Consider the following 57,671-nt stretch of genomic DNA (forward strand, 5'->3'; position numbering starts at 1 on the left):
ATTTTTAAAACAACAGATGCGTAAGCAGATTGAAACAGATTTTAGTATGATTAAAGCAAAAATGCTTAGAAAAGTGCATGCTGTAACAAAAAATGGATTCTTGCTTAAAGTCGCTCTTTTTGTTATCGCATACACTTTCGATAAATTAACTTAACTGGCAACTTAAATTATTTAATTAAAATGAAATAGATATGAGTTCGAAAGAAATATTCATTTGTTGTTTCATATTTCTATGTAGTAATATTTGCTACGCTCAAAGAGATTCCTTGAATAAGTCAACCACAGTGAATTCAGCAACGAAAGCAGTAATCTTGAAGGCAGCTCAAAAGCAACGTGATGAGCGAAGTAAGGCAATTAGATTGGACAGGGCACGGAAAATTGCTGATCGTATGGCTGATAGTCTAGGTTTAAGTATTAGTATGAAAACTGAAATACTTAATATAAATGAAATGCTAGAAAATCAAAAAGATCTTGCCTTTAAATCGAATCGGAATAGGGAGGACATTGGTCGCGATTTAAAAAGAATTGAACGTCAGCGCGATGTATTATATCGAAATATTTTAAAGGACGATCTGTTTAATAAGTATACTTCGAAAAAGAAAAATCTTCTTAATCCATAAATTGGAAGCAAAATATGAGATTGGGAATTTGGACTAATTAATCTTCAGATTTGAGTTCTTTTGTTGGGGTGTATATCTTTATTTCTTTTTTGTCTTCCAATAAAATACGACGTACAGCAAAAAAAATACGTATCAGTGCGTATTTTTTTTTTGCTTTTCTTATTTTAGTTTTGAGTTGAAGGTAAATTACTGCTTGTAAATTTGAATGTCCATGGCTTATATTTTTGGTTGAGCTTGAAATTTATAAATGAAAGACTTCGTTTTGATAAAAATGAAATGAAAACTATATGAAACTAAACTCCTTTTTTACATTAATGGCGTTGGGTTTAACTGTTTGTTTATTCGCTCAACAAGAGAAAGTATTGTTGCCGCTTAATATTCAAAATAGGCAGCTGTCTGATTCAGGTAATTCGGTCGCAGGGAAAGCTTTAGAGATAGTAGACTTTACAGGAGACTCTCTTACTTTAGGTTACATGGAAACTGCAAACAAGGGTAATGATCGGATTGCGATTACTGCACCACTTGCAAAAAATGAATATTTAAATGAAATAATTGGAAATGTTGCGGATAATATATTTTTAACACGGAACAAAAGAGGATTGCTTCTAGTTCGGGTTCTAAGTGTTGGAAAAATGTCTCCAGGAAACTATGTTCATATTAAGGCAACTTTATTTGAAAGTCCTGTAGCGGGCAATGCTTTTGTGTTGGTTAAGGAAATCGATGACATTTTTTCTAATAATTCGAGTGAAATTTCTTCTGTTCCAGCTATACTTGCAACTTCTATTCTTAACGCTATGTCAATGCCGAATGGGGCAATTTTAAATTCTTCTAATGGTGATGTTAAAACCAAAGAAGAAGTACTGAAATTTGAACAAGAAAAGTATAAGTTCATTAAAAATGGGGTTTTTAGAACAGGTATTTACATGAGTTATGAGGATTTTAAAAATGGATCTCCATCCTTCGGGCAGTTTTATTTGAGAACAGATACTGCGTCAAAATTTGTGGAGGTTAATTCTTTTACAATAGAAGATAGCACTTTAAGACCAGTTAAGCCATGGGGAATCGCGGTTGCAAATGAGTTGTATTTGTACAACAACGGGGTGCTTTATCCAATTGAACCTTTAGGTAATAACCTTGTGTTTTCCAAATATTTGGATCCAGAAATTAGAAGGAATAATTCAATGTATTGGCGTATGAATGTTGGAAATAGGTTCAGTGAATTTCAGGCAGGGAATCCATTTGATAACAGATATGTTTTGAATTTAACGAATTATCTAAAGAAAGGAATTTCTGGAGAAGCCACAAAAGTAGATGCTGATACCGGAATGCCGGCATTGTAAGCAATCAGATGCTTTCAACGGAAATTATTTGTTAAAAAAGCAAGCAATAAAGAAGTAGTTAATATGTAACGGCCGAGGCGCATAATCTCCGGTATGTTGAGGTATTACAAAAAATCCTGCAGGGAACGCCGTATTCCTTCTCGCAGCGCCTGATCCAGCTGCATCACCGTTCGGTAGATTCTCTGGTGCACTTCCTGCCGGATGATCTGAAAAAAGGATATTTCGGTAAAAGAGTTTAGGAACTGAGTGCCTTTCTGGACACCGCTTCAGCAGCTGGCCGATTACCAGGTTCAGGTAGCTCAGCCAAAATTTGATTCCCTGGCAAAACTGATAAAAGATACCGTTACCAGCAGCAGTATCCGGATCATTACGCTGGAGCAGGGTAAAAAATACCAGTGGCGGGTACGCGCAATAGGAAAAATACAGTGAGTCCTTACAATGCTCCCTGGATGTTTTTTATACAAAACACCACCGCAAACCGAAGATACGCTTTCTACCTGCTTACGGCAGAAGCTTATCCCGACCCGTTCAGCAATGAACTTGCTTTGGAAGAGGAAGATATTGAGCAAAAATCTTGGTTGTTTCCCAAAAAACAGGAGCGCCAACATTGAATAATCAGTCGAATTCTACAATTCAAGAAATTCCCTTGGCTCCGATACCTGAAATAAAATGCAGTGGATATATTTATAATCCCTCCACAAAGAAAAAAACTGCAATGATTACATTAAATGGTAGGGCGATGACGGTAAATATACATGAAAAAATAAGTGATCAGATAAAAGTATTAGATATTTCAGACCAAAAAATTGCATTAGGAGGCTAACATAGTGGAACTGTCATTTTGAACGTTTATTACTTTAATGGATATTACAAATAACTGTTTTTATTTAAAGTTTATGAAGTTTTTCTAGAAATATAATTTATTATGTGATTAATAAAATGTCGAGGCTGGATGTAAAAGATATAGTAATACAAACAGAAATCCTTATGGCATTAATTAATGCGGAAGTGCTGTTGACTTTAAATTTTTTGAAAATGTTTTGACGGTGTTTATCAATAGTTCGTTTGCTTAAAAACAGTCTATCGGACATCTCTTTTGAGCTCAATCTTCTTACGATCAGGCCAATTATTTCTTGCTCTCTTTTTGTAATATGTAGGGTTTCCCGAATTTGTCCGGGTAGCTGATTGCCAATCATTTCTTGTAATCGCTGACAAACAACAATCTCTCCGGATTTAACTTGTTTAATAGCTGAAACAAGCTCTCGGGTGGAAATGTCTTTAAGTAAATATCCTATCAAATTTGATTTTTTCATATATTCAAAATATTCTATATCAGCATAATCAAATAGAGCTATAGAAGGAATTTTAATTTCTTCGTTTTCAAGCCAGCTCATTAGGCCGTCCCTTGAGTTGATCTCCAATTGATAATCTAATAGAATAATTTCGGGCTGTTCTGATAAAACATAGGTTTTGGCTTCATTTAAATTTCGAGCTTGTATGACTAAGGTCTTTGAGAAACTGGGAGCCGAGTGGATCATATCTTTTAACCCCGCTCTTATAACTTCCTGGTCATCTACAATTAACAGTTTAGTTAAAGTATTCATTTGCAAAAGGTTAGGTTACTATGGATCTTCTTCAATAAAATAGCGTCATATTAGCGAATTGAATAGTTTATATTCATTAGCCAATAAACAGTAGTAGTATATAATGCTTTTTAAAGAATTTCTTTAAGGGGCAAATTGTTCATCGTTGAATTGTTTAAAGGCCAAACGAAAAAAGAAGTTTACTGTAAAACGAAGTCTGTCAAAATTGCGTTAGCTTGCCGTTTTCATAAATTTAGTTTCCCAGTATCTTTGGTTACCTAAAGTAGGATATTAATTTGATATATCCAAAAAACTTTTTCTTTGGCAGTTGCTGCTCAATAAGGACCTTTTCTTTTAGAATAATTTCAATTGTCCTTCTTCCTGGTTGTTTAAATCGCCTCCGGGCAGATCTAAAACAGGCAACTTCTGGTAGTAATGCTTTTTTAGGGGATCATGTGAATTCAAAAATCCCTTCGCAAGCGTATAATACCTCATATCCCGATATGGTAGTTGAAATTGTGCCAATTCAGCTATTCTCGCTTCCGATTTTTCACCAAAAGGCCTCGCAAGCCAAATCATCAGGTAAAATGGTTGGTTGGCGCTCCTTTTCCTCGCCCGTTTTCTCATCAACCCGGTTATGAATTTGGCAGGATACCAAGTTTCCCTTGGTGGTTAATATAGAAGCGGTATTTACTTTTTCATCAGTCAGCGCATCTTCCCACTCTTACCAGATGCCGGCTATGAAAAAATACTCCCTGTCCGCCAGTTGTATCCTGTATGGATACTGCTCAGAGGTGATGCGCGGTTCGCCGGTTTTTTTATTACGTGGAAAATATGCCGCCACTCTTAATATCCGGATGAAAGAAATAAGCACGGCCGATGCCTTGCGGCCTGCCGGTAAACACTTCTAGGTTGTAGTATCTTCTCTGAAACCGCGTTCAAAAAGTCATACTTTATAAACTTCCACTAGTATCCTTAAAGCCACGTCGGCCATTGAAGACCTGTTCTCTTGTTTCCCAAAACGGCCAGGAAAGTGGATCAGGGATAAAGCCCCATTCCATCTGCTTTATTTCAAAATCATCTTCCCCATTTTCATTTTTTATTGGAACTAGAACTGCAGATGGCCCAAAGTCAAAACCGTTTATTACATCCCTATTCAAAAACTGATAATTTTTCACCAGTTTTTCAAGATGCTTTAACCGGATAAACTCGCTCTTTGTTACTTTTTGCCCATTGTAATAACACATTTTATTTATTCCTTTCAGTTTAAAAATTCTTCGATTAGCTGTCCAACACCTTCCGCTTCTTTTTGCCACCCTTCCGGTACCGAAGTCCAAAAAACATTCTTATTGGCTCCCAACCACATCCGCTTGCACCTCGGGATTACCTGGACATCAAAATGCCAACGAACAAAATGTTCCCGACAAAGGGTGCCTGATGGTCAGTATTCAGTTGATTTGACATTGGAGCCCAATCGAGTAGCAGAAGCGGATCCTAATACGGGCGAAATTCTATCAGACAATAGAATTCAAAAAATACCAAGTTCATTTACTGCAAGAGAGAGCAAAGCCTACATATCCCCTGATGGGGAACAATGAGGGCTAAATTAAATCCGAGCGCAGGAACACAAACTTTCGGCAGGCATTCATTTTATCTTCACGACTCTCATAAAGGCTTTTCCCATGGCTGCATTGAAGTAGGAAGAGGTTTTTTCCCAAGATTATTGAGATATACTAACTTCGAAAAGTCGTTAAATGTTATTGTTAGTTATCCTTGTAATGCTTCAACGTTGGGGAAAACTTATTATTAATATTATGAAAACGTTCAAGAAAGTTTCGTTAATACTTTTTATCCTGTTGGCTAATTTTTGCATTTGCTATAGCCAGATACGTTTCAGCACCTTAAAGCCAGATTATCGTTTGACTGAAAAACTAACTTTTGAGCTATTTAATACATCTCCCAAGAAAGTTTATTGCATCATCGGTTTGGAGTTTTACAAGGGGGGAAACTGGCGGCCTTTAATCAATGATGTGGAGAATCCAGAATCAAAATCGAATTTAGTAAGTATCATTTTACCGAAGGCAAAGATTCATAAAAGTCTTTCCTTAAAGAAACTATTATATGACAGAGCGTTTGAGACTTTCGATAAGTACAGATTTAAAGTTTCATATGGCTATTCTTTAAATATCATGAAAGTCGATTGCTATTCGGAATCCTTCAAGATTCGCCCTTAATCAAAAACTTAGGTCGTCAGGTAGTTTTCAGGTTTTTCTGAAAATTGAACTAAATTATTTCCATGCCTGGCTGATTACTGCACTTATTGGCGCAACCATCGGAGCTGCTCCAAATTTCTCAGACAGCTCGGCTTCTGTCGTATTTATGATCGCATCCACCCATGCAGGGTTCTGCCTTTTGATTGCTTCGAAAAGCGGTCCATTTTGCACAAGGCCAATCGCAGCTTCGCTTGCTGTAGCGCAAACGGAGTTCTTTTGTACTTTTTCTATGGCTATTTTTAAAAAACCTGCATCTTCTAAAAGCACTCTTATACCGGCTTCATCATGCATGGAAGTTGCCAGGTTATGTGATGCAGCCATTATCTCTTCACAATATTTTTTTGCGGCCATCCGGGAAATATAGGACGCAGCATTATGCTCCAGTTTATCCCAGGTGGTAAACAAAAACAGGCCTTCATGTCTTAAAACACGATATGCCTCTGCAAATGCTTTTGGCTTATCCGGAACAGACATGTATCCGAAACAACACACAATCAAATCGACACTATTGTCGCTAAAGGGAAGCTGTTGCGCATCTATAGTTTGCCATTCAATATTAAGATGTGCCAGTTTTTCCCTGGCAACGGTAAGCATATCCTCATTAATATCTGAAGCAATTAGATGGGCGGAATCCGGGATCCGTTTTCGTATATGACGCGTAACACGGCCTGTTCCGGCGGCAAGTTCGAGCGCAACAGAAACGGCACGAAAGGGGATGCGCTCCGCCACCTCTATAGCATAGGGTTCGAAGAACATGGGGCCAAGAAACGCATCATAGCGTATGGCGCTTTGCCTTGAGGAGTCAAAAGAAGGATTTGCATTTGATGTGGTATTCATAAATTATATGCTTTATTTGTTTGCCAAAGTATAAGATAGCGTTGCTTTTTCTATACAAATGTATTGGCTTTGGTAACGCAATCGAAAAATATCACATAGTACCGTTTGAGGGGAAGCCGGCAAAGAACAGCAGGGTCAGCGCTTACGCATACAGCGACCTCGGGGGAGCGCCGGTTGGCGCAGCACAATGCAGGTGTAGCGAAATCAACCGGTCTTTTCTCCCTTTTGGCGTTGCTTATTATGAAGCGTTTCAAACAGGGGAAGAAGCTATTGCAAGAGAAAATATTTTAATCTGCAGCCGGGAATGCGCTTCGTTTGGCCTCAAAATTGCTTTTTTTGATGTAACCTTTTTTTCAATTGATAAATCAGCGGATAACATTACTCTTTAATTGCTGTGTATAAATGAATGCTGAATTTTTATCGAAGTGCTGCGGAATGCTGAGTGCATTTTGATTTTAAAATGCTGATGTAACTTTATTAGGTCAGATCATATATTCCTAACTTAAAAACAACCCGCTTAATTATGGCTAAACACGCTTCAAAAAAAGACCTGAAAATGGCAGATCTGCAATCCAGCACTACCAATGCTGCCAACCAGTTCATGACAACCGACCAGGGACTAAAAATGAATGATGACCACAATTCCCTTAAGGCAGGAGAGCGCGGTGGTACGCTTTTGGAAGACATTATCCTCAGGGAAAAAATTACCCATTTTGATCACGAACGCATCCCCGAACGCATCGTTCATGCCAGGGGCAGCGGAGCACACGGCGTATTCCGGCTAACCAAATCATTACAGCAATATACAAAAGCAGCATTTTTAACGGATACAACACGGGAAACCCCCGTGTTTGTCCGTTTTTCGACGGTAGCGGGTTCCCGGGGTTCTACAGATCTTGCCCGCGACGTGCGGGGCTTCGCAGTAAAATTCTATACCACGGAAGGTAATTATGACTTGGTTGGAAATAATATCCCTGTATTTTTTATACAGGATGCTATGAAATTTCCAGACCTGGTACATGCAGTAAAACCGGAACCGGATAATGAAATGCCCCAGGCGGCTTCCGCACATGATACCTTTTGGGATTTTATCTCCCTGATGCCGGAAAGTACGCATATGATTATGTGGGTTATGAGCGACCGGGCCATTCCGCGTAGTCTCCGCATGATGGAAGGATTTGGCGTACACACGTTTCGGTTGATCAACGCAAAAGGGGAAGCCTTTTTTGTAAAATTTCACTGGAAGCCGGTATTGGGCGTGCATTCTGTAGCCTGGGATGAAGCACAGAAAATTTCCGGCAAGGACTCCGATTTTCACCGGCGCGATCTTTGGGAAGCCATTGAAGAAGGCCATTTCCCCGAATGGGACCTGGGTCTACAGATCATCCCGGAAAAGGATGAACACAAATTTGAATTTGACCTGCTGGATCCTACCAAGCTGGTACCGGAAGAGCTGGTGCCTGTGCAACACATCGGAAGGATGACACTAAACCGGAACCCGGATAATTTTTTTGCAGAAACCGAACAGGTCATGTTCAGCCCTGCCCACCTGGTACCGGGTATTGATTTTAGCAATGACCCCCTGCTGCAGGGACGGTTGTTTTCCTATACGGATACCCAACTCTCGCGTTTGGGTGGGCCAAATTTTCACCAGATCCCTATCAACCGGTCGGTGCATACGATTTATAATAACCAACGGGACGGGCACATGCAAATGCAGATCAATAAAGGGAAAGCGGCTTATTCACCCAACAGTATTGGCGGTGGCTGCCCCTTTCTTTCCAAAGCGGCGGAAGGAGGATTTACCAGCTACGCGGAACGGATTGATGCACGTAAAATAAGGGGGCGCAGCAAAAGTTTCCTGGATCATTTCAGCCAGGCGATCCTGTTTTATAACAGCCAGAGCGCGCCGGAACAACAGCATATAAAGGATGCCTTCAGTTTTGAATTATCCAAGGTGACCATTCCGGAAATAAGGCAGCGGATGGTTGGTACACTCACGAATGTAAATATGGAACTGGCGCAATATGTGGCATCCAAATTGGGGTTACCCGTTCCCAAAAAAGTAATGCCTGTTATAAATGGTGCCATACCGGCAGACGGGCTTGCGAAAGATTATAATCCCATAAAGGTGAGTCCGCCGGTTGAAAAATCAGCAGCCCTAAGTATGGCTCAGCTAAAAAGCGGCAGCATCGCTACCCGTTGTATTGCCGTGTTAGCGGCCGACGGCACAGATGCGGCTATGATTGCAGAGCTGAAAAAGAAAGCGGAGGCGAAGGGCGCTAAAATTAAAATCATTGCGCCCAACCTGGGTAGTATAAAAGCCGCCGGTAAACAGGTTATAACCGTTGATGAAACGCTGTTTAACACTGCATCGGTTTTGTTTGATGCCGTATTCATACCCGGAGGGGTAAAAGCCATCGAGGCGCTTCGGGAAGAGCCGGACGCCCTGCATTTTGTAAACGAGCAATTCCGGCATTGCAAGGCAATCGGCGCCGCACCGGATGCAGCTCCGTTCATACAAAATACGTTCGTAAAAGAAGGGGCTGGTATTTCATCAGACGGGAACATCGACCGGTTTCTAAAGGACCTCGGCCTGCATCGCTTTTGGGAACGGGAAATGGAACGGAAAGTACCGGCATAAATGCAATGCCATGGATGACTTATCTGCGTAATCTTAAAAGAAGCAAAGCCGGAGCTTTCTGGATTTTCCAGCGAGTTCCGGCTTTTATTTGATTTGTATGCTGCTAATAGTGAGCATGTTAAAACAGGAATCCATTAATTTTCTTGGTCAGAGATGCCTGTTTTTCGGAAACATAAAAAATCCCTCAGGAAACAGGATTCTATGAAGTATACGTTTATAGAAAACACCTCAGACACAGCAGATCACCGGTGCCTGCAACAAACCTGCAAAAATTAGCCGGGAATTAATTTTATTCTTGATGCCTGTTATGTTAAATTCACCATTAAAATAGTGGCTGATTAGCAGACGGGGATGCCCGATGGACCCGGTTCCTGCTTTATATTGTATGTAACATAAAAGCGAATCTTCCACTGTTTTTTAAAGTTAAAATCCTGGTAATGGAACCTATTGAACAATCAGACAAACCCGTTATTTCGAAACGCATTGATGGTTTCTTTATTACTGTTTACGAAATTTTCGGGTTTATCAGCCGTTTTTTCCGCGAAGTGGTGCGCCGTCCTTTTGAAACCCGGGAATTCATCCGCCAGTGTTTTTATATCGGTAACAAATCACTGCCGCTGATCAGTCTTACCGGCTTTATTACCGGGCTGGTGTTCACGAAGCAGTCCCGCCCTTCCCTGGCGGAATTTGGTGCCACTTCCTGGCTTCCTTCGCTGATATCGATTGCCATCGTGCGGGCGTTGGCTCCGCTGGTAACGGCACTGATCTGTGCCGGCCGTGTAGGATCAAGCATGGGCGCCGAGCTGGCCTCTATGAAAGTTACCGAACAGATCGACGCGATGGAGGTTTCGGCAATCAATCCCTTCAAGTACCTGGTGATGACGCGGGTGCTGGCCTGCACCGTATGCCTGCCGCTGCTGATGTGCTATAACGGGCTCATCGCCCTCGTGGGCGCTTTTGTAGACATTCACCTCAACGAGCAGACAAGCATGGACACGTTTATACAGAATGCATTTACCAATATTTCGTTCCTGGATCTTGCTGCTTCCCTGGTGAAAGCACTGATTTACGGGTTTACGATCGGTATTGTCAGTTGCTATCAGGGCTTTCATGCCACGCAGGGTACGGAGGGTGTTGGTAAATCTGCCAATGTATCTGTGGTGGTTTCCATGTTCCTGATCTTTATAGAAGAGGTGATTATTGTTCAACTGGTGAATATGATACGATAGCTATGAAATCTTTTATCCCCAATATCGACAAACAGCAAACGGTGATCTCCATCAGGGGGTTGTACAAATCGTTTGGCAGCAATCATGTACTGCGTGGGGTAGACCTGGATCTGCACCGCGGCGAGAACATTGTGGTGCTGGGGCGTTCCGGAACGGGTAAGTCCGTTCTGATAAAAGTGATCGTGGGACTGCTGTATCCTGATGCCGGCACGGTACGTGTACGGGAACAGGAAGTGCCGGAACTGGATGCTCATGCGCTGAGCGACCTGCGCCTGAAAGTGGGCTTCTGTTTCCAGCATGGAGCATTATACGACAGCATGACGGTGGGCGAAAACCTGGCTTTCCCACTGCAGCGGAATGAACCGGGCATGAGCCGTAAGGAACGCGATAAACGCATAGAAATGGTGCTGGAAGCCATCGGGCTTTCCAATACCATCGACCAGATGCCGGCCGAGCTATCCGGCGGGCAGCGCAAGCGCATCGGCATTGGCCGTACACTCATACTCCGCCCGGAAATCATGTTGTATGACGAACCTACGGCCGGGCTGGATCCCATCACCTGCACGGAGATCAATGACCTGATCAATGAAGTGCAGCACCGGTTCAATACCAGCTCCATCATTATTACACATGATCTTACCTGTGCCAAATCCACGGGCGACACGATCGCCGTACTGAAAGAAGGACGGTTTATACGGCAGGGCAACTTTGAGGACGTGTTCCGTTCTGACGAAGCGCTGATCCGCGAATTTTATGAGTATAATTTTATTCAATAATATATGAAAACAGCTGATTCAAGAAGGGCCACCACCGTGGGCATATTTATTATTTTGGGGCTGATCATTTTTGCCACCGCCATCCTCATTTTGGGCGGACAAAAAAAGACGTTTATCGATTCGGTGCAGGTAAAAGCAATATTCCACGATGTGGGCGGTCTTTCCAAAGGCAACAATATCTGGTATTCCGGAGTAAAAGTGGGCACGATCAAAAAGATCCGTTTTATCGATCACAGTCAGATTGAGGTACTGATGAATATCGATAAGAACGCCCGGCCGTTTATTCACAAAGATGTTAAGGCGCGGGTAAGCGCCGATGGGCTGGTGGGCAATAAGATCATCGCCCTGGATGGCGGCACTGCCCAAACCGCTCCCATCGAAGACGGTGATGTGATCATTGTGGAACCCAGCATCAGTACGGATGAGATCATGAATACGCTCCAGGTAAACAATAAGAACCTGGTGGTCATTACCGGTAATCTCAAAGACATTATGGAAAATCTTGCTGCGGGCAAAGGCTCGCTGGGCAAACTGATAAAAGATTCATCCGTTTACGATCAGCTAAACCGCACACTGGCCATACTGCATAAAACGGCCGGCAATACCCAGCAGTTCACAAAAGACCTTACCGGGTATACAGCCCGGCTGCAAACCCCCGGCGTGCTGGCCAGCGACCTGGTGCGTGACACCGTTGTTTTCAGCAGGCTCCGGAATACCGCAAACCAGCTGCAGGAAGTAGCCACACAGGCGAACGAGGTAGCGCGCAATCTTCAGTCGGTAAGTACGGATGTCAAAGGCCGTTTGAACAGTAACGAATCGCCTGCCGGTGTGCTGCTGAATGATTCTGCAACAGCCCGGCAGCTGCAGCAAACGATCCGGAACCTGGAAAGCAGCACCGGAAAACTGGATGAGAATATGGAAGCAGTACGGCATAATTTCCTGTTCCGGGGCTATTTCAGGCGACAGGAAAAACAACGTAAAAAGGAAGAAAAGCAGCAGCAAAAAGAACTGCAACGGCAATAAAAGCGGACATGACAGCCATCTACATACGGATGTCTTCACAGGCAAAGAACGGAAAGAAATGCTGCGCTTTGTTGAGACAGGTGATAAATAGTTTGAATTGATCTTGCATGAGTAGCGTAAGAAAGCGTGGTACCCAATATTTACTCAATTGTATGAAATATCTGGCTGGCAATATGTGAATCTATCACAGCAGCCGGAACAGGAATTTTTTTGAATCGGTCGTATGACCGTAACATTGTATAAGAAGCATCGGCCCCACTATAATACGAAAACTTTCGCATATATTTGAGTTGCAACAAGCTTGAAACAAGCCGGGCATCATACTAAAAATGCCATATATGAATACATTAATTGCCAAACAGGGGATTCTAAGATTCGCAATTTTTATGCTCTTTTATTCTTGTTTTGTTAATGCACAGGCGCAAAGGTTAACTCCCCAACAGTATATTGAGGATCTGGAATATTTAAAAAATGAACTTCCTAAGAAGCACAAAAATTTATTCGCTAAAATTTCAGAAAAGGAATTCAACATCCGGGTTAAAAACATTGAGGACAAAAGCAACGATTTAACTGATGAAAGTTTTGAAATTGAACTTTATAAATTGATTAAAGAAATTGGCGATGAACATACTTCCATTGTACCGGTTTACAAGACAATTTATCCTTTAAATTTTGGCTTCTTTAAAGAAGGAATATTTATTACGAATACCGATTCATTACACGCTCACCTGCTCTATAAAAAATTAGGTGGAATTAATGGCACTAAAACAGAAGGTATTATTAAAAACTTTAAAAAAATTGCTCAGGATGATAATCAATCCTATTTTAAAAACCGCTTTCAATATTTCATAAAGTGCCCCGGTATATTAAAAGGCTTGAGCATTACCTCTTCCGATTCAATGGCCAGCGTTATTTTAGATAATAAAAAATATCTGATTACCTCCATGCCAATAGACAATTTTTCACCCAAAAATACTTCAAAGCTTTTGAGGTTTAGCAATTACGATAACTATTGGTATCAGCTTATTAACGATGGAAATGTTTTATACTTTAATTACCAGGCCTGCTCCGAACAAGAAGGTAAACCATTTGACATTTTCAACAAGGAGTTATTCAACTTCATTGAAAGCAAAAAACCTCAGAAAATAGTTATTGATTTACGAAATAATGGTGGCGGAAATTCGGCTATTTTAGAACCTTTTCTAAACAAATTAAAGGACAACTATCTTAATAAAAAGGGTTCTTTGTATGTCCTTATCGGCAAAAACACTTTTTCTTCAGCGGTGATGAATGCAGTGGAATTAAAGAGAAATTATAATTCAATCCTGGTAGGAGGAGAACCCACAGGTGGTAATGTAAACCATTACGGTGAAGTTCGTGGATTTCAGCTTCCGAATTCAAAAATAACCGTTGGGTATTCTACGCAGTATTGGGAAAATTGGAAGGGATACAAAGGACCTTTGCTGCCAGATATTAAAATAGAATACTCAATATATAACTTCAGGAATAATATAGACGAGGCTATTGAATATGCAAAAAAGGCGAAATAGAACAGGCTCCGACGCCGGTTTGCAACATTGCAGTCCTTTCCCGTTTACCTGTGGGCCATAATAACGGCGATGGTGCTCTTTTTCTATATCCGGTATGCTTAATCTGTTTGTATATTTAAATAAAATATGAAAGCCGTTAATTTAGATGTTCCGGCATCCTCCCTGGGTGAAGGTCCTTTATGGGATTTGGAGCAACAATGTCTTTGGTGGGTAGATATTGATGCGGGAAAGGTGCATCAATACGATATGGTTCATAAGGTTCATAAAGAAATACATGCAGGTCAATTATGCAGTGCGGTCGTACTATGCAGGTCGGGGCGGTTAATGGTGACGGTAAAAGACGGCTTTGCATATTTGGATGTGGTATCGGGGACGGTAGATGGTTTTGTACCAGTGGAGGAGCTCCTGTCCGATAACCGGTTTAACGATGGTAAATGTGACCCTGCCGGAAGGTTTTGGGCCGGTACGATGGACTATAGAAAAGGATTGCCGCAGGCGGGGAGCCTGTACGTGTTGGAAAAAGATCGGTCGGTTACAAAGAAGCTGGCAAATATAACCTGCTCCAATGGGATGGCGTGGAGCCCGGATCAGAACATTTTTTATTACATTGATAGCCCAACCTATAAGGTAATGGCTTTTGATTATGATAAAGCAACCGGAGCAATCGGCGGCGGACGGACGGTTGTTTCGATTCCGGAGTCGCAGGGGATGCCCGATGGAATGACGATTGATACCGAAGGAATGCTTTGGATCGCTCTTTGGGGCGGGGCAGCTGTTGCGCGGTACCATCCTTTTTCCGGCGCATGTCTTTCGATGATCCCGTTGCCGGTATCAAATGTTACTTCCTGTACTTTTGGAGGAACGGATCTGACCGATCTTTATATCACTACAGCAAAGGCCGGGCCTGGTAAAACGGACGCAGCTCAGCAGCCGCTGGCCGGACAAGTATTTGTTTGTAAGAACAGCGGGGCAAGAGGCATCGCCCCGTTTAAGTTTATGGATTGAGGGGATGAGGTTCTGCGGGATTAAGGGCGCATAAAACGATTAAACGATAAAAAATGAAAATTGAAATGGTCAGGAAATTATTTTTAGCAATTTTCTTGTGGGGATGCAGTGTGGGGTTTGCCCAGGGACAATCCCGGTCATCCACCATGATCCAGGTATTGGTGACACCCAATAAGCCGGATTGGAATTACCGGTTGGGCGAAGAAGCCGCATTTGAAATTACTGTGTTGAAGCACCAGGTGCCCATGGAGCAGGTAAAGATCAGCTATGGGGTTGGTCCTGAAAAGATGCCCCCTGTGGAAAAAGGAGAAAAAGTGGTACAAAATGGAAAAAGCATTATCGTAAAGGGTAAAATGACCGTGCCGGGATTTTTGCGTTGCGATGCGGCTGTTCTTATTGATGGCATTCAATACCGTGGAATGGCTACCGCAGCCTATCAGCCGGAAGCTATCCAGCCAACACAGGTGCTGCCAAAGGATTTTTCAGCATTTTGGGACAAAGCTAAAGCAGAAGTATCCGGCGTTCCATTGGACCCGGTGATGACGCTATTGCCGGAGCGCAGTACGGAAAAGACAAATGTTTATGAACTAAGCATACAAAATGATGCGGCCGGATCCAGGGTCTATGGTATTCTTTGTGTTCCCAAAGCACAGGGAAAATATCCTGCGCTTTTACAGGTACCGGGCGCCGGAGTGCGGCCGTACCAGGGACAAATTGCTTTGGCTGAAAAAGGAATCATTACACTGGAAATTGGCATCCATGGGATACCGGTTACCCTTCCTGCCACGGTGTATACAAACCTTGCCCAGGGCGCATTACGGGAGTATAATGCCGTTAATATGGATGACCGGAACAAGTACTATTACAAAAGGGTTTACCTGGGTTGTATAAGGGCGGTGGATTATCTGACGTCCCTGCCGCAATATGACGGAACAAACCTGGCCGTATCGGGGGGAAGCCAGGGTGGCGCTTTATCAATCATTACTACAGCCCTGGATAAAAGGGTTAAATACTTTGTAGCCCTGTACCCGGCGCTATGTGATATAACGGGGTATCTTCACAAACGGGCAGGAGGCTGGCCTCATTTGTTCATGCAGCAAAATGGCTCCGCTGCGGAAAAAGCAAGAATAGAAACCTCTGCCTATTATGATGTAGTCAATTTTGCCCGCCTGATCAAAGTGCCCGGTTTTTACAGTTGGGGATATAATGATGAAACCTGTCCGCCTACCTCGTTTTATTCTGCCTATAACGTAATCAGCGCTCCAAAAGAGTTAATGCTGGTTCAGGAAACCGGTCACTGGACCTTTCCGGAACAAAGCACGCGCGTGTCTGGTTGGCTTGAAAGTAAGTTGAAACAATAGGATACTGGAGCGGTTATTAGCCTGCTTTTTCATGCGTGCGGTATCAATTTTATTGAAATGCTTCCAAATGGTTTGTGGAGATACGAACCGCGACATAGCACGGCTATGATGTTTCCACTGACAGGAAGGGGAAGTTGAAAATATTTATAATAATTCTGATACCTGTTTATTATTAGGCAATGTGCCTGTTTAAAACGTTGGGACCGGCGGTAACAATGTTAGCAACAGCTGCTGATCGTTAAAAGTTTTTCGAAATGCCAATACTGGCAGATTTGCCAAAGTTGACAGCCAAATACGATGGTTTATTTTTTGCATCTTTTGCACCATATTTTTGATACTCAATACCACCAAACGACAGGTTAAGCCCGAAGTTTCGTTTAACATTAATGAAAACAGCAGGGAATAATCTGAATCGTACACCTGTAGAAGATGATTCTGAAGTGTATGGTTGAGGTTGAGGTTGCATTCCGGGGTACCTGCTTTGTGAGGCCGTGTTGGTTTTCCCATCCAGATACAGGCCTTCCAGTTGTCCGAATACCGAAAAAATATCGGATAGTTGCTCTGTGTACCTGATAAAAGGTCCTATTGCCAGACTCTTATTTTTTGACATGGTTTCGACAGTAATTATTTCAGAACCACCGGTGTAATAGTCCATCGTATTTTCCTGCCTGGAAGATTGAATAGAAAGGGTGGCTCCGGCTGTTAGCTTTTCCCCCAATTGATAACCAACATAGGGAGACAGGTTGGTTGAATGACTTTTGCCTTTGGTTATGGAACTGGCGGTAAGAAATTGGGTGTTATCGTCTTTCCGAAATTCAATATTCCCGCCGATCAATACAGTATGTTTCTGAGCGAAGCTGACACTGGTCATCATTATTCCCATAGTCAGCAATAAAATGTTTTTCATAAACTGTTATTTTGGATTTGCCATGCAAGTTAACACATTTATTTATAATTGTTTGTAGTTATTTGGCTTCCTGGATGATTTACATCAACACCCAGTTGCCGGTTTATCCCTGGTCATACATATTCGATAGCGTCGACACTGGAGCCGTCACCAGTGGCCGGATTTTGCTCCCGGTGGTGTATTACCGCTCTTTTTAGGCTAAATAGCTGCAAAACGGGCTTTTATAAAATAATTCTGATTTTTTTTCTAATTTATGCAACATTTCAATGCATCCGGCGCCTTAAATACAGAGCGCGGGAAATAAAATCGTTCAGGAAAAAAGGAAAACAGCATATACGTGTTGCAATTATCGGAGAAATTAGATGACCAGGAGCTGATGAAGCGTTGCCGGCAAGGCCGTGCGGATTGTTTTTCCGAACTCTATGGGCGGTATAAAAAGGCGGTTTTCAATACCATCCTGCGCCTGGTAGCAGATTATGCGCAGGCAGAGGATTTATTGCAGGAGGTGTTCGTGGCGCTTTACCAGGAGATTATGAAAGGCCGGCAGATTGAGCATTTCGGTGGCTTTTCCAGGCGTGTTGCAGCCAACAGGGCCATCAGCTTTTTACGGCAGCACAAACGTACCCTGGTTTTTGAGGAAGATCATGAAAATATTGTGGAAGAGGAAGCGGAGGACGAAGGGCTTTTTGAAATGCGGGTGGAGGAAGTAAAAAAAGCAATCAGCTCCCTGCCGGAGGGATTCCGGACCATTGTGAATCTTTATGTGATGGAAGGATTACCACAGGAAGAGATCGCCGGTTTGCTGGGTATTTCCCATGCAACGGTGCGCACACAATATCATCGCGCCAAAAAGAAAATATTGTCGCTCGTACAAAAAGAGATCGTATAAGATGAAGAAAGATATTTTAAAAGAATTTGTATCCGAAAACAGGGATGATTTCGACGATCAGGAGCCGGGTTCAGACGTGCTCAGGAAGATCCAGGCTCAATTGGGATTGGAACCATCTGTTGCTGCACCCCGTAAAAAGGTCGTCCGGCTTCAATATTGGTGGGCCGCTGCGGCGATCATTGTTGTGATCATTGGAATTGCAGTGCTTTTTCAACCGCATAAGATCATTGAAACGCCAATCGCAGCAACAACCCCACCGGCATCCGAAGCACCAGCCATTCCTTTGGATAAAAAAGATTCCATAGCAAGCGGATCATCGATGGTAGCAGGTGTGGCGCATCCGGAGCAAAAGAAAGCTGTTATAAAGAAGCGGCGGAAAATGGCAACGGAAAAAAATATAAACGCCGGCATGGATGCGCAAACAGAAATAGCAGCATCCGATAACACGGCGAATGACTGGCGCAGCGCGTTGCAAAACGAAAGCTCCTCTACCCGGCTGGCGGCAATCCTGGCCTCCGGAAAAGGAAATGTGGTTTTATCCAACAATGATTTGCAAACGCTTTCCAACACCATGAATAATGACGAAAACAGCAATGTACGCCTGGCGGCCCTGGAAGTACTAAAAAAACAGGAGAACCAGGCAGTCGTAAAGGATCTGCTCTTACAATCGGTTGCCCGGCAGGACGATCCGGTGGTACAAATGGAATTACTGGCTTCTCTATCATCAGATCAGGCTACAAAAGTTAAACAAAAACTATTAGATATTACTCAAAATCCAATAACGATTGACGCAGTACGCAATCAGGCCTATGCGGCACTGCTTCGGTCAGCATCCAATTTTTAAAAAAACAAGATACCAAGATGAAAAGAATATTAGTACCCATTATTTTGTCTATTGCATTTGTTTCTTTGGCCAATGCGCAGGGACGGCAGTTTAAATTGTCAAAAAGGACAGGAACATTGAAAATTAATCTTTCGGGTGTAACCGTGGAAGGATACGATGGCAGTGAAGTTGTTTTTGCTGCACCCGAACTGAAAAGAGAGGACAATGATGAAAGAGCCGCAGGCCTTAAATTGGTTTCCGGGTCTGGTTTAACGGACAATACCGGCCTGAATTTAAGCGTGCGGGAAAACGGTGATGTTATCGATGTGGACTATGTAGGCAAAATAGACCGGGAACGTATTACCATAAAAGTGCCCAACACCATGTCTGTAAAAGTGGCAACAACGGAGGTAATGAATGGTAACAGGCCCGTAGATATAAAAGATTTTAAAGGAGAGTTGGAGATCAGCGTCATGTACAATGGTATTTCCCTGCAGAATGTTACCGGCCCCGTTAATGCGAAAACCATTTATGGAGAACTGAATGCAAAATTTGCTGCTGCAGTAAAAGGCCCGGTATCCCTGGTGTCCGTCTATAAATTTGTGGATGTGACCATTCCTGCCGGTCTGAAAGCCAATGTTAACCTCTCCTCAAAAAATGGGAATATCTATGCGGCAGATGGCCTGGATATAAAAAGAGAAACGCCAAAGGACCAAAAGAACAGTGATGGCGAGGATCTTACCGGACTAAAAGAATGGAGCCGGTCTTCAGATATCATCGGAACCCTTAATGGCGGTGGCCTGGATTTGATTTTGAAAACCAGCTATGGTAAAATATACCTGCGTAAAAATTAAACAGGATCTGATCGCAGCATAAACGATTTACGTTTTTTATTTATTTCTTCCGTTTTAAATTCATATCGCTATGAAAAAGGTATTGCTTTGCCTGCTGTTAACAGGTATTACGGAGCTTTTGTTTGCACAAAGAATTATTGAAAAAACATATAAAACTTCTAAAGATCAGCCGGTATTATTAAAGTTCGATTTTCCGAAGGTAAAAATCAGTAGCTGGAACAAGGATGAAATTTATGTAAAAGCAACGGTCAATATCAACGACAATAAGCAGAATGACCGGTTTGAATTGTTGGATCAATCCGTAAACGGGAAATTGGTTATCAGTGATACGATTGATTTTAAACATATTGACCAGCAATACTATGTAGAGACGGATGGCGTAAAGAAGCGTTTTGAAAGCAAAGCGGATTATGAAAACTACAGGGAGGCACATAAAAATGAAAAGATCAGCTCTTATAGCACGAACAGTACTGATATTGCAATTGAAGTGATGCTGCCTGTAAAGGACTATATAAAAGTGCAGTCTAAGTTTGGATTGGTGGAAGTAAAGAACTATGCCGGCCCATTGACGGTGCAAACAGAGTTCGGAAAAATTGATGCCGGCTTAAAAGAGTCGCATGTTGGAAAAATTAAACTGACAAACCATTTCGGAAAGATCTACTCCGATTTTAATCTGAAACCGGTTGAGAAAGAAGAACGATCCTTCTATACTTCCATTACCGCAAATCCGGGTAATGGGCCGATGTATGAATTAAGCTCCAAATTTGGGAATATCTATTTGCGTAATGCAAAATAACAACAGGTTTGCAGCGGGCGACCCTGAATATAAACGATCCCTGTTTGGCAATATTGCTCCGGAAATATACGTGCAGAAATGATGCGGAGCCGTTTGCCTGATGCCCCTGTATAACAAAAGTTCCCGGGGCGAACATGGCATCGTTGCCTGTTGCGCTCCGGGAATTATAGAAGGGTGATGGTTTACCGGATTGTTGCGTATCCGCCATCTATCACAATTTCGGCACCATGCACATAGGACGAATCGCCGGATGCGAGGAACGTTACTGCTTTGGCAACTTCAGCAGCTTCCGCAAACCGTTTGTATGGAAGCTGGGTGGTAATGTAGGCCTTTGCTCCGGCAATCTGTTCTGCAGACATGCCGGTCTTGTTAAAACCATCTGTGGCAGTGTACCCGGGGCTTACGGCGTTAACCCGGATGTTCCTGGATATCAGTTCTGCGGCAAATGTCTTTGAAAAGGATTGAACGGCAGCCTTGGCTGCAGAATAAATACTGGCATTTTGACTGCCATAACCAGTTACTACGGACGTGTTAAAAATAATCGTACTTCCTGGTTTCATCATCGGTAAGGCTTGTTGTACCGTGAAAAAAGTACCCTTTGCCAGCACATTAAAAAGTTCATTGAATAGTTCCTCATTTACTGCATCTACGGGTGCAAATTTCCCGTAACCGGCATTCGCAAAAACAATATCAAGCTGCGGCGTTATATCACCTATTGCTGTTGCCAATTGAAAGATATGGGCGAGGTTTCCATGATCACAAACAATGCCGTGGCAATTGCTGCCAAGCATGGCCGTAACAGCATCGATGCGCTGCTGATTCCTGCCGGTAATAATAACCGTAGCGCCTTCCTGAATAAATTCCTCTGCGGTAGCAAGACCAATGCCACTTTGTTTTTTAATTTTCCCATCGGTATAAAATTTTAATACCGCGAAGTTGCAACGCTTTATATAAGCAAACAATCCGCTTCTTGCTATGTTTTAGTATGGGCACAAAAATCAAAGTTGGAAAAATGACAGATCCGGATTTGGTAATTTAAAAGAAAGAAATAAGCATACACCGGAACGATGCTGACAATAAATTTGGGTGGTGGGGCCGGTGCGGATCAGAATGATAACGGAATCGCTCCTGGCAGGTGTACGTGCGTTAAGCTTGTCCTTTCCTGATTGCCCGCGGCGTGGCATTTGTCCAGGATTTAAAGGCCTTTCTGAATGCTGTAAGTTCGGAATAGCCCAGGATGTCGGAGATCTCAGATATTTTTATAGCAGGGTTTTGCATTAACTGGAAGGCAATTTCTTTTCTTATGGTTCCCGCAATATCCCGGAAGGTTGTTTGTTCCTGAAAAAGCTTACGTTGCAGATGCCGGGGCGTCATATTCAATGCGGAAGCCGCTTCTTCAATGGTGGGTATTCTGCCCTTGAACTGCATAAATAGTACTTGTTTTAAGTTTTCGACGGTACTATTGGTTGTCATCAGCGCCTGCTTATCTGCAACAATGGAGTTAAACAACTGGAACATGGATTGATCACTGGTAAGGATCGCAGTCGATATATCTTTCTTGCTAAAAACAATACGGTTGATCTCCTTATTGAAAAGAACCTCACAACCGTAAAATTTCCGGTATACAGAAATTTCCCGCATTTCAAAGGCCAGTTCAACCCTTAGCGGAATAATGTGCTTCCCTGATAATGCGCTGCAGGTATTGACAATTGCGGCCAATAAAAAATCATTCGCATGTCTTGCGGGTTCGGGATGTTTCATCAGCCATAGCTTGTTCTGTGTAATCTCAAGGACCGCCACATCCTTAACGGTATACCGGTATTCAACCATGGGTGATGACATATGACCATACCGGCTGAACATGTCAAGTGCCTGGTCAATGTCTTTACAGCTGCGGATTAAAAAGCCAAGCATTCCATGAAGCGGTTTGTCTGCGCTCATACCAATACGCAGGCCGATCAACGGATCACCCGATAATTTTAACAGGGGCACCCAAATGAGTGCGGCTTTCTCCCATTCAACCATATTTTCGGAGTCGCTGATTTCCTCCGGGCTTACACCAGACTGCTGGCAAAGGGTATCAAAAGCCGCTCCAAAAGAAGCTGCTGTCTGAAAAATCGACCGAATAACCGTTCCTTGTAGGCCCATGGTGTAAAATATATCGTTTAAGGCGGAAAATACCCTTTTCCCTGCCTGTACAAGGGGGGTACTTTGCAGTATCAATTACAAATTTATGGAATCAGTTAAAAACATGTTTTTAAAAAAATGGGTAGCCGGCAACATCGCCGTTTACACCGGTGCATTGGGTTTTTTGCACCCGCTTATTGCGCATGGACTTACCGGCGATCATGACCGGTTGTTAACAACTCCGCAGTTCATCATGCACACCCTGTCTTTATTTGTTTTTATGTTTTTTTTGGTGCGAATGCAGAACAAGCTGTTTCAACGGATGGGTAAACGGAACGCCCTGACCGGCATCTGGCCTTTTTTGTTTGTGGCGCCCTGGGTATTCTGGCTTGGTTATTATACCCTGTTTGTGCCCTTCGATATCCTGTTTATGTTCCTCTCCATCGGTATCATCAACGCCCTGCAATTAAAACCATTGATGAAGTCCCCGGCAAAATGGATATGGCAATGCATCCTGGGCTATTTGCTGGCGGCTGTAGCCGGTATTGTTATTGGATTGGGCGCGTTCCTGTTATACTATAAAAATCTGCAGGGCATTGCGCGGGATATGGCTACCTGGATCTCCATCAGCATTCCTGCTGCCATCGTAGTGGCCTGCTATTTCAGGTATATATTCTCCAACCAGATCGTTTGGCCCGGAATGGATGCATCCGGTCGCATTCCCGGAGCGGAGGCTCATTTTTCAAAAGCCGCCTGATAATGAAAACCAGGAATCAAAAACAGTACAAATGAAATACATGATATACGGAGCAGCGCTGCCATTTATAGGCAGCATTGTTTTAGCGGCCTGCAGCAAAAATGCAGGAGATAAAGAGAGCGCTGAAACGCCCGGAATAAAAAAGGGCATCGTCAGCGGAATGGTCACCGATAGCAAAAATATGCCGGTGCAGGATGCCCGCATCACCATTGAGCATACCGTATGGTATAACAGCTATCTCTTTGGCGCCAGCAACACCGAAGGAAAATACCAGGTATCGTTGCCCGATGACCCGGCAGGCGACTGGACGGCCAAGGCCCAGCTTACCAGAACGGCTTACGGACAAACCTATACCTTCGACCTGGAGCCGGAGCAAACCGGCGCTTTTAATAAAGCAGGCGGCGCCGTGCGGAATTTTAAATGGAAACTGAATGGCCTGCGGCCGGGTGGTACGGGGTACTATGGCGCCCATGTAGATCTGTATCCGTTTGGTACAGATGTGGACCTTACAAAAGTAACTCTATCATTTACCCCTTTTCCCGGAGAAACCCGTGTTATTGACGGATCCAATGCCACTGCATTAGAAAGGCCGGTTGAGGATGTAGCCGGAACGTTTATGGTAAAAGATGTGCCTATTGGGAAATATACGGTTAAGGCCATCTACGCCGGTAAAAAACTATTACTCAATAACCGTCATATCGACGATGCCAATGAAGAAAGTAAGACCGTTGTTTTTGGAAAATATGGCTACCTGGGTGCCACTGAATACAATATTGAATTTTATGTGGTCGAATAGACCGGTCCATAACGGATCGGGCTTGCGGATCAATTCAGGCAAATCTTTGCATCGGGACGATTTTTTCCGGGTTGGAACGCGGCAGCGCCCGGTAATTAAAGTAAGGTATATGCGCGGCGCATGAGATCACCGCCGCGTTGCGGCCAGGCTTTCGGTTGTTACCTCAAGGTACAAAGATAAACGGCGTGCAGCGCCATGTTTATGGGATACCGTGTAGCCCGGGTTCCGCTAGTAAAGGCATATGACTGGTTGTATATCAGGTCATTGAGATCGTCCGATGCCGGCGATGCTGCCCCTCTGCATATTTAGGCATAACTTTTGAAAAATATCTGTTGATAACGGGAATCCGGTATTCGTCTTTCGAACAGGAAGTGCAGACGAAGGCTTTGATTTCAATTATTAAAGGGTATTGGTTTCAACATTTGTTAACCAGGAAAGTTATGATGTAAATATGATAGAGGCAAATAAACCGGCTGTTAAACTAGCTGATGACCAGGTTGCATATAAACAGATACAGGGAACAGAGGATTACAATAAGACGATCAAATGCACCTATTTTTTGGTAGTGCTTTTTAAAGAAGGAAGCGGTATTCATTATGTAGATGATAAAGCATTTCCGATTGGGAAAAACCAGCTGCATTTTTTATTTCCCGGGCAACAACATCATTGGGTAACCGGACCCGAAACGGTGGCGCATAAGGTGGTGGTAGGGAGAAGGATCTTTGAGTCGTTTTCAAGTATGGAAGCCTTTCACTTTATACGGCATAATCTGAAACCGGTTTTCAAGCTTTCGGATACCATCTTCCATTCGGTAAATACCGAAATGGAAAGTATCAGGAGGGATCTTGAAGTACTGAATGAGGATGCGTCCTGGAAAAAGATCATACAGATCCGTATGGACCTGCTGGCATCGATGATGAAACGGGAGGCAGAGCAGTATATCCGGGATACCTTGTTAGCCAACTCAAGTCCCACGGTTAAAAAATTCTGGAACCTGATCAATCAGCATTATTCGGAGCAACGCATTCCAAAATGGTATGCGGCCCGGCTGGCTATAACCCCCAACTACTTAAATATGCTATGCAGAAGACACCTGAATATAACCGCCACCGATATGATCCATCAGCGGATCATGCAGGAAGCCAAGAACCAGTTACGGTTTTCAGAAAAATCCGTAAAGGAAATCACCTTTGATCTTGGCTTTGAAAAAATGTCTGGTTTTTCTGCATTTTTCCGGAAAAAAAGCGGCTTTTCGCCTACGGAATACCGGGAGTTATAACGGTATCTGCCGCCATTCTGCCTGATCCTCTTATCATCGCCTTGGAACTTTACCGGGTGCAATTCAGATTTCCGGTACAGCGATTGCTGAGCGGCGCTTTGTTAAGCGCCTGCAGGACCGACCCCGGCCAATATTGATAATTTATATAACAGACAGCAAAAATTTCGAAACAAAACAGGGCGCTTTTGATGGTAGTTTTGCAGGCATCAGTTGCAGTTTTTTGAATAATAGCCAGCATTGGTCCAATCGAAGTCTCCCTTTTCTTTGGGGGACTTTCATTTTTATCAAACAGGTCGTAAACAGCGCTGCGTTTGCTCCAATAATAACCGGCTCGCTGTATCGTCAACGCGATTTTTAAATGAATACCGGTTGGCTGCTACGTCCGCCCTGCGATCTTCTACCGGATCTTTTGTGTATTTTTCAATACCCCGAAGCAGTCGAACCGGATGGTCTGTTCTTCTTTGGAAACAGAGGCCTGTATGTAGAGATCGGATAGCTTATAAAGCGTCATTATATGATGCTCCTCTTTTCGTTCCCAAATAACTTTAGCTGTCTTGATCGCCTTTAATTGATCCACCCTGTTGGCGGTTAAAAATTCATCTTTTGTCATAAATGGTTAGTTTAGGTAATACGCGCATGCGAGGTTACTACTCACAAAGGTAGGCAATCCTTTTCCCGGGTGTTTTACAAGTTTCCTGCTTTATGTTATCAATTTTATAATAAATGAGCCTATACCGCTGTAAGATACCTGCAGAGCGGTATGCGTCCGGCGTTTTAGCCGTTCATATTTTACTGCAAGGGGCGCTATAACCCTTTGCGAACATTGCGAAAAACCTGGCGTTCTTGCGTTTTATATAAAGCCCCAAGTGGGGAGATCGTTGCCGCTATAAGGAACGGCAAACCAGATTTCAGAATCAGCGCAGGCGCCCGGTAAGGTCAATCGCGCTTCGTTGCTGCCGGAAGGTTTTCGTCAAGACTGAGCCGTATAAAATGGTTTTCAAGATGATTGCGCATCCCGTTCCGGAATGCCTCCGGTGTTCCATTTTCCAGGATGCTGACCAACTGTTTATGCGAAACAAATTTTTTGGGATTCAGTACCGGGGCCAACAACGAACTTTTTTCAACATAATCGAAGACCGGGAACAGCAATTTTTGAAATTTCATGAGGGTTTCATTGTGACTGATCTGGTAGAGCTTTCCATGAAAAGCAATTTCATAAGAGGCTTCAAACATCCGGTTGCGGGCCGCCGCAGGTTCGTTCTTTACGATTTGTTTCAATTCTTTTATATCGTCTGCCGTAATATGTCTGAATAACAGGTCGGCCATCCCGATCTCCAGTACCAGGCGTATCTCAAAGATCTCCTTTAATGTATCGTTACTGAGCACATAGGGGTTCATACTTTTTGCCAGGGTTCCGAAAATATCGGGGTTCGTGATTACGGCGCCCTTCTTTTTCCGGCTTTCGATAAGCCCCATCAGACGAAGCCGCATAAGCGCTTCCCTGATAACGGTACGGCTTACGCCAAGTGTGGTGGATAGCTCCAGCTCCTTTGGAATACTGTCGCCTACTTTTAGTTTACGTTGATGTAATAATTCGATCAGGTTGGCTTCCACCTTGTCAACAAGGCTCCGGTTTTCTATTGCGGTGAATAAACGTTCCATTGTAATAATAATGCCGTAAAGTAAATTATTTAGGCGTATACCAGGGAATTTTTTTTAAAAAATTTGGAAATCTGAAATTTGTTCCTAATTTTATTATGTTATACATAATCCTAAAAACGATAAATTGTCTGTTATGCAGCAAATCTGCTCAAAATGTAGCCTGCTTATCCTGCTTTTTTTATTTGCCTTGCCGGGGTTGGCACAGGTAAGGACGGTGACCGGCCTGGTGCGCGATGAAACAACCGGCACTGCACTGGCCGGGGCCACCATTGCTATTAAAGGCAAAACCACTACAGTGGTTGCGAATGATGAAGGCGCTTTCTCGATTACTGCCGGAACAGGTGATGTGCTCCTGGTATCGTATACGGGCTACGATTCCAAACAGGTTACATTGGGCGGCCAAACAACGATTTCCATCACCTTATCGGCCCAAAACAGTTCCAAAATGGATGAAGTCATTGTGGTTGGTTATGGCACACAAAAAAGAAGGGATTTTAACGGAGCTGCGTCAAAAGTAAATCCGCTGGCACTTGAGCACAATCCCAGTACCAATGTTGCCACAGCATTGCAGGGCACGGTGCCGGGGCTGCTGGTACAGCAAACAACCGGACAACCGGGCTCCTCACCAAGGATCGTTTTTAGAGGCGGAACCGGTTTTGACGGAACCGGTGATCCGCTGGTAGTGGTAGACGGTGTGGTGCTACCCAGTCTGTACGGGTTAGATATGAATGATATAGAATCGATGGACGTATTGAAAGATGCCGCTTCCACAGCTATATACGGAGCGCGCGCCGCTAACGGCGTGGTACTGATTACCACAAAAAAGGGCAAGAAGGGAAGAACCCAGGCGCAATACTCCATCCGGCAAACCATTAATGATCCCAGAAGTATTGCCGGCGATTATCTAAGTGCGGCAGATTATATCCGGATGAACCGGCAGGGATTGCGCGCCCGGTATATAGCAGATTCATTGACCGGTACGGGCGTTACCGGGGATAAGGGCCAGCTTACGGGTGCATGGGGTTGGGCGCTTGGTGCTGCCAATACGTCGCCTGTAGGCCTTTATACCACCCAGCTGGTTACCAATGCGAACCGGAAATACCTTACGGATCCTAACTGGAAATTGCTGGTTGACCGGAACCCGTTTTCACCAGCAGTAATGGACAGTATTTTATACCGTGAAATAGCTACACAGGAGCGCGAGGCCATGCTGATGCAGCGCACCAATACCACTGAACATTCCCTGGGCTTTTCGGGGGGGAATGATCAGGGAGCGTTTGCACTCAACCTGAATGCGGTTAAGGACAATGGGGTGATCATCGGATCATGGCTGAAACGGATCAACATGAACTTTAATGGTTCGCTGAATATTGGCAAGAACCTGAAAGTGGCGTTAAATACATCTGCGTATAATATTGACCAGGGAGTACCTTATTCAGAACCGGGCGTTGCTGGCTCCACCGGTGCTACCGGGGGGCTGATGCAACGCTTTTTAGGGGTGGCACCAACCGTGCGTTATTATAACGATACTTCGGGTGTGATACTGCCGGGTCCCAACGACGTTTCATTAGGTAATCCGCAATACTGGGGCAATTTATATATTAACAGTACCAACCAGCAACGGTTTATGGGAAGCCTGAATATTGAATATACCCTGCTTCCGTTCCTGAAATTTGTTGCCAACGGATCGGGCTATATGCTTTACCAGAATAATAATTATTTTACCAAGGCATACCAGCAGGGAAACGGTGGTTCGCTGAACACGACCCGGTCGGCCTCCTTCAGCAATTACCGGGATATCCAGTATACCTATAACGCCTTTTTACAGTTCGATAAAAACATCAACAATCACAATATCAGCTTTATGGCAGGCGGGGAGTTTTCGGATTACAAACGTTATACCTTCTCCGGTTCGGCGTCGGGCGCGCCCACGGATATCATCCCCTGGCTTACAGCCGCTACGCCGCCGGCAGTGGTGAATGGTGTAATTGTAAACCCTTCGGTAGCCTCCTCTAATTTTCCTTCCTGGGAGCGGCTGGCTTCTGCCATTGGTAAACTGAACTACGCTTACCGGGGCAAATATTTCTTTACGGGTATCCTTCGCTTAGACGGATCGAGCCGGCTTGATCCGGTAAACTATTACGGCCTGTTTCCCGGAGCCTCGGCCGGATGGAACCTGCATAACGAAGACTTTTATAAAAACAGCAAACTGTCAAAATATATCAGTACGGTAAAACCCCGCATCAGCTACGGCGAAAACGGGAACCTGCAATATTTTGGTACCAATTATTTTCCTACGGCACAGGTGTACGCCAATGCAGGCGTTTACAACGGTCTCGGAGGCACCTACGCACCAAGTTATATCAACCCGGATCTGAGATGGGAGCGGACCAATTCGCTGAACTTTGGTGCAGACCTCGGCTTCTTCAGGGATCGCATTACCGTTATCGGCGATTATTTTATCCGGAATGTGTTTGACAAGCTGGCCAGTTTGCCTATTTCAGCGCAGACCGGTTTTACAAGTTATACGACCAACTTATCACAATTACAGAACAGGGGCTGGGAGTTTTCCCTGAATGCAAAAGTAATCGTTCCGGAAAAAGAAAGTGGGTTCAGCCTTGATGTTGGTGCTACGTATTCAACCGTTAAAAGCTATGCGGTTAAACTTCCTTACAACGGCCTTCCCGGAAACCGGCAGGGTACCATCCAGGTATGGGATCCGGCCAATCCCGGCCAGTTAATGCAGGTAAATGGTTTGATCGAAGGACAGCGTGTGGGATATGATGAAGTATGGGCACCCAAATGGTCCGGTATTTACACTACGCAGGATATGCTTACTGCAGACGCCAGCGTGTACAATGCCTTCCTCCCTTATACGGGCGACAACAAAAAATTTAAACAACTGGGCGACGCCCGCTGGTACCAGGTAAATAAAAACGATACCATCGATTCGAGGCAGTATGTTTTTGTGGGCCGCACCACTCCAAAAGCATCGGGCAGCTTCTTTTTAAATGCCGGCTTTAAAGGGTTCCGTCTATACACGGCATTTGATTACGCGTACGGCTTTGTGATCCTGAACAATAATAAGCTGAGAGGCTTAAGCCAGGTACAGGGTTCGCAAAACAGCACAAAAGAGGTACTGGATACATGGACACCCGATCATCCGGATGCATCGCTGCCCATGTTTTATTGGGCCAACCAGGGCCGGAATTTTGCTACCGACGCATCGGGCAATAATCCCCCGGCCAATCTTTGGGAAAAAGGCGATTACCTGATGTTAAGAGAAATGACGTTGAGCTACAGCCTTACCCGGGAACTGCTGGCAACCCTTCTCAAAAATAAAATAAAGGGACTTAACTTATCCGTAACGGGTTCTAACCTGGTGTACCTCACAAAGTACAGTGGAATTTTCCCGGAGGTAGGTGGGTTTGACAATGGCCGTTATCCATTGCCCAGGCGCCTGACATTTGGAGCACAGATCACTTTTTAACTACATATAAACTTTACCATAATGAGATCGAATCAATTCTCTTTCATAATTGGCTTGGCTGGGATTACCCTAACCGCCCTATCGTGCAGGCAGCAGCTCAACGAAGTGATACCGCAGGACCGTATCAGTAAATCACTGGCACTAACGGATGCCGGAGCCACGCAAACCCTGTATGCCGGAGCCTATGCGTTGTTCCGTTCCAACGTGGGTACGTTTTTTAACCTGGGCGAAATGCGTTCGGATATATGGGCCGATGGTATTTTTACAGAATCAGTAGATGGAACCGCTCAGCAACTATATACGCATAATATCAGCGCGCTGAATGTACCGTATGCGAACTGGGGCGGCTTTTACAACCTGATCTATAATATTAATAATGTTATAGACGTGCTTCCCAAAAGTCCGGTGGATGCGGTTACCAGCCAGCGGGAACTGGCCGAGATGTACGGCCTGCGGGCATATATCTATTATACGATGCTGAAAACATGGGGTGGTGTACCGGTTTCTACTGCGCCGGTTGTGACCATTAACAACGCAGCAGAAACCTATAAGGCCAGGAGCACGCCGGATTCGGTAATGCTGCAGATTAAAAGTGATATCGAAAAATCGCTGCAATTATTTGGAAGCAGCAATACCTTTTCCGCCGGCAACCGCGTTTTCTGGAACCGCGTGGCATCACTGGCATTAAAAGGAGATGTGTACCTGTGGTCCGGTACCCACCTGGGCGGCGGCAACGCAGATTTTACTACAGCCAAAACCGCGTTGCAGGAAATCATGAGCCTGCAGGGCAGTACCTTAAAATTACAAGCCAATTATGCCGATGTTTTTGACCCTACAAAAAAGAGCAATAACCCGGAAATCATTTTTGCGGTGAATTATGAACTGGGGCAGGCCACGCAGGGTACTTTTGGTAACTTTCTGGTAAACAATATCCAGGCTTCCGGCCTTTCCTTTGCCAAAGCCGCTACCCCCACGGTTTCATCCGTGTATCCGTATGTAGGGGGCGCCAACCGGGTGGGTATGTCTCAGGCAACCATCGATAAGCTAACGGCCAATGCCGCAGACCAGCGCATTCCCTATTCCTTCAAAGTGATGTATGCGGCCGCTGCACCCTTTGCCACAAGGGGGGTGATGCTGACCAAGTTTATTGGTACCACTTCCGGTACAACGCAGGTGTATAATAATGATTATCCCATCTTCCGCTATGCCGACATATTACTGCTGATGGCCGAGGCAAAAACCAAATTGGGTGAAGATCCGTCTTCAGAGATCAACCAGATCCGGACCAGGGCCTACGGCGCGGCGGCACCGGTTTTTAGCAACGGATCCGTTTCCGATAATATGAACGCCATTCTGGAAGAATACCTGCGGGAATATATTAGTGAAGGTAAACGCTGGTGGGCCTTAAGAAGGGCCGGCGATACCTATGTGTACGCCGCTATTAAACCGGCGTATCTTTCTCCATCCACGGTGGCCAAATTATTGCTGCCCATTTCTCAATCGATGATGAATAACGACCCCCTGTTAAATCAAACACCAGGGTACTAATCCATTCGCAGGGCAATAACAGCTGGCAGCCCGTGAGTATGAAAAAAATGTTTTCATCCAACAGTATATCTGAAATTTATGATTTATAAAAAACTGACCGGCCTCATTGCCGCACCTTTTACACCGATGCATCCGGATGGCCGCCTTAACCTGGAAATGATCCCCGCGTACTACCGCTTTTTAAAACACAACAACGTGATCGGTGCTTTTATCAATGGATCTACAGGTGAGGGGGCTTCTCAAACGAAGGAAGAAAAAAAGAGGGTAGCCGAGGCCTGGGGTGAAGCTACCCGTGGTGATGATGCGTTTAAGGTCATCAATCTTGTAGGCGGTACTTCACTGCGCGACTGTGTGGAAATGGCCGAACATACCGCCCATGTTGGGTTGTACGCGGTTTCCTTTACGGCTCCCTATTATTTTAAGCCCTTTACGGCGGCCGCCCTTGCCGAATGTTGCAGGGAGGTTGCTGCAGCGGCACCCCAGACGGCCTTTTATTATTACCACATCCCGGTGCTGACCGGCTGCCCGGTCAGCATGTATGATCTGCTAAAGGCAGTCGACGGCTCCATTCCAAACTTTGCCGGTATTAAATACACGCATGAAGACTTTATGGATTTTCTTTCCTGTATGTATGTAGACGGCGGCCGGTATGATATGCTTTGGGGGCGTGACGAAAACATGCTTTCCGCATTGGCCTTGGGAAGTTTTGGCGCTGTGGGCAGCACATACAATTATGCTGCACCTTTGTATCATGCATTGATCGATGCGTTTAAGGAAGGAGCATTGCAAACGGCAAAAGATCTTCAGTACCGGTCTGTCGAAATGATCCGGCTCCTGGGCAAATACGGCGGCATCGCTACCGGGAAGGCCTATATGAAGCTGGTGGGTATGGATTGCGGCGCATTCCGGTTGCCGGTACTGAATTTGAATGCTGCGGCGTTTGAGGCCTTTAAACAGGAAGTGGCCGGCATCGGGTTTGAATCATTCCGTTCCCGGCAGCCGGTAGATTGAATCCGTTCAGGACATGTGTATAAAATTCCGATATCTGTATTATTTTCTATTCATTATGAGCATGCAATGGGTGGCCTGTCATCCCCCGCACAACCACAAAACGGTATTTCAATGGAAACAGTTTGCCGTACTTCCCTCTTCAGAGGGGACTGCTTCGTTGGGATATGCCGGCCCGGTTACGGGCATCCAGGGCAACCGGTTATTGATCGGAGGCGGTGCCAATTTCCCGGGCGGCATGCCCTGGACGGGAGGTAAAAAACAATATTACAGCCAGGCCTATGTTACTGATATCAACGAAAAAGTGCCTATCTTCAGGACGTTCAGCCTGCCTTATGCGGTTGCTTACAGCGCCAATTGCAATACGCCCTCCGGTATTATTTGTGCAGGCGGCGAAACGGATAAAGGCCCGCTCAGCCAGGTGCTGCGTACTCAATTTGATAAAGACGTTCCCGTATGTACCGCATTGCCGGCGTTGCCGCTGGCGCTTACCAATGCCGCCGCTACAGCAGTCGGAAACCATATTTACGTGGCAGGCGGGGAAACCGGAAACGCTGTGTCTTCCCGGTTTTTCAGGCTGGATCTGGAAGATACCCTCAAAGGCTGGCAGGCACTGCCGGATATTCCGCACCCGGCATCGCACGCCGTACTGGTAGCGCTGCCGGAGGATGGGAAAATCTTCCTGGCCGGCGGCAGAAGGAAAATGCAAAACGGCATCAGCACCCTTTATAAGGACCTGTTTGAATATGATATCGCTGGCGGGCGCTGGACGGCAAAGAAAAACCTGCCCTATGCCTTAAGCGCCGGAACCGGTGCCGTTATTAAAAACCGGTATATTGCGTTATTTGGCGGGGATAAAGGCACCGTTTTTCACAAAACAGAATTATTGATCAGTGCTATAGAACAAGAGCAGGACCCGGCAACCAAACAGGCATTGATCAAAGAGAAGAACCGGGTGCAGGAAACCCACCCGGGCTTTAGTAATGAAATCCTGCTGTATGATATTAAAGACGACCGGTGGGCGGCTGCCGGAAGCATTCCGGGTAATATACCGGTAACTACAACCGCGGTAAAGAGCGGCAACCGGGTATGGCTTCCTTCCGGAGAAATAAAAGCCGGCGTGCGCAGTCCGTTCATTCTTGAAGCAACCATCCGAAAATGATGACAACAAATACAACAGCTCCCAACAAACGGTCTGCATCCTATGCATGGGTGGTAGTGGCGCTTTTATGGGGCGTAGCCTTGCTTAATTATATGGACCGGCAAATGCTGAGTACAATGCGGGAGGCGATGCAGGGCGATATAGCGGAGCTGCAATCCGCCCGGAGCTTTGGGTTCCTGATGGCGATCTTCCTGTATATCTATGGGTTTACCAGTCCGGTAGCCGGCGCTGTTGCCGACCGTATCAGCCGCAAATGGCTGATCGTGGGCAGCCTGCTGGTATGGTCTGCCGTTACCTATGGAATGGGAATGACGACCAGCTTTAACCAGCTGCTTTGGCTACGGGCCCTGATGGGCGTTAGCGAGGCATTATACCTGCCGGCGGGCCTTGCCCTTATCACCGATTATCATACCGGTAGAACCCGGTCGCTGGCCATAGGCATTCATATGACTGGCTTGTATGCGGGCCAGGCGCTGGGCGGATTTGGGGCTACAGTGGCCGCCACGTATTCCTGGCACACAGCATTTCACTGGTTTGGCATCACCGGTATTGTATACGCATTTGTGCTGATGCTGTTTTTAAAAGATTCAGGAAAAAATGTAGCGCCGGTGGCAGCAAAACCGGAAAAAATACCCCTGGTTAACGGCCTGGTATCGCTTTTTTCCACAATGGCCTTTTGGGTGATCCTGTTTTGCTTTGCGGCGCCAAGCCTTCCGGGATGGGCCACAAAGAACTGGCTGCCCACCTTATTTGCAGAGGCACTTCATGTGCCCATGGCACAGGCTGGCCCGATGTCGACCATTACCATTGCCGCATCTTCCTTTGCCGGTGTGCTCTTAGGGGGCATCCTTTCCGACCGCTGGGTGCAAAAGAACCTCCGCGGGCGTGTGTATACCAGTGCCATCGGGTTGGGGCTTACCATACCGGCATTGCTGTTTTTAGGCATGGGGCAAAGCCTGGTTACCGTGCTGGGCGCGGCTATTTGTTTTGGAGTGGGGTTTGGAATCTTCGATGCCAACAATATGCCGATACTCTGTCAGTTTGTGCCGTCAAAACTCCGGGCTACCGCCTATGGGTTTATGAACATGACGGGGGTGTTTGCCGGAGCGGCTGTAACACAACTGCTGGGACGGTTTACCGATAACGGAACATTGGGTTCGGGGTTCGCCGTGCTGGGCGGCATCGTATTGATGGCCGTGCTGATGCAGTTATGGCTGTTAAAACCACGGGTTCAAAACGTAGCATAAATATCATATCATATGAAATGGAGATTCGTACGCAAAGCGGGTGCAGGACGCCACCCCATAAAACAAACAGGCCGGCGCCCGGCGGTTGTACCGGGTATATTCCTGCTGGTGTTGTTTACTTCCCTGCAAACAAACGCGCAAAAAGACGTGCCGGTTTTTGTATCGGGAAAGGAAGGCCATAAAAACTATCGCATTCCCGCCATCATCCGGCTGCCCACAGGCAGGTTGCTGGCTTTTGCAGAAGGCCGCGTACATAATGCCGGCGATTTTGGCGATATCAATATCGTATTAAAGACCAGTGTGGATAACGGGCGCAGCTGGAGCCCGCTTACCGTAGTGGCCGATGAAGGTACCCTGCAGGTTGGAAACCCGGCGCCTGTTGTAGACCTCACGGATCCAGCCTATCCTTCCGGGCGTATCTTTCTTTTCTACAACACCGGCAATAATCACGAAGGTGAAGTGCGTAAAGGGAACGGCCTGCGGGAGGTTTGGTATAAAACCTCTGCAGATGGCGGCCTTACCTGGGGTGCGGCAGTAAATATCACCCTGCAAACCCATCGCCCCAACCAGCCTTCCGTAAACCCGGCGTATCATTTTGCGGAAGATTGGAGAAGTTATGCCAATACACCCGGCCATGCCATGCAGTTTATGCAGGGTAAGTACCGGGGCCGCATGTATATAGCGGCCAATCATTCGGCGGGTAATCCAAAGGCGCATTTTAAGGATTACCGCGCCCATGGGTTTTATACCGATGATCATGGAAAAACCTTTCATCTCAGTGAAGATGTAGACCTTGAAGGCGGAAACGAAAATATGGCAGCGGAAATCAGTAAAGGCCGGCTGATGCTGAACCTGCGGAATCAGCAGGGTCATATAAAGGCACGCTATACCGCAGTGAGCAAAGACGGCGGGGTAACCTGGACGAATGAACAATTTGACCGGAACCTGCCAGACCCGGTATGCCAGGGATCCCTGCTCACCATTGGTAAAAGCTGGGGCAGGCGCATACTGGCTTTTTGTAACAATGCAGATACACTGCAGCGCAATCACCTCACGTTGCGGATCAGCAAAAACAATGGTAAGAAATGGAAAAAGCAGGTGCCGGTTTATGCCCTGGATAAAAAGGGCGATGTGACGGGCTACTCGGATATCGTAAAAATAAGCCGCAGAAAGATCGGTGTGCTTTATGAGCGGAATAACTATACGGAAATTATGTTCTCTGTGGTGCCATGGTAACGCCCGTTAAAAGAGCCAACAATGGTCCGCTGGCCGGGCATCGTTTACAAGCGCCAACTGGTAAACAGGGCGGCATTGCCTGCAGGCACATTTCTTGAATCACTAAAAAAATAAAAGCTGTGAATAAAAAAGAACTGATACGGCTCAAAGATTTTTACGAATCCCAATTACTCGAAGATACCCTTCCCTTCTGGTTTCCCAGGAGCATCGACGAGGAATACGGGGGATACCTGTTTATGCGCGACCAGGACGGTTCCTTAATCGATGATGATAAAGCCGTTTGGATACAGGGGCGTGCCGCCTGGCTGCTCGCTACCCTCTACAATACGGTGGCGCCCCGGCCCGAATGGCTGTCTGCCGCAAAATCGGGGATTGACTTTTTAAACAACCATTGTTTTGATACGGACGGGCAGATGTTCTTTCATGTTACCCGCAGCGGGCAGCCCATCCGCAAAAGGCGGTATTTTTTTTCTGAAACCTTTGCAACCATTGCACATGCCGCCTATGCTAGGGCCAGCGGTGATGCACAGGCGGCCGACCGGGCAAGGGAGCTTTTTACCCAATGCATCCGGTATGCAACCGGCGAAAAACAACTGGCCCCGAAATTTGCAGGTACCCGTCCGGCCAAAGGTATTGGCGTGCCAATGATCATGATCAACACGGCACAGCAGCTACGGGAAACAATTGGCGATCCCCGTTGCGATGCATACATCATGCAATGGATCCGGGAAATAGAACAGCATTTTGTAAAAGACGAGCTCCGGTGTGTGATGGAGCAGGTGGCACCGGACGGAAGCATCATCGATCATATCGACGGGCGCACACTAAACCCGGGTCATGCCATTGAAGGCGCCTGGTTTATTTTACACGAAGCCGTTTACCGGGATAACGACCCCCGGCTGATCGACCTGGGTTGCCGGATGCTCGATTATATGTGGGAACGCGGCTGGGACCCCGAGCATGGAGGTATTCTTTATTTCCGGGATGTATACCATAAACCGGTGCAGGAGTACTGGCAGGATATGAAATTCTGGTGGCCGCAGAACGAAGCCATCATTGCCACCTTGCTGGCCTACCTGGTAACCGGTAATGAAAAGTATGCGGATTGGCACCGGCAGATCCATGATTATGCCTACGCACATTTTCATGATCGGCAAAACGGAGAATGGTTTGGGTACCTGCACCGCAACGGAAGCATTGCGCAAACGGCCAAGGGCAACCTATTTAAAGGCCCCTTCCATTTGCCGCGCCAGGAATGGTATTGCGCCCGGCTGCTGAAAAACCATATCAGCCGCCTGTAAAAAACAGGGGGGATGCCGGATACGGGACCGGCTTTTTATCTTTAAGTTGTTTTAATAAAAATGTTATTCAGAATTGGTATCATCAGTGCCGCCCTTTTAATGGTGCAGCAGCTGCTGCCCGCGCAGCCGGACCGGCAGACCCGGTCATTGCATGCGGATGCCCACACTACGCATGCCGGCATGCCACAGCCCTCCCTGCTTCCAATGCCCAAAGAACTGGTATGGAAGAACGGTGTTTTCCAGGCCGATGCCCGGATCACTATCCTGGCAGCACAGGAAGGCCTGGAGCGCGAAACCCGGGTATTAAAGGAATGGCTGTATGAAAAAGGATATGAAGCAGCCATTGCCCGCTCCGATTCCCCGGGCCGCAGTTATTTGGAGCTCCGGCTGGATCCGGCCGGAGCCTTTGAAAATGCGGAAGCCTATGCGCTGGAGGTTACCGCAAAACGGATCCTTCTTACCGCCCCAACCTCCCATGGTATTTTTAATGGCATACAAACCCTGCGCCAGCTGTGGAGCAGCGGAAACCAGGTGGCACAGTGTGTTATCAAGGATGCGCCGGCTTTTTTATGGCGCGGGTATATGATCGATGTGGGCCGGAACTATATGCCGCCGGAGCTGCTCAAACAGCAGATTGATGTAATGAGCCGGTACAAGTTAAATGTATTTCATTTTCATGCAACGGAAGATATTGCGTGGCGAATCGCTATTGACCGGTATCCCCAGCTCACCGCACCGGAAAATATGGAGCGCGATAAAGGCCTGTATTATTCAAAAAAGGAGCTCCTGGACCTGGTGGCGTATTGCCGGGAGCGCTATATTACCTTTGTTCCGGAAATAGACATGCCGGGGCATAGTGCGGCATTTAAAAGAGCCCTGAAAACCGATATGCAGAGCGACTCCGGTATCGTATACGTAAAGCAGATACTCAGTGAGTTTTGCGATACCTATGATGTTCCGTATATCCATATCGGGGCCGATGAGGTAAAAATCACCAACCCATCGTTTATACCCGAAATGACGCGGTACCTCCAGGCCCGGGGCAAAAAAGTAATCGGCTGGCAACCCGGCGGCAATTTTACCGACGGTACCCTGCTGCAGTTATGGAAAGACGATCGACGGCCCGAGCGGCAGCCGGAGCAGGCCGGCTATATCGATTCCCGGCATCTTTACCTCAATCATATGGATCCCCTGGAAGCGGTGGTAAGCCTGTTTAACCGCGGCATCGGTGCCGCAGACGCGGGCGCGGAAACATTTCGCGGGGCCACCCTCTGTGTATGGCACGACCGGGCCGTGCGGGCAGCCTCCGATGTATTGACCATGAACCCGGTATACCCCGGGATGCTGGCTTTTGCCGAGCGGATCTGGCGGGGCGGCGGCCGGCCGGGATGGATCGCCAACATCAGTGATGGGGATGAAGCGGCTTTTGCTGAATTTGAGCAACGGCTGCTCGATCATCAGCAGCTGTATTTTAGCGGCATGCCCTTTTCCTATGCCCGGCAGGCCAATCTGCTATGGCAGCTCACCGGCCCGTACAATAACAAAGGGCAGCTTTCCGCGTCCTTTGTTCCCGAGCAGGAAACAGATCACCAGCCACCGCCGGCCACCACCGCAAGAGGCGGCACCATCGTGTTGCGTCATTGGTGGTACCCGCTGATCAAAGGAGCCATTGCGCATCCCCGGGACAGTACTACCTGGTATGCCCGTACCCGGATCTGGAGTCCTGCGGAGGGTAAACAAGCCTTCTGGATCGGGTTTAACGATCTTTCCCGCTCCATGGCTACCGATTCCCCGCCCGAAGGCGCCTGGGACAACCGGGGCAACCAGCTATGGGTCAACAACCGCATCATACCACCGCCCTCCTGGCACCGGGCCGGTGGGAAAGGCGACCTGGAAATTCCGCTCACCGATGAAGGATATGCGTACCGGCCGCCGGTTTATATTTTCCTGAAAAAAGGCTGGAACGATGTACTGGTAAAATTGCCCGTGGGCTCCTTCACCGCCCGCAACTGGCAGAACCCCGTAAAATGGATGTTTACGTTTGTGCCGGTAAATTAGGCGGGTGGCGCCTGCCGCTGCTGTTATTTGCAATGGCGTGGGTTTCCGGGTTATGCCATTGAAATATATGATAGAAGCGGTAAATAGACCCGGTCCCTTGTATTGATAAAACTTACAACTAAATTTATCAAGCAATGTGGTTTAAATTTATGAAGATGGGCTATTTAATGTGCTTTATGGAGCTCTTCTTTAGTTGTGGCAACGGTAAGAAGGTAAACGGACTGTATTTGATTCCAACCTTAGGAAAAATAATCGCGAACAACTGGCTGCATGTGTAAAAATTGTTTCCAGCGATGTCTGTAGTCGGATCAATGCATTTTATTAAAAGCAAAGAATCGGAGATTGGCGATTTTACGCTGATATCGTATAAAAAATGACAGTGCATTGATACCTGGTTGCAAATAGAATGAAGCAAATAAATCCGGATTACGGTTTCCCGTAAATAAAAAACAACGATTCGTATATTTTTATACCGGAGCGCTGCGCTGACGGGACATCTCCATTTTTTGTATTTTTAAAACAACCCATAAAAATTGACGACCTTACATCAGAGCCCTCTATAATTACAAAAAAATGATACCGATTTTTGAGATGGCGTTTTAAACTTTTAAATAATTATGGCATCGATTGATAAGTATAAGCATCAACATATAGGGTTTATTGAATGCCCTTCGGATTTTGATTTTGTTTTTAACAACGATATTAGAAGGATCGCTATTTATGAGTTGGAGGAGGATATTCCTGAGGACGAAATAGATTTCTACGGTAAGACCGGTGATATTTTGTTAGGTGGCGGATCCGGAGAAGTGCCGGCGTTTAGAATTGCGATACCCGAGGCTATCTTTTTCTTTGGTGAAAGCGAAGATGATGATTTTATCGACTATGATGATCTGTTCAGAGATTTCTGGACACCCACCGCTTCCTATATACTATGTGGCGGATTCGCAAAGATGGGGTGGACGCCCGATCGGCCGATAGAATTATGGTTAACAGAACAGATCTGTATGCTGTTAACGGAGCATGTGCCCAAATATGCCCGGTATAAAAAGCTTATGCGCAAGAAAAGTCTTTTACCCTTTATGGATGCAAAGCCGCGCTGACCCTCCGCTCAGCTGCTGATTGTCACTAAAATTAATGACAAACCTGTGGGCTCCGGCCATCAAAACCGGTAACGCCGGTTTGAAATCTTTTGCTATATTTATCAGACCAAACAAGAATTGATGTTGAAGATGCAAAATATAACTGCGCATAGCTCATTTATGTAACAGCCCATTTAAAGGCATTTCAACTCTTGCTGGAGATTAGTAAATTATTTGTTGAAATATTTTATTTGATATAAGAAAGAGGCGCTTCTCTAATTTCGTTCAAATTACTATTTGGAGGAGATAAGAGCGTACGCTTCAGGAAAAATAACGAGTTTATGGCTAAAGAATTGGATACATTACATACAACGTATCGTTCCGTAGAGTATACACGCAGTATGGAACCGCGCTATGTAGCAGAAATAAGACATCGAGGACTACAAACATACAGAGTATTAAGGGATAAGGATGAATGGATTCTGGATCAGAAGATAGAGGCCCAGTTCTCCAAATGGAACGATCAATGGGAAAAGCATGTTGTAAAAAATAATGCGCAGGCAACAAAGGCAGCAAACCAGAGTTTAGCGGAAGAAAGAGCGACCGAGGCAAAAGAAAGATTGGCCGAAGTGGAAAATATTCTACTGTATACATTAGGAATCGATGATACCATTGAATGGGACACCTTAAAGGATAAAAAGAAGTTTAATGTACGAAGCCCGCAATTTCAGTTAGCGCAACAATTGAAAAATATTTCAATTCCCCTAAAGGTGGTTTACAAGAAGAAAAATGAGGCTCCTGAGGCACACGATTTCCAGCCTAAATTATCGTTTCTTGATAAGATTATAAAATCTAAAGGACAAAAGAAGGCAGATCTTGCAAAATTGAATTTTGAAGCGGCACTGGATGCTTGGAAAAAACATTCGCAGGAGTGTGATGAATACAATCGGAAAATGGATGATGAATATGAGCGAAAGCTCAAGATTGCTAAAAAGGAAAAGGAGGATGCTGAGGCCCGGATAGCAAAGCTGGTATCTGAGTGGGAACTTCAGAAGGACGCATATTATAAAGACCAGGAACTCAGCAATGCGAAGATTGATGAAATGAAAGCGTTGTATTTTAAATCCGATGCAGACGCAGTAGTGGAATATTGTGAATTGGTTTTGAATAATTCACAATATCCGGATACGTTTCCAAAAAATTTCGACCTGGAGTATAACGATAGCAATAAAATCCTGATAATCGAATATGTTTTGCCCAATCCCGATCAGCTTCCAAGAATAGCTGATGTAAAATACATTGCTGCAAAAAGAGAAATAAAAGAGAATTATATATCAGAAACGCAACTCTCCAAAATGTATGATACTACCATTTATAATATTTGCCTCAGAACAATTCATGAAATTTTTGAGGCAGATAAGGCTGAAGCCGTAGATATGGTAGTGTTTAATGGCTGGGTGGAGGCAATTAATAAAGCAACAGGAAAAAAAGATAATAGTTGCATTGTTTCTATTCAAACCCGGAAATCGGAGTTCTTGGAAGTCGATTTGGCCCATATTGATCCTAAAGTTTGCTTTAAAAGCTTAAAAGGTGTGGGTAGTAGCAAGCTAAGTGGAATGACGCCGATTCAACCCCTTCTTCAGGTCAGTAAATCGGACAACCGATTTGTTTCTTCTTATGAGGTGGCTGATAAATTACATGAAGGATATAATCTGGCCAGTATGGATTGGGAAGATTTTGAGCATTTGCTCCGGGAACTATTTGAACGGGAATTTAGCTCCAATGGCGGAGAAGTGAAGGTGACACGGGCAAGCAGAGATGGCGGCGTTGATGCAGTGGCGTTTGACCCGGATCCTATTCGCGGCGGTAAAATCGTTATACAGGCTAAAAGGTATACAAATACAGTAGGTGTTTCTTCTGTTAGGGATCTTTACGGAACAGTAATGAATGAAGGTGCAACAAAAGGGATTCTTGTAACTACCGCAGACTATGGTCCGGATGCATATGAATTTGCAAAGAACAAACCTATAACGCTATTAAATGGTAACAACCTGCTGTTTCTTTTGGAAAAGCATGGACAAAAAGCACGAATCGACCTGGCGGAGGCTAAAAGGCTTGCAACAAAGTAAATCCGTGTTAAGGGATTAAATTGGATTTCAAATCTGGCAAATCAATTTTATAGCAAAATATAAAGCTACTTTTTGCTTTATAAGGTTTCTTACGAGGTTTGTATTTGCTTTTCGGATATTGAAACTATAAAAGAATGCTGAAGTATTTCATTATCTAAAAGTAAACTAATTCAAAGGGGCTGCTATGTAGCACTGGTTATTCAAAATTGCAAATGACAGAATACTAATGAGGAATAGAAGAGTATAGAATAACCGGGCCTGATTGGGAGAAAATAATTAAACGAATTAACACAGATAAATATGATGGACGTGCTATTAGAGGCAAACGGATATACCGGACAACTAGTCATTACTAACACTAAAGTTGTAATCAGGCGAAAGGGATTGGGAGGAATTATTGCCAGAGGTTTTTTGGCGAGCAATAAGGAAATTTTAATCAAAAATATTACAGCGATCAGTTTTCGAAATGCCAATTGGTTGACAAATGGATGCATCCAGTTTAAAACGCATGGAGAAGTGAGATGTGAAATTGATAACATTAATGTCGTTAATGATGCGAATGCTTTGATTTTTACTTATGGACAAAGAGAACGTTTTATAAAAGCAAGGCAAGTTGTAGAGGGGCTTATGGATACTTACGCAGCTCAAAGTGATATATTGCCCCAAATATCTGTTGCAGACGAATTGAAAAAATTTGCCAGCCTCAGAGAACAGGGAATTATAACGCAAGAAGAGTTTCTTAAAATGAAAAACCAGTTACTGAATACATAATGTTTTTATGACAGAGACGGCATGCTGTTCGCTTTAACATTTGTTTTTTCCCAAATACAACCGAAGCGTCTGATCGGCCCAATAAATCCAGTTTATGGTTCACTTCATTATTTTCAAAAGTAATTGTAATGTTTACCGCGTTCAGCCAGTTTGGTCTTAACAAGTTTCAATAAATAATATTTATGGTTTCTTGGGGACAGGATTGAGCATTCAGTAAGCCTCATGCCTATCCCTGAAATTCATGACAACTTAACAAATAATTATATTTGAAATAAATAATATTTATTTGTATCTTTATTCTAGGCACAGCCTTCAAAATAATAACCATGACAACAGCCCATACAGAACACACTGCTTTTTACCCGGGTTTTGAATACGATACCGGAACCCTGGTCAAATACATAGAAGCCTCCGGTATTTTTACCATTTTGCTGAAAGGCGGCACCGTGGTGCATTTTAGCCCGGAGGATGCAACTGGTTTCCGCAGCTGGCTGCAACAACAGGGCATACCGGATATACGGCGGCCCTCCGGCGACTGATGGTGCAGCGCCGGAAATGCCGGTGACAGCGCATCGATCGTCAGGTTGTTTGCTGCTGCGGAACTGTACCTATGTACAAAGCAGAAGGATCCGGGAACAGGAACCGGTTCCGGAATGATCGCTTTAAGAAACCATTGTTCCGGATAGCCATCGGGATGTTTTCACTGCTGCACGGATCTTACAACGCAAACGCAATACCGCCGATAACGGCCGGATGATTTTTTAGGGATAGACCGATGTTGAACCCGCACTAAAACATACCCCATCGTATATCCCCGGTATTCATCAAACCTAAATAAATTTTTTTCGGGAACTGCAGGAATATGTCAGCACCACCAATAATGCTATAGCCCAACACTTCCTGTTTTTGCAATCTTCTAAATTCATTGCCATGAATCCGCCTCGTACCATTACGCAACCATCCTGATCTGCGCTTTTCCAAAAAAGCCGGATGAATGGGGGCTGACCGGGACTGTTGATAATTCCGGCAACCACCGGTGCTTCCGCTTGCGGTGCAGTTACTGCACCCAATAAGGAGCCACCACAGGGGATGGGATCCCTATGCCACTGCTGTGACAGGAATGTTGTGACAATTTAAAACGGTCACAAGATTCCTGTCACAAAGAAATGCTTCCCTGGAATAAAAAAACTTTTTATATGAAAGCCATCCGTAAAGAATTTAACCTGAGCCAGCAGGAGCTGGCCCTGCTGCTGAATGTATCCCGCAGCACCATTGCGATGTTTGAAAACGGCCTGCGCGCACTGCCCGCCAGGGCCTCCAAACAATGGACGCAGCTACTCTTATTGTGGCAGGAGTATGGGCCGAAAAACCAGCTGCCCCGGGGTGATCAGAACCAGTATTTAAAAGTACAGCAAAAGGAAAGTATGAACCGGCTAAATGCGCAGGTACAAAGGGCTGCAGCCCGTTCGGTATCGCTGGCACAACAACTTGCGCAACAGGAAACGCAATACCCGTTCCTGGTAAAACGGATGCACCTGTTAAAGGCCCTGATGCGCGAAACGCCGGCAGGAAGCAGCCAGATGGCCCTGCTCAAAAACCGGGCAGAGCTAACGCAGATTCAGCTGGCAGCCTGCTGCCCCCAGCGGCGGCAGCTCCTGGTCTTTCGGTTACAGGCATTGACCGCATTGCAAAAGGCGGCGCTGGCCGGGGCCGTGATCGTGCAGCAGCAGGGCTGACTGTTAAACCTTTTGGAAAGCCGGGCACCCCGCTTGGAAACGGGGGCTGCGGAGGGATAGGTTTGCTGTATTGTTTCACCTCCGGGCAACCGGAATTAAAATGTAAAGCGTATGGCAATGTATCCCGTTAATCAGTTAACGACCATTGAAGACTGCGATGCCCTGCTGGCCATTGCAGACAAAGAACAAAAAGACCTGGAATGGAAAAAGATGTCGCTCCTGCGGCTACAAAACCAGTACGCCAGCAATGCTTTTGTAAATGCCACGGAGCTGATAAGCAAAAGAGCAGAGCTGGAAACACTGGACGGCATCATTGCCAGTCTTCCGGAAGGGTCCATTAAACTGGACCATGTAAAAAAGCGTACCACCGTATGGTACCGCATTTTCCTGCTGGAAAACCGCAAAACCAGTTTTGGCGATGTGGCTCTCCTGGAAAAAGTGTATGAGGTACAACGCGTACAGCGCGAGCTGGAAGAAACGGCTACGCTGATCAGCGAAGTGCAGACCCGCAAAGCGGAGATCTGAGACCCCTGCACCAGGTATTTGAACAAGCCGTCCCCGTAAGGGCGGCTTGTTTTAACCGGTTTTGATTCACCCGTATAAAATAAGCTAATGGAAACAAACAACAGCACGCTGCCCTTAACAACCGCAGAGCAGGCCAAATTGCTGGGCATTTCAAAGAACGCCGTTCGCTGGTATGAAAACGGGTTGCGGGCAGCACCCGGCGCCCAGCTGGAGCGGCTGGATCAGTTATACCAGGCCTGGAACACGCTTTGTAAAAGCAAACAGCCCCTGTTCCCGCTGATTGATACCCTGCATGCAAAGATGCAGGCCCGCCACTGGTTGCTGCAGCAGCAAACACAGGCCCGGCAGAAGGGGCGGCTGTTGCAGGCCCGGCTGGAGCGGATGCGTTGTTTTTTCAGACCGGTGCCGGATAAACTGATCCTGGTGCAACACTTGCTAAAAGCAGGCGATACCACGGTGTATGACCATGCCCGATTAAAAAAAATGGAGATCCGGCTCCTGCGCTTAACCGATCTATATGGTCCCGTGCAACAGGAGCTGGTAAAACACCAGATCGCCCTGGCGGCCTATACGGAGCAGCTGGTTACCGAAACGCTACATCGCCTGTTGCCGGATGGGTGGAACTGATACCGGTTACCGCTGATCCTGCTAAAAAAACCATTTATTTTTTCACCATTCAAATAAGCAATTATGAAACCGTCAATAATACCCCTTCCGCTTACGGAGCTGCAGATTGCCCGGCTTGTGGGCGGCACCAAACAAATGGTACGAAATTACCTGGGGGGCAAGGGTGCCATACCCGACCCCGTATTGCAACGCCTGCACCATGTATTCCGGCTTTGGGAGCAGGTGAATACCGATCCGGAACGAACCGCCGTCCCCATGATGCGAGCTTCCGCCGAATCGATCAAAAGAACAAGGCTGTGGCTGGCGGTAGAAATGAAAAAGGCCGAAAGGGATATGCTGCAAGGAGAACTGACACTGGAAACCATGCAGAAAAATTTTCAAAAAGCGGCACCCTTGTTTGCGCTGGTGGAGCAGCTGCGCGCAGAAAACAAGGAGGATCGGAAGCGGGAACATGAGCTCCTGACCCAGCACCGGAAGCTGGAGCGGATACTGGATGCCGGTGATCCGCTGCAGCAATTATTGGTTTGTTACCGCATCCATATCGCCCGGAGCCAGCAGCAAATTGCAGCGGCCATGCTGAACGACCTGGACCTGCTGCAAACGGGTTTGTACATCGTTGCCCCGGGAGGAGGGGAGGCGCGGGCCGATGAACCGCCGGCCCGGTTAAATTAAATGAACAGGCGGTGTTTACCGATCTTTAAATCGCATACAAATGAAAAATCTGATTCAATACCTGCCGGGTGCATCACTGCTCATCGGCCTGCTCGTGGTCTTTATCCTCGATTTTATTTTCGGGGTATCCCGGGCCACCCTAAACGGCATCCCCCGAACCTCAAAAGGCTTACGGAAAAGCGTTTCAAAATTCCTGCAATATGGTGGTTGTATTATTGTATCCATCGTGATCCTGAACCTGGTGGTGGATTCCGGCGCTGCATTCGGGCAGCAGTTTGCCTGGGTGTTTGGAGACCTGATGCTGTATATGATGATTTACACAGAAGTGGTCTCCATTTTTGAAAACATGGAAGCGATGGCCCCGGACGCCATCTTTATAAAAGTATTTGTACGCCCGGTACGGCAGCTCCTTACCTTGCAGTTAAAGCGGCTGTTTAAGGAGGAGGGGGGCGGTGCTTCCGGAGTGAAGGAGCCGGGTGCAAAAGCGCATGAATCATTTAAGGGTGAGCCGCCATAAGGGGCTTCTCCCACGTGCAGTGCCATCTGAACCTTGCATTAGCAACAGCGTGGTGCTCATCATCGGATGTGTCGGAACAGATCCTTCTCCCGGTTTGTTAATCAGGGAAAATATTAGCCATTCAGGTAACCATTGATAAATAAGGCCACCACTACGCTGGTCTGCCCGTTGGGCCGGATGCCCGAATGCTCTGTAGCATAAGCCCACATCTCATCAACAGGAACCGGTAGGGCTGGATGTGTTTTCAGCCAGCTTACCATCCGGATTGCATAACGTTTATTTTTGCTGGAGTTTGTATAGCTTCCCCGCGGCACGCCCGAAATCAATCCCTCTTCACAAAGTCCGAGGAATGCGGCTTTGGGACAACCCTTCTTCTGTGCCGCTCCTTCTCCAAAGAGCTGCAATGTTGCTTCCTCCCATGCGGCAACAGGATTTGAGGATTTATTATTGCTGAGCCTGCAGGCAGCACAGAGTGCGGCCACTCCGTATGGGTTTGTCTTTTTCATATACATAACCTGTTCTTAAAATGACCGGCAACACATGGGCCCATCCCGGATTTTGTATCCCCGATTACCGGAAATTGATGAATTGCGGGGTCATTTGATCAATAATGGCTCTGCTGGTAAACCAGCAAATCAGCGCCATACCAATGGTTACCGCGGCCACGAGTATACTCACGGCCATGCCCGGATCCGGATAATGCCTGCGAAATAAAATACGGAGATTTACAAAACACAGCGTGATATACAAGCCGCTGAAGAATAGCACAATGATAAAGAAACGCGCGAAATACAGCAGCAGCGGTCTCCCTATGGATGGATAAATATCGCTGTAGGATCTTGCCGCCTGAATTAGGCCGGGTGTGTTTGCGCCAGACAGGAACATAACACCCAGTAAAATGGTAGCTGCCATGACCAGTTCCGCATCATCCATACCATTATAGGGCCGTTTTAATAGTTTCAGGCGACGTAGCAAAAACAGGGTGACATAAAAAAGCAGGTAGGTTTGAAACAGCATAAGTAACAAAGCAAATCCAATGTGTGCCGGTAAAAACGTGTTCATGATGCGTGTGATTTTATTGAATAAGCGTAATATTCCAGTGATGGATGTTAGACAGGGACGCAGGCAATTCACCCGGTCCGAACCTTTTGGAAGTAGTTTCCCACAGATAATAGCGCTTTCCATCCGCGTGAATGGCAATGGCATTGTCAGGCAAAGGTTCGTCCAGGGCAACAGCAATAAGCGCATGTTTGTAGTAGTTGCTGGTCATCAGTGCTACGGGATACCCTAACTGCTTCAGTATGCTGTACAGGAACAGTGCACGGGTATCACAATCTCCTTTCAGATCTCCTAAAAATTCAACGGGAGACTGTACACCAAATTTTGCATATCCCTTACAGCAATCGGTTTTACAGGCGGCAAGGTACCGGTTAATATATGCGTCGTCGTAGCTGGCGGAGCAGGACCGGTCTACGATCAGCGCATAGGGAATAGATTGAATACAGGAAACGATCATGGATGCCGTTTGCTGTTTGTTGAGCTTTTTGGCCCTTGCCAGATCGCTAAAAGCCATGGCTGCGGGTTTCATAGCATCCTGGTCGGTAGCCAGCATATGGGTGTATACGGATCCGATGCCCTGCGCAGCATATTGCGGCTCATCCATCTGCCGGTGGGCCTGGGCTGACCGGTATCGTTCGGCGGAGGATACAGAAAGTCGTATGGTATATACACTGTCATCGCGATCCTGCCATCGGAGGACATGCGTGATGAATGTATCGGGCCGCATATCCGGATGCCTGATGATTTCTTTTTTTGAGCCGATACTGTCCAGCCTGGTGTGGGAAACAGGCGATGAGCGGCGGGCCGGCTGCTGAAGCATCGCACCGATGGTTAACAGGAAGATTGTACCCAATAGCAATGCAAGTACCCAATGGAATCCTTTGGCTGCTTTTTCAGTCAGCCATACCAGCAGCAAGGGCAGCAACAGCACCCCGGCAAGTATCAGCAGGATTCCTAATAACGGTGGCCAGATGACACCCGCAAGCAATAAGAGAATAAGCCACCACCAACCGGAATCTTGCGGATAGTGGGATGAATAAACCGGCGTGGTTTGTTTTGCATAAGCACGGTGCTGCTGCCTTTGGGGTACCCGCCGCCATTCCGTCCAGTACGTGGTGCAATCTGCAGCATATCGCTCTTCTCTCGTGAAGACCTGTCCGTTTTCTGTTTTTGTTTCAACGCGCCCGGTGGCGCCAGCACATGTGGTATCGGTTTCCGTAACCGCTTCTTCATACCGGTGCAGTATATAGGCAAACAGCTCACTGCGCAGGGTACCAAAACTATATTGCTCGTGCCGGGTAATACCATCCAATACCGGGTCCTTTATCCGGATGTCATACAGGTCGAGCTGGTAATGGGCCTCTTTTCCTGCTGTAATGATGATACAATGGACCGGTTGCAGGATTGGCGTTGCAAAGGGACTGGCGCCGGCGTAGGCCGTCCGGTATTCCTCCGGAGCTTCGGTGGTATAAATATCTTCGGAGGAAATCGTTACGAGTATTTCCGTGGGGGTAATGGTAAAGCGGTTTTCCAATTGCGCGGTGTAGCTTTCTGTAAGATCCGGTATGCCCTGGAATTTTGCTTCCATGATGCCCCGTATGTAAATTCTTTTTTCACGGGTAACGGTATAGGTGCGCGTTTTTGTTTCCTTATGCGGGTTGTGATAACCGGTGGCTTCACTGGCCCCAACGGGTTCTTGTGGAGGTGTTTCTGTTTGGTGGCCGGTACGGTAATGATCATAAATATCCCTGGACTGGCGGTCGCTCAGGATTTCGTAGGCTTCGTTGATGCGTTTGAAATGCGCTTCAGCTTCCGGGTTCCCGGGGTTTTTATCAGGATGATAACGTTTGGCAAGACGACGGTAGGAACCCCGCAGCTCTTCCGGCGTGGCTTTTTCCGTTACGCCCAATATACTGTAATAGTCCTTTTTATAGTCCATTGCAGTTTGGATTGCTATCGGTTGTTCATATATTGCTGGATAAATTCGTCTGTAGTGCCGGAAACCGGGGGCGCTTTGCGGATGGTATTAAAAGGAGGATCCGTATAGCGCGAAAAAACAGTAACGGAATGATTGAATAATTGCAGGTAATGCATCATAAACGAATGATGGGCTTCCGTGATCATTTTTCGTTCAAGCGCCTTTTTCTGCTGGTAGTAGTGCTCCTCGCTGGAAATGGTATAAATAAATAAGGCCGGTAGCGTAAAGAGTGCCACAATAGCTATGACCAGTAACCATGACAGCGGATAGCTTCCGCTCACCTTTTTTATCCGGTATAAAAAGAAGCTGTTGGCCGCAATGGTGCGCGCCGCCGTTTGCTCAAGTGCCAGCATTTTAGAATGTGTTGCCTGTAAGGTACGATCGATCCTGGCGATCTGGCCGTCGTGAATGGTTGTTCCGGATTGATGCTTTTGCTGGTTGTAATAACGGTAGCGGGCTTCGAGGGTTTCCGTTTCCTTTGCTGCCAGCCCGGATATCCGGACGGCATGCGCTTTCAATAGCTGCTCTTTATAGTCGTTTACATCTGCTGAAAGCGTGGAAGCAAATAGCAGGATGGTGAGTGGTTGTGCCATCAGGAACCCTATAAATGCAATAAATCCGATCCGGATGCTATCTGAAAAACTCCATCGCTTTTTGTGCTTCCGGTCTTCCTTCGAAAACGTATTTAACAGGAAGATATAGATGCAGATAAACAGCAGGGAGAAGAACAGGGCCAGCGTGAGCTCAACGGCAACGGAATGAAACAACAGCTCAATGGCATAAAAAACGCTGATGCAGGTCAGTAACAGGATGGCAAGGATTAGCAATGCTGAAATATAAAACCGCTTCAATATGCCGGTGTTCCGCATCAGCCCGTACTCCGCACCCAATAGTTTTACAAAACTTTTAGGGGAAGCAATTCCGCGCATTTTGCTGTTGTTGCTCATGATGTTACATTATTATGCGGAACCGCGCTTTCGGTTACAAAGGCCTCGGGATTCGCAGCAATGCCTTCTTTCTTTTTTTCCGTCCATTGTTCAAGTGCCGCTTCACTTAACTGGCTTTGTGCTTCCAGCAGGGCGATTTTTTCTTTTAACAACCGGATCACCTGGTGCTGCACTACCTTATCCCTTTCGTGTCCCTGTTTATCCTGGTAATAATTGTGCTGTATTTCGATGGCGTTTTCTGCTTTAATGAGTTCCTTGATGTTTTCTTCCATATAGTCGTAAGGACTTTTGATCAGCATCAGCTTAAAGAAGATCGGCGTAAGCTCAATGGCCATAAACAGGAGGGTGATAAACCAGGATATGGCCGGCCCTGATATTTCGTGACCGATCTTTATGCGTTCCAGCAACCCGTCCAGGCCGGCGGCATATTTTTCACTTTGATTCAGGGCGGCAGTGCGCCGGTCTTCGATCTCCTCTTTTTCTTTTTTTACGCGCAGGTAATCCGGATCGGCTTCCAGGGACTTTATCTCAGCTGCAAGCCCGTCCATTTGCTGTTTGACGGCCAGGGCCCGCGGCCCCACGGTAACCAGGCGGGCTTCCTCAATATAGTTTTGCTCAAGCGACTGGTAGCGGCTGCGCTTATTGCTTAACTCCGTTTCTGTTTTTTCAATCTCCTTGTCTTTTTTGGAGAGTTCACTGTTGAATACGGAATCGGTTTTAGCCTTGTAGATCTGTTGCTGTTCGATCTGCTTTTCATGCAGTTTGATATCGATTTCGGTTTTGAACATCCGGATCTCTACCGGTTTGGAAATCGTCATCGCAATGATGGCCCCCATCAGCAAACGGGGTAATGCGCCTTTGAGCTCTTTTCCGGTGATGTCTTCGGTACCGTCGCCCTTGCCCGTACTGGAAATGATGAACCGGTCGATATTGAATATGATCAGTCCCCATATGATACCAAACACGATGGCTTTGAACATGGTTGCAAGATCCGTAATGTCGTGATTACCCCCGATAGCGGCCGTGGTCTTAAAGGAGTCAATGGCATTTCCTCTTGGTTCAAAGATGGTGTAGAAGGCATAACCGCCTGCCAGGCCCGCCATCAGGCCCGTTGCTACAATAATGCCTCCCAGGCACAGGTATTTTACCTGGTCGCCGTAGGTACTCCGTTCCAGGATGTAGCGGTCGGCACCGGCTGCTTTCCAAAAAAGACGCATGATGCGCGAAGATTTGGGGCTTTGATAAAAGTCACGGGACATAGTCATTAAATTGAGATGGATTAAAAGAGATATTGAAAGCGGTTATTTGAGGCTGTTGCGGCAACCGGGGCTGCAGGTATTTTAACCCGATCATTGTTTTTATAACCGCAGGCGGTGCAACGCAAACAGCGAAAGGCGGCTCGTTTGAAAAACAGGCGTCGAGATACCGGCGCAGCTGCGGATCCACAGAGAAGGGTTTAAGATTGATCACCTTTTTTGTTGAACGCCAGGTGTTCTTAAGCACTATTTTTACGGTATGGGTACCTTCGGGCAGGGTATAAACAGCGGCCCCGGCCGGCCGCTTATCCGAACGGTTGCCCGGGCGGATACAGATCCGGTATGTGTGCCTGGTTTCCCAGCTGATGAGCAGCAGCAGCTGGTTTTCTAAAACCAGGTCCATATAGTCCAGTTGGCAAAGCACCGGCCGGCGAAAATTGAAGCATTGCCGGATCTTCTTTGCGCAGCTATATAATAACCGTTTCATTTCAACATGTATATAAACGTTTAAGATCACTGTTTAACGCACCGGGTATGGTCTGCCCCTCATCGCTTCCGGTGGTCCTTTCGGGAGCAACGGTACATTTATCATATATCTGCACCCTACTCTTCCCACCGGCAAAGCGTCCGGTTTCTTTTTTCGGCACTGTCGATGGTTGTCTTTATGATCCGGTAGTTGCAGTTTTTTAATCCCCTGCAGTCTTTGTTATAGTGATACCTGGAGGCTGTTTTGCTGTCGCAGATATACACGGTTGCAGGTGTGCAGGTGTTGAGGAGCAAAACGCCCAGGAAAAAGGATTTCATTTCGGACTGTGTAACCGGTTTGTGTTAAAAAATGAAGTGGTTTTTCAGTCCGTTAGTCTTGGGTGGATGGCCGGCGTTTATTTACCAGGGGCCGGGTTGAAAAATGGACATGACTTTAAATTTATTGTTTTTGTAATGCAGTAATTTGAGTAAAGATGCTTTTCACAGGTTGGGCAACGGCCGCGGTTGAACGCGGTGGCGGAGCGCTGGTGCAGTCTGCCGGTATATGTGGATTTTGGTTGCTGCTATATATACGTCTTGTTCCCGTTACGGTTGATATAATACCGGCCCCCTCTTGGCCCGGTATAAATTTTATGCCCGTTGTAATACTCTCCGTCATCAGGGGCGATGGTTTTTGTTTTGCCCGGTTTGCTCTTTTTTCCCGTGACGGTTTTTTGGGTGGCGGCCTTTTTCTTTGCCTGGGCGGGGGAGGGGCTTACGCCAAAGGCGGTAAAGAACAATAACAACAAGAGTAGTTTCTTAAATGGCATAGTCTTATGGGATTAAAATATGAAGTGTATGATCAGGAGAAAAATACCGGATAGATACAACAGCGTAACAAGACATCCTCTTGAAGTTTGTTGGTAGATCTTGTTATATGCTGCCCGCCTGGGGTTCGTGATCCATCCCCATCCCCTGGGGGCCTTAAACCCCAGCGAATGCCGGATGTATCGTTTTACCGATGTGCGGGCGGCAATACGTTTGGTTAAGGATGGTATCCTGTATCCGAATTTCATGGCTGGATCTTAACGGGTATGGCAGTCAGGGCAGCAGTATTTGCAACCGTTAGCCAGGGTGTAGTACTTTTTCGCTTCACGTACGGCACTGTGACAGGAAGTGTGCTGGCCCAGGGAGATCCGATTATTGAACGCGGGCAACCAGGAACATCCTTCCACATGTACTTCGTGGTCGCCATTGTTTTGCGCGGTTTTGTTAACATAATAACTTTTGCTCATCATAAACGCTTTTATTATGAGTCAAAAGTATAGCGCAGGCAAAGCTGTTTTTTACGGAAAACCGTAAAGTGACGGATTTTTTAAAAATAATTGTTGAACGTTTTTGAAGGAAACAGCAAGAGTGGTTGTTCTCCATACAGCGTCTGATCGATCCTGGCATTGTTATCAATAACGGGTCACGCCAGGTAAAGAAGAACAATTCTGCTACCGTCATGCTGAGCGCAGCCGAAGCATCCCTGTGATACCGGACAGGCCGAAAACCGGGAGACCTTTCGACTTCGCTGTGCTGCGCTGCCAATGACAAAATCAGTACGCTCAAGCGAGCCAGATTATTGTCACCTCGACCGTAGTGGAGAGGTCTTTACGGACATACCCAGGCAACGTAAATGGGGTTTTATTTGTTGACGATGACGGTATAGAGATTTCCCGGCTGCGCTCGAAATGACCAGGAGTTTTGCTACCATCATGCTGAGGGCAGCCGAAGCATCCCTGTGCTAACGGATTGCCCGAAAATTGAGAGACCCTTCGACTCCACTTTGTTGCGCTCAGGGTGACGAAACGGGGTTTATGTCATCCGATGATGGTAATGAAAGCAAATCCTGCAATGCGGAAGGAACCGGGGAGGCTCCGGATTCCGGGGCCGGCTGGTATTGAAGGACGGCTTTATCCTATACACCGGCTCTTAAAGGGCAGTACGTTGTTTTACTGCCCCGGTTAAATAATACGCATTTTAACGCAATGGGCAATTAGTTGTTCGTTGGTGCTGCAATCCAGCGCCTCTTTGATGGTATTCAATCGTTTTTCAATACTGCTGAGCCCCGAAGGCTTAAGGTTGTTTTTTTTCAGGTATTCCGAGATCTCCTGCTGCCGTTTTCCCCCGGCCATTAAGGAAAGGATGGTAATGTCAAATTCATCCAGCTCATAAGCGTTCTTCTGCCTGCGCTGCTGTACAAACTGCTGCGGAAAATAACGCCGGTTTGCAGCGATCTGCTCTAGGGCCTCCTGCAGCTCGCGGGCATCGTTGCGGCCCTTGTATACATAGCCGTCGATATCTTCTTTTTCAAACAACGCTTCAATGGTGGCCGGTTTGCCGGTGGCCGAAAATACCAGGATCTTCAGGTCGGGCTGGATGTTCCGGGCGGCGGCAATGAGCGCCTCCCCGCTGGTGAGTTTTTGTTGCCGGTGGTCTTCCTCAAAATGAAGATCGGTGATCAGCAGGTCGTAGGAGTCGTTGACCTGCAGGGCTTTTTCAATGCGGAGCAGTGCGTCATCACAATAGTACACATAATCCGGGTTGGAAATTTGCAATGTTTCCAGGGTTTTTTGAATGGAAAGATTGAAACTCTCGTAGTCTTCGGCGATCAATATTTTCTTTATCATAGGAATTATGCAGTTGGAATATACAGTTGAATTTTCATGCCTTCTGATGTTGCGGTGTCAAAACTAATGCGCCCGCCCAAACCGGCAATACGGTTTTCCGTATTCCGGAGGCCGTTGCCCCAACGAAAATCCGGCGGGGCTCCGATGCCGTCATCGGTATATTGAACCGTTAGCGCCTGCGGATCCAGCTGAAACCGTACCACTACATTTTGAGCCTGGCTGTGTTTTTTCATATTCACCATCAGCTCCTGCAGGATCTGTTTTAATTCGTTTTTAATACCGGGCTTTACCTTGCTCCAAAGTTCTTTGGAGTTGCCTACGATCAATACCCGGGTACCGGCAGCGCTAAAGGAGGAAAGCAATCCGGTCAGGGATTCGTTAAAGGGAAGAACGGTTTTTTCTTCCGGCGTTTCATAGGAAATATTACGCGACTGCTCATAAAGGTTGGTCAGCTCATCCAGCAATTGTTCCTTGCCCCCGGTTTTATCATGATCCACCTTCGAGATGACCCGGTACAGGCCATTAGCGACTACATCATGTACTTTTTTGGATGTTTTCAATTGCTGCTCACGGATGGCCCGTTGCTTTTGCTTCCGGTACCATCTGAAACCGGCCAGAGTGAGTACAAGTACCCCCGAAAGCAGGATCCATTGCCAGATGATCTGTACTTTTTTTTCCGCATTGTCTTTTTGTAATACCAGATTATCGGCCTTGCTTTTTTCTGTTTCATAGCGGATGAGGGCAAACTGGTTGCGGGCATTGCTCCGGGCGGTCTGCAAACTGTCGTTGAGATACTGGTAGCGTGTAAAGTATTTTTTTACGGCTGCAGGCGGACTAAGTGTTATTAATTTTTGCAGCGCTTCGAGTTCATCGTATGAGCTGTTAAGTCGCCGTGCGATCATGTACATTTTTTCCGCATAGGTGAACGCAAGATCCGGTTGTATTCGGGAATAATAATCGGTCAAATGGGAATAGCTGGAATTAAGGCCCCAGTCGTCCTTTTCCTTTTCCCGGATTTGCAGCGCTTTTAGTAAATCCGCCGCCACCGGTTGGC

At 46.1% G+C, this 57,671-nt stretch carries 56 protein-coding genes (1 of these 56 running past the window's edge); 35 read left to right on the top strand and 21 right to left on the bottom strand.

All coding sequences use genetic code 11. The features are described from left to right. Nucleotides 1–191 precede the first annotated feature (191 nt). The 4 genes from Q1V85_RS22865 to Q1V85_RS22880 all read left to right on the top strand — a co-directional run bounded on the left by Q1V85_RS22865 (nt 192) and on the right by Q1V85_RS22880 (nt 2,783). On the top strand, nt 192–620 hold the full coding sequence (locus tag Q1V85_RS22865) for a hypothetical protein (RefSeq protein ID WP_300603761.1): 429 nt from the start codon (nt 192–194) through the stop codon (nt 618–620). Nucleotides 621–907: 287 nt separating this feature from the next. After that, on the top strand, nt 908–1,960 hold the full coding sequence (locus Q1V85_RS22870; RefSeq protein ID WP_300603763.1) for a hypothetical protein: 1,053 nt from the start codon (nt 908–910) through the stop codon (nt 1,958–1,960). A gap of 246 nt (nt 1,961–2,206) precedes the next feature. Then, a complete protein-coding gene (locus Q1V85_RS22875; protein WP_300603766.1) occupies nt 2,207–2,389 on the top strand; it encodes a hypothetical protein in 183 nt (60 codons plus the stop codon). Between the two features lie 145 nt (nt 2,390–2,534). Next, entirely contained in the window at nt 2,535–2,783 is a 249-nt protein-coding gene (locus tag Q1V85_RS22880; RefSeq protein WP_300603769.1) for a hypothetical protein, read from the top strand. Between the two features lie 100 nt (nt 2,784–2,883). Here Q1V85_RS22880 and Q1V85_RS22885 read toward each other — a convergent pair whose 3' ends face one another. The 4 genes from Q1V85_RS22885 to Q1V85_RS22900 form a co-directional block, all read right to left on the bottom strand. Then, nucleotides 2,884–3,564, bottom strand: a complete 681-nt coding sequence (locus Q1V85_RS22885) for a response regulator transcription factor (RefSeq protein WP_300603772.1) — start codon at nt 3,562–3,564, stop codon at nt 2,884–2,886. Between the two features lie 333 nt (nt 3,565–3,897). After that, a complete protein-coding gene (locus tag Q1V85_RS22890) occupies nt 3,898–4,170 on the bottom strand; it encodes a hypothetical protein (protein ID WP_300603775.1) in 273 nt (90 codons plus the stop codon). Between the two features lie 326 nt (nt 4,171–4,496). After that, a complete protein-coding gene (locus Q1V85_RS22895; protein ID WP_300603778.1) occupies nt 4,497–4,880 on the bottom strand; it encodes a hypothetical protein in 384 nt (127 codons plus the stop codon). Between the two features lie 951 nt (nt 4,881–5,831). After that, a complete protein-coding gene (locus Q1V85_RS22900; protein WP_300603781.1) occupies nt 5,832–6,653 on the bottom strand; it encodes a class I SAM-dependent methyltransferase in 822 nt (273 codons plus the stop codon). A 523-nt stretch (nt 6,654–7,176) separates the two neighbouring features. Between Q1V85_RS22900 and Q1V85_RS22905 the strand changes: the two genes are divergently transcribed. From Q1V85_RS22905 to Q1V85_RS22935, 7 genes are all read left to right on the top strand, one after another. Next, a complete protein-coding gene (locus Q1V85_RS22905; RefSeq protein WP_300603784.1) occupies nt 7,177–9,297 on the top strand; it encodes a catalase in 2,121 nt (706 codons plus the stop codon). A 437-nt stretch (nt 9,298–9,734) separates the two neighbouring features. Further along, complete coding sequence (locus Q1V85_RS22910) at nt 9,735–10,526, top strand: ABC transporter permease (protein ID WP_300603786.1); 792 nt, start codon at nt 9,735–9,737, stop codon at nt 10,524–10,526. A gap of 2 nt (nt 10,527–10,528) precedes the next feature. Next, nucleotides 10,529–11,302, top strand: coding sequence for an ATP-binding cassette domain-containing protein (locus Q1V85_RS22915; RefSeq protein WP_300603789.1), 774 nt, complete (start codon nt 10,529–10,531; stop codon nt 11,300–11,302). A 3-nt stretch (nt 11,303–11,305) separates the two neighbouring features. Next, nucleotides 11,306–12,325: an MlaD family protein gene (locus tag Q1V85_RS22920; RefSeq protein ID WP_300603792.1), complete on the top strand. Its 1,020-nt coding sequence runs from the start codon at nt 11,306–11,308 to the stop codon at nt 12,323–12,325. 338 nt (nt 12,326–12,663) lie between these two features. Next, nucleotides 12,664–13,875: a S41 family peptidase gene (locus tag Q1V85_RS22925; RefSeq protein ID WP_300603794.1), complete on the top strand. Its 1,212-nt coding sequence runs from the start codon at nt 12,664–12,666 to the stop codon at nt 13,873–13,875. A gap of 126 nt (nt 13,876–14,001) precedes the next feature. After that, entirely contained in the window at nt 14,002–14,880 is an 879-nt protein-coding gene (locus tag Q1V85_RS22930; RefSeq protein WP_300603797.1) for an SMP-30/gluconolactonase/LRE family protein, read from the top strand. A gap of 53 nt (nt 14,881–14,933) precedes the next feature. Continuing rightward, complete coding sequence (locus tag Q1V85_RS22935; protein WP_300603800.1) at nt 14,934–16,241, top strand: acetylxylan esterase; 1,308 nt, start codon at nt 14,934–14,936, stop codon at nt 16,239–16,241. Nucleotides 16,242–16,479: 238 nt separating this feature from the next. Here Q1V85_RS22935 and Q1V85_RS22940 read toward each other — a convergent pair whose 3' ends face one another. Continuing rightward, entirely contained in the window at nt 16,480–17,148 is a 669-nt protein-coding gene (locus Q1V85_RS22940; protein WP_300603802.1) for a hypothetical protein, read from the bottom strand. 337 nt (nt 17,149–17,485) lie between these two features. Here Q1V85_RS22940 and Q1V85_RS22945 point away from each other — a divergent pair, with 337 nt between their 5' ends. From Q1V85_RS22945 to Q1V85_RS22960, 4 genes are all read left to right on the top strand, one after another. Next, complete coding sequence (locus tag Q1V85_RS22945) at nt 17,486–18,037, top strand: sigma-70 family RNA polymerase sigma factor (RefSeq protein ID WP_300603805.1); 552 nt, start codon at nt 17,486–17,488, stop codon at nt 18,035–18,037. 1 nt (nt 18,038) lies between these two features. Beyond that, complete coding sequence (locus Q1V85_RS22950) at nt 18,039–18,881, top strand: HEAT repeat domain-containing protein (RefSeq protein ID WP_300603808.1); 843 nt, start codon at nt 18,039–18,041, stop codon at nt 18,879–18,881. 17 nt (nt 18,882–18,898) lie between these two features. Next, the gene (locus Q1V85_RS22955) at nt 18,899–19,714 is read left to right on the top strand and encodes a hypothetical protein (protein ID WP_300603811.1); all 816 of its coding nucleotides are present in this window, start codon (nt 18,899–18,901) and stop codon (nt 19,712–19,714) included. 70 nt (nt 19,715–19,784) lie between these two features. Then, nucleotides 19,785–20,510, top strand: a complete 726-nt coding sequence (locus Q1V85_RS22960; RefSeq protein WP_300603814.1) for a hypothetical protein — start codon at nt 19,785–19,787, stop codon at nt 20,508–20,510. Between the two features lie 182 nt (nt 20,511–20,692). Here the strand turns inward: Q1V85_RS22960 and Q1V85_RS22965 are convergent, their stop codons facing one another. Further along, nucleotides 20,693–21,472, bottom strand: a complete 780-nt coding sequence (locus Q1V85_RS22965) for an SDR family oxidoreductase (RefSeq protein ID WP_300603816.1) — start codon at nt 21,470–21,472, stop codon at nt 20,693–20,695. Nucleotides 21,473–21,656: 184 nt separating this feature from the next. Next, complete coding sequence (locus Q1V85_RS22970) at nt 21,657–22,658, bottom strand: AraC family transcriptional regulator (protein ID WP_300603819.1); 1,002 nt, start codon at nt 22,656–22,658, stop codon at nt 21,657–21,659. 85 nt (nt 22,659–22,743) lie between these two features. On the opposite strand from Q1V85_RS22970, the gene Q1V85_RS22975 reads away from it, so the two are divergent. From Q1V85_RS22975 to Q1V85_RS22985, 3 genes are all read left to right on the top strand, one after another. Further along, a complete protein-coding gene (locus tag Q1V85_RS22975; RefSeq protein WP_300603822.1) occupies nt 22,744–23,394 on the top strand; it encodes a hypothetical protein in 651 nt (216 codons plus the stop codon). Nucleotides 23,395–23,425: 31 nt separating this feature from the next. Beyond that, the gene (locus tag Q1V85_RS22980; protein WP_300603825.1) at nt 23,426–24,190 is read left to right on the top strand and encodes a hypothetical protein; all 765 of its coding nucleotides are present in this window, start codon (nt 23,426–23,428) and stop codon (nt 24,188–24,190) included. Between the two features lie 451 nt (nt 24,191–24,641). Beyond that, nucleotides 24,642–25,469, top strand: coding sequence for a helix-turn-helix domain-containing protein (locus tag Q1V85_RS22985; protein WP_300603827.1), 828 nt, complete (start codon nt 24,642–24,644; stop codon nt 25,467–25,469). Nucleotides 25,470–25,866: 397 nt separating this feature from the next. Here Q1V85_RS22985 and Q1V85_RS22990 read toward each other — a convergent pair whose 3' ends face one another. Together Q1V85_RS22990 and Q1V85_RS22995 are read right to left on the bottom strand one after the other, a co-directional pair. After that, on the bottom strand, nt 25,867–26,079 hold the full coding sequence (locus Q1V85_RS22990) for a hypothetical protein (protein ID WP_300603830.1): 213 nt from the start codon (nt 26,077–26,079) through the stop codon (nt 25,867–25,869). A gap of 326 nt (nt 26,080–26,405) precedes the next feature. Next, nucleotides 26,406–27,131: a FadR/GntR family transcriptional regulator gene (locus Q1V85_RS22995; protein WP_300603832.1), complete on the bottom strand. Its 726-nt coding sequence runs from the start codon at nt 27,129–27,131 to the stop codon at nt 26,406–26,408. A 133-nt stretch (nt 27,132–27,264) separates the two neighbouring features. Here Q1V85_RS22995 and Q1V85_RS23000 point away from each other — a divergent pair, with 133 nt between their 5' ends. The 17 genes from Q1V85_RS23000 (at nt 27,265) to Q1V85_RS23080 (ending at nt 48,237) form a co-directional block, all read left to right on the top strand. Then, nucleotides 27,265–30,621, top strand: coding sequence for a SusC/RagA family TonB-linked outer membrane protein (locus Q1V85_RS23000; RefSeq protein WP_300603834.1), 3,357 nt, complete (start codon nt 27,265–27,267; stop codon nt 30,619–30,621). 21 nt (nt 30,622–30,642) lie between these two features. After that, entirely contained in the window at nt 30,643–32,169 is a 1,527-nt protein-coding gene (locus tag Q1V85_RS23005; protein WP_300603837.1) for a RagB/SusD family nutrient uptake outer membrane protein, read from the top strand. A gap of 78 nt (nt 32,170–32,247) precedes the next feature. Further along, on the top strand, nt 32,248–33,180 hold the full coding sequence (locus tag Q1V85_RS23010; protein WP_300603840.1) for a dihydrodipicolinate synthase family protein: 933 nt from the start codon (nt 32,248–32,250) through the stop codon (nt 33,178–33,180). A gap of 55 nt (nt 33,181–33,235) precedes the next feature. Continuing rightward, entirely contained in the window at nt 33,236–34,339 is a 1,104-nt protein-coding gene (locus Q1V85_RS23015) for a kelch repeat-containing protein (RefSeq protein WP_300603843.1), read from the top strand. Beyond that, nucleotides 34,336–35,586 (top strand): MFS transporter, encoded by a 1,251-nt coding sequence (locus tag Q1V85_RS23020; RefSeq protein WP_300603845.1) that lies wholly within the window; start codon nt 34,336–34,338, stop codon nt 35,584–35,586. Before Q1V85_RS23015 ends, Q1V85_RS23020 begins: the two co-directional genes overlap by 4 nt. Before the next feature lie 12 nt (nt 35,587–35,598). Next, the gene (locus Q1V85_RS23025) at nt 35,599–36,822 is read left to right on the top strand and encodes a sialidase family protein (protein WP_300603848.1); all 1,224 of its coding nucleotides are present in this window, start codon (nt 35,599–35,601) and stop codon (nt 36,820–36,822) included. Between the two features lie 119 nt (nt 36,823–36,941). Then, a complete protein-coding gene (locus tag Q1V85_RS23030; protein ID WP_300603851.1) occupies nt 36,942–38,123 on the top strand; it encodes an AGE family epimerase/isomerase in 1,182 nt (393 codons plus the stop codon). A gap of 60 nt (nt 38,124–38,183) precedes the next feature. Then, nucleotides 38,184–40,181 carry a family 20 glycosylhydrolase gene (locus Q1V85_RS23035; RefSeq protein WP_300603853.1) on the top strand — a complete coding sequence of 666 codons (1,998 nt, stop codon included), beginning with the start codon at nt 38,184–38,186 and terminating at the stop codon, nt 40,179–40,181. Between the two features lie 617 nt (nt 40,182–40,798). Beyond that, the gene (locus Q1V85_RS23040) at nt 40,799–41,281 is read left to right on the top strand and encodes a hypothetical protein (RefSeq protein ID WP_300603856.1); all 483 of its coding nucleotides are present in this window, start codon (nt 40,799–40,801) and stop codon (nt 41,279–41,281) included. Nucleotides 41,282–41,601: 320 nt separating this feature from the next. Next, nucleotides 41,602–43,389, top strand: coding sequence for a restriction endonuclease (locus Q1V85_RS23045; protein WP_300603858.1), 1,788 nt, complete (start codon nt 41,602–41,604; stop codon nt 43,387–43,389). Between the two features lie 300 nt (nt 43,390–43,689). Continuing rightward, nucleotides 43,690–44,160 carry an SHOCT domain-containing protein gene (locus tag Q1V85_RS23050; RefSeq protein ID WP_300603860.1) on the top strand — a complete coding sequence of 157 codons (471 nt, stop codon included), beginning with the start codon at nt 43,690–43,692 and terminating at the stop codon, nt 44,158–44,160. Nucleotides 44,161–44,486: 326 nt separating this feature from the next. Further along, entirely contained in the window at nt 44,487–44,699 is a 213-nt protein-coding gene (locus Q1V85_RS23055; protein ID WP_300603863.1) for a hypothetical protein, read from the top strand. Between the two features lie 657 nt (nt 44,700–45,356). Continuing rightward, entirely contained in the window at nt 45,357–45,896 is a 540-nt protein-coding gene (locus Q1V85_RS23060; RefSeq protein ID WP_300603865.1) for a helix-turn-helix transcriptional regulator, read from the top strand. A gap of 111 nt (nt 45,897–46,007) precedes the next feature. Further along, the gene (locus tag Q1V85_RS23065) at nt 46,008–46,421 is read left to right on the top strand and encodes a hypothetical protein (protein WP_300603867.1); all 414 of its coding nucleotides are present in this window, start codon (nt 46,008–46,010) and stop codon (nt 46,419–46,421) included. 87 nt (nt 46,422–46,508) lie between these two features. Then, complete coding sequence (locus Q1V85_RS23070; protein ID WP_300603869.1) at nt 46,509–47,048, top strand: helix-turn-helix transcriptional regulator; 540 nt, start codon at nt 46,509–46,511, stop codon at nt 47,046–47,048. 63 nt (nt 47,049–47,111) lie between these two features. After that, nucleotides 47,112–47,720, top strand: a complete 609-nt coding sequence (locus tag Q1V85_RS23075; RefSeq protein ID WP_300603872.1) for a hypothetical protein — start codon at nt 47,112–47,114, stop codon at nt 47,718–47,720. A gap of 40 nt (nt 47,721–47,760) precedes the next feature. Continuing rightward, on the top strand, nt 47,761–48,237 hold the full coding sequence (locus Q1V85_RS23080; protein WP_300603873.1) for a phage holin family protein: 477 nt from the start codon (nt 47,761–47,763) through the stop codon (nt 48,235–48,237). A gap of 113 nt (nt 48,238–48,350) precedes the next feature. Here the strand turns inward: Q1V85_RS23080 and Q1V85_RS23085 are convergent, their stop codons facing one another. The 12 genes from Q1V85_RS23085 to Q1V85_RS23140 form a co-directional block, all read right to left on the bottom strand. Then, nucleotides 48,351–48,743 carry a hypothetical protein gene (locus tag Q1V85_RS23085; RefSeq protein WP_300603875.1) on the bottom strand — a complete coding sequence of 131 codons (393 nt, stop codon included), beginning with the start codon at nt 48,741–48,743 and terminating at the stop codon, nt 48,351–48,353. Nucleotides 48,744–48,807: 64 nt separating this feature from the next. Further along, nucleotides 48,808–49,299, bottom strand: coding sequence for a hypothetical protein (locus Q1V85_RS23090; protein ID WP_300603878.1), 492 nt, complete (start codon nt 49,297–49,299; stop codon nt 48,808–48,810). A gap of 13 nt (nt 49,300–49,312) precedes the next feature. Beyond that, nucleotides 49,313–51,235, bottom strand: a complete 1,923-nt coding sequence (locus Q1V85_RS23095) for a DnaJ domain-containing protein (protein WP_300603879.1) — start codon at nt 51,233–51,235, stop codon at nt 49,313–49,315. 14 nt (nt 51,236–51,249) lie between these two features. Continuing rightward, nucleotides 51,250–52,221: a DUF4407 domain-containing protein gene (locus Q1V85_RS23100; RefSeq protein WP_300603882.1), complete on the bottom strand. Its 972-nt coding sequence runs from the start codon at nt 52,219–52,221 to the stop codon at nt 51,250–51,252. Then, entirely contained in the window at nt 52,218–53,438 is a 1,221-nt protein-coding gene (locus Q1V85_RS23105; RefSeq protein WP_300603884.1) for a DUF4407 domain-containing protein, read from the bottom strand. Before Q1V85_RS23105 ends, Q1V85_RS23100 begins: the two co-directional genes overlap by 4 nt. A gap of 31 nt (nt 53,439–53,469) precedes the next feature. Continuing rightward, the gene (locus Q1V85_RS23110; protein WP_300603886.1) at nt 53,470–53,964 is read right to left on the bottom strand and encodes a hypothetical protein; all 495 of its coding nucleotides are present in this window, start codon (nt 53,962–53,964) and stop codon (nt 53,470–53,472) included. A gap of 116 nt (nt 53,965–54,080) precedes the next feature. Then, entirely contained in the window at nt 54,081–54,281 is a 201-nt protein-coding gene (locus Q1V85_RS23115) for a hypothetical protein (protein ID WP_300603888.1), read from the bottom strand. A 245-nt stretch (nt 54,282–54,526) separates the two neighbouring features. After that, nucleotides 54,527–54,772, bottom strand: a complete 246-nt coding sequence (locus Q1V85_RS23120; RefSeq protein ID WP_300603891.1) for a hypothetical protein — start codon at nt 54,770–54,772, stop codon at nt 54,527–54,529. A 12-nt stretch (nt 54,773–54,784) separates the two neighbouring features. After that, nucleotides 54,785–55,018, bottom strand: coding sequence for a hypothetical protein (locus Q1V85_RS23125; RefSeq protein ID WP_300603893.1), 234 nt, complete (start codon nt 55,016–55,018; stop codon nt 54,785–54,787). Nucleotides 55,019–55,027: 9 nt separating this feature from the next. Then, nucleotides 55,028–55,240 (bottom strand): hypothetical protein, encoded by a 213-nt coding sequence (locus tag Q1V85_RS23130; RefSeq protein ID WP_300603895.1) that lies wholly within the window; start codon nt 55,238–55,240, stop codon nt 55,028–55,030. 711 nt (nt 55,241–55,951) lie between these two features. Then, a complete protein-coding gene (locus Q1V85_RS23135; protein WP_300603898.1) occupies nt 55,952–56,617 on the bottom strand; it encodes a response regulator in 666 nt (221 codons plus the stop codon). 5 nt (nt 56,618–56,622) lie between these two features. Beyond that, nucleotides 56,623–57,671: the 3' portion of a tetratricopeptide repeat protein gene (locus Q1V85_RS23140; RefSeq protein WP_300603900.1), read on the bottom strand. The gene runs 496 nt beyond the window's last position; only the last 1,049 of its 1,545 coding nucleotides appear in the window; the start codon falls outside the window, past its right edge — the gene reads right to left on this strand; its stop codon occupies nt 56,623–56,625.

This window comes from Niabella sp. (assembly GCF_030150205.1).
Classification (GTDB): domain Bacteria; phylum Bacteroidota; class Bacteroidia; order Chitinophagales; family Chitinophagaceae; genus Niabella.

Excerpts from the sequence above, each read along its gene's own strand:
- Q1V85_RS22865 (WP_300603761.1), top strand. The coding sequence starts at position 192 with ATGAGTTCGAAAGAAATATTCATTTGTTGTTTCATATTTCTATGTAGT.
- Q1V85_RS22870 (WP_300603763.1), top strand. The coding sequence starts at position 908 with ATGAAACTAAACTCCTTTTTTACATTAATGGCGTTGGGTTTAACTGTT.
- Q1V85_RS22885 (WP_300603772.1), bottom strand. The coding sequence starts at position 3,564 with ATGAATACTTTAACTAAACTGTTAATTGTAGATGACCAGGAAGTTATA.
- Q1V85_RS22890 (WP_300603775.1), bottom strand. The coding sequence starts at position 4,170 with ATGAGAAAACGGGCGAGGAAAAGGAGCGCCAACCAACCATTTTACCTG.
- Q1V85_RS22900 (WP_300603781.1), bottom strand. The coding sequence starts at position 6,653 with ATGAATACCACATCAAATGCAAATCCTTCTTTTGACTCCTCAAGGCAA.
- Q1V85_RS22905 (WP_300603784.1), top strand. The coding sequence starts at position 7,177 with ATGGCTAAACACGCTTCAAAAAAAGACCTGAAAATGGCAGATCTGCAA.
- Q1V85_RS22910 (WP_300603786.1), top strand. The coding sequence starts at position 9,735 with ATGGAACCTATTGAACAATCAGACAAACCCGTTATTTCGAAACGCATT.
- Q1V85_RS22915 (WP_300603789.1), top strand. The coding sequence starts at position 10,529 with ATGAAATCTTTTATCCCCAATATCGACAAACAGCAAACGGTGATCTCC.
- Q1V85_RS22920 (WP_300603792.1), top strand. The coding sequence starts at position 11,306 with ATGAAAACAGCTGATTCAAGAAGGGCCACCACCGTGGGCATATTTATT.
- Q1V85_RS22925 (WP_300603794.1), top strand. The coding sequence starts at position 12,664 with ATGAATACATTAATTGCCAAACAGGGGATTCTAAGATTCGCAATTTTT.
- Q1V85_RS22930 (WP_300603797.1), top strand. The coding sequence starts at position 14,002 with ATGAAAGCCGTTAATTTAGATGTTCCGGCATCCTCCCTGGGTGAAGGT.
- Q1V85_RS22935 (WP_300603800.1), top strand. The coding sequence starts at position 14,934 with ATGAAAATTGAAATGGTCAGGAAATTATTTTTAGCAATTTTCTTGTGG.
- Q1V85_RS22940 (WP_300603802.1), bottom strand. The coding sequence starts at position 17,148 with ATGAAAAACATTTTATTGCTGACTATGGGAATAATGATGACCAGTGTC.
- Q1V85_RS22950 (WP_300603808.1), top strand. The coding sequence starts at position 18,039 with ATGAAGAAAGATATTTTAAAAGAATTTGTATCCGAAAACAGGGATGAT.
- Q1V85_RS22955 (WP_300603811.1), top strand. The coding sequence starts at position 18,899 with ATGAAAAGAATATTAGTACCCATTATTTTGTCTATTGCATTTGTTTCT.
- Q1V85_RS22960 (WP_300603814.1), top strand. The coding sequence starts at position 19,785 with ATGAAAAAGGTATTGCTTTGCCTGCTGTTAACAGGTATTACGGAGCTT.
- Q1V85_RS22970 (WP_300603819.1), bottom strand. The coding sequence starts at position 22,658 with ATGGGCCTACAAGGAACGGTTATTCGGTCGATTTTTCAGACAGCAGCT.
- Q1V85_RS22975 (WP_300603822.1), top strand. The coding sequence starts at position 22,744 with ATGGAATCAGTTAAAAACATGTTTTTAAAAAAATGGGTAGCCGGCAAC.
- Q1V85_RS22980 (WP_300603825.1), top strand. The coding sequence starts at position 23,426 with ATGAAATACATGATATACGGAGCAGCGCTGCCATTTATAGGCAGCATT.
- Q1V85_RS22985 (WP_300603827.1), top strand. The coding sequence starts at position 24,642 with ATGATAGAGGCAAATAAACCGGCTGTTAAACTAGCTGATGACCAGGTT.
- Q1V85_RS22990 (WP_300603830.1), bottom strand. The coding sequence starts at position 26,079 with ATGACAAAAGATGAATTTTTAACCGCCAACAGGGTGGATCAATTAAAG.
- Q1V85_RS22995 (WP_300603832.1), bottom strand. The coding sequence starts at position 27,131 with ATGGAACGTTTATTCACCGCAATAGAAAACCGGAGCCTTGTTGACAAG.
- Q1V85_RS23000 (WP_300603834.1), top strand. The coding sequence starts at position 27,265 with ATGCAGCAAATCTGCTCAAAATGTAGCCTGCTTATCCTGCTTTTTTTA.
- Q1V85_RS23005 (WP_300603837.1), top strand. The coding sequence starts at position 30,643 with ATGAGATCGAATCAATTCTCTTTCATAATTGGCTTGGCTGGGATTACC.
- Q1V85_RS23010 (WP_300603840.1), top strand. The coding sequence starts at position 32,248 with ATGATTTATAAAAAACTGACCGGCCTCATTGCCGCACCTTTTACACCG.
- Q1V85_RS23015 (WP_300603843.1), top strand. The coding sequence starts at position 33,236 with ATGAGCATGCAATGGGTGGCCTGTCATCCCCCGCACAACCACAAAACG.
- Q1V85_RS23020 (WP_300603845.1), top strand. The coding sequence starts at position 34,336 with ATGATGACAACAAATACAACAGCTCCCAACAAACGGTCTGCATCCTAT.
- Q1V85_RS23025 (WP_300603848.1), top strand. The coding sequence starts at position 35,599 with ATGAAATGGAGATTCGTACGCAAAGCGGGTGCAGGACGCCACCCCATA.
- Q1V85_RS23035 (WP_300603853.1), top strand. The coding sequence starts at position 38,184 with ATGTTATTCAGAATTGGTATCATCAGTGCCGCCCTTTTAATGGTGCAG.
- Q1V85_RS23040 (WP_300603856.1), top strand. The coding sequence starts at position 40,799 with ATGGCATCGATTGATAAGTATAAGCATCAACATATAGGGTTTATTGAA.
- Q1V85_RS23045 (WP_300603858.1), top strand. The coding sequence starts at position 41,602 with ATGGCTAAAGAATTGGATACATTACATACAACGTATCGTTCCGTAGAG.
- Q1V85_RS23050 (WP_300603860.1), top strand. The coding sequence starts at position 43,690 with ATGATGGACGTGCTATTAGAGGCAAACGGATATACCGGACAACTAGTC.
- Q1V85_RS23055 (WP_300603863.1), top strand. The coding sequence starts at position 44,487 with ATGACAACAGCCCATACAGAACACACTGCTTTTTACCCGGGTTTTGAA.
- Q1V85_RS23060 (WP_300603865.1), top strand. The coding sequence starts at position 45,357 with ATGAAAGCCATCCGTAAAGAATTTAACCTGAGCCAGCAGGAGCTGGCC.
- Q1V85_RS23065 (WP_300603867.1), top strand. The coding sequence starts at position 46,008 with ATGGCAATGTATCCCGTTAATCAGTTAACGACCATTGAAGACTGCGAT.
- Q1V85_RS23070 (WP_300603869.1), top strand. The coding sequence starts at position 46,509 with ATGGAAACAAACAACAGCACGCTGCCCTTAACAACCGCAGAGCAGGCC.
- Q1V85_RS23075 (WP_300603872.1), top strand. The coding sequence starts at position 47,112 with ATGAAACCGTCAATAATACCCCTTCCGCTTACGGAGCTGCAGATTGCC.
- Q1V85_RS23080 (WP_300603873.1), top strand. The coding sequence starts at position 47,761 with ATGAAAAATCTGATTCAATACCTGCCGGGTGCATCACTGCTCATCGGC.
- Q1V85_RS23085 (WP_300603875.1), bottom strand. The coding sequence starts at position 48,743 with ATGAAAAAGACAAACCCATACGGAGTGGCCGCACTCTGTGCTGCCTGC.
- Q1V85_RS23090 (WP_300603878.1), bottom strand. The coding sequence starts at position 49,299 with ATGAACACGTTTTTACCGGCACACATTGGATTTGCTTTGTTACTTATG.
- Q1V85_RS23095 (WP_300603879.1), bottom strand. The coding sequence starts at position 51,235 with ATGGACTATAAAAAGGACTATTACAGTATATTGGGCGTAACGGAAAAA.
- Q1V85_RS23100 (WP_300603882.1), bottom strand. The coding sequence starts at position 52,221 with ATGAGCAACAACAGCAAAATGCGCGGAATTGCTTCCCCTAAAAGTTTT.
- Q1V85_RS23105 (WP_300603884.1), bottom strand. The coding sequence starts at position 53,438 with ATGCGTCTTTTTTGGAAAGCAGCCGGTGCCGACCGCTACATCCTGGAA.
- Q1V85_RS23110 (WP_300603886.1), bottom strand. The coding sequence starts at position 53,964 with ATGAAACGGTTATTATATAGCTGCGCAAAGAAGATCCGGCAATGCTTC.
- Q1V85_RS23115 (WP_300603888.1), bottom strand. The coding sequence starts at position 54,281 with ATGAAATCCTTTTTCCTGGGCGTTTTGCTCCTCAACACCTGCACACCT.
- Q1V85_RS23120 (WP_300603891.1), bottom strand. The coding sequence starts at position 54,772 with ATGCCATTTAAGAAACTACTCTTGTTGTTATTGTTCTTTACCGCCTTT.
- Q1V85_RS23125 (WP_300603893.1), bottom strand. The coding sequence starts at position 55,018 with ATGAAATTCGGATACAGGATACCATCCTTAACCAAACGTATTGCCGCC.
- Q1V85_RS23130 (WP_300603895.1), bottom strand. The coding sequence starts at position 55,240 with ATGATGAGCAAAAGTTATTATGTTAACAAAACCGCGCAAAACAATGGC.
- Q1V85_RS23135 (WP_300603898.1), bottom strand. The coding sequence starts at position 56,617 with ATGATAAAGAAAATATTGATCGCCGAAGACTACGAGAGTTTCAATCTT.